The sequence below is a fragment of the Allostigmatella hybrida genome (genome assembly GCF_020103775.1).
GTDB classification, from domain to species: domain Bacteria; phylum Myxococcota; class Myxococcia; order Myxococcales; family Myxococcaceae; genus Hyalangium; species Hyalangium aurantiaca.
Genome location: NZ_JAHXBH010000016.1, coordinates 1 through 55,703, shown reverse-complemented (window position 1 = coordinate 55,703; position 55,703 = coordinate 1). Strand labels below are relative to the sequence as shown.

General features: G+C 68.3%; 49 protein-coding genes, 1 tRNA gene and 3 pseudogenes (1 of these 53 running past the window's edge). 20 read left to right on the top strand and 33 right to left on the bottom strand.

The genetic code is table 11. The features are described from left to right. Window positions 1-1,005, top strand: the 3' portion of a protein-coding gene (locus tag KY661_RS22810) for a hypothetical protein (RefSeq protein WP_225412228.1). The gene continues 888 nt to the left of window position 1, outside the view; 1,005 of the gene's 1,893 nt are visible here — the last part of the coding sequence; its start codon lies beyond the left edge, outside the window; the stop codon is at window positions 1,003-1,005. On the opposite strand, the gene KY661_RS22805 is transcribed toward KY661_RS22810, so the two are convergent. Together KY661_RS22805 and KY661_RS22800 are read right to left on the bottom strand one after the other, a co-directional pair. Further along, window positions 990-1,439 (bottom strand): hypothetical protein, encoded by a 450-nt coding sequence (locus KY661_RS22805; protein ID WP_225412227.1) that lies wholly within the window; start codon window positions 1,437-1,439, stop codon window positions 990-992. The genes KY661_RS22810 and KY661_RS22805 overlap by 16 nt on opposite strands. Beyond that, window positions 1,436-3,679 (bottom strand): glycosyltransferase family 4 protein, encoded by a 2,244-nt coding sequence (locus KY661_RS22800; RefSeq protein ID WP_225412226.1) that lies wholly within the window; start codon window positions 3,677-3,679, stop codon window positions 1,436-1,438. Before KY661_RS22800 ends, KY661_RS22805 begins: the two co-directional genes overlap by 4 nt. A gap of 42 nt (window positions 3,680-3,721) precedes the next feature. On the opposite strand from KY661_RS22800, the gene KY661_RS22795 reads away from it, so the two are divergent. Continuing rightward, entirely contained in the window at window positions 3,722-4,813 is a 1,092-nt protein-coding gene (locus KY661_RS22795; RefSeq protein ID WP_225412225.1) for a glycosyltransferase family 4 protein, read from the top strand. Here the strand turns inward: KY661_RS22795 and KY661_RS22790 are convergent. Together KY661_RS22790 and gmd are read right to left on the bottom strand one after the other, a co-directional pair. Then, complete coding sequence (locus KY661_RS22790) at window positions 4,782-5,729, bottom strand: GDP-mannose 4,6-dehydratase (RefSeq protein WP_225412224.1); 948 nt, start codon at window positions 5,727-5,729, stop codon at window positions 4,782-4,784. The genes KY661_RS22795 and KY661_RS22790 overlap by 32 nt on opposite strands. Before the next feature lies 1 nt (window position 5,730). Continuing rightward, the gene (gmd, locus tag KY661_RS22785) at window positions 5,731-6,705 is read right to left on the bottom strand and encodes a GDP-mannose 4,6-dehydratase (protein ID WP_225412223.1); all 975 of its coding nucleotides are present in this window, start codon (window positions 6,703-6,705) and stop codon (window positions 5,731-5,733) included. 143 nt (window positions 6,706-6,848) lie between these two features. On the opposite strand from gmd, the gene KY661_RS22780 reads away from it, so the two are divergent. After that, entirely contained in the window at window positions 6,849-8,099 is a 1,251-nt protein-coding gene (locus tag KY661_RS22780) for a myxosortase-dependent phytase-like phosphatase (protein WP_225412222.1), read from the top strand. Window positions 8,100-8,381: 282 nt separating this feature from the next. Further along, window positions 8,382-8,834, top strand: coding sequence for a hypothetical protein (locus tag KY661_RS22775; RefSeq protein WP_225412221.1), 453 nt, complete (start codon window positions 8,382-8,384; stop codon window positions 8,832-8,834). Between the two features lie 79 nt (window positions 8,835-8,913). Here the strand turns inward: KY661_RS22775 and KY661_RS22770 are convergent, their stop codons facing one another. From KY661_RS22770 to KY661_RS22755, 4 genes are all read right to left on the bottom strand, one after another. Further along, window positions 8,914-11,691: an Hsp70 family protein gene (locus KY661_RS22770; RefSeq protein WP_225412220.1), complete on the bottom strand. Its 2,778-nt coding sequence runs from the start codon at window positions 11,689-11,691 to the stop codon at window positions 8,914-8,916. Window positions 11,692-11,713: 22 nt separating this feature from the next. Then, window positions 11,714-13,567: an Hsp70 family protein gene (locus KY661_RS22765; RefSeq protein WP_225412219.1), complete on the bottom strand. Its 1,854-nt coding sequence runs from the start codon at window positions 13,565-13,567 to the stop codon at window positions 11,714-11,716. Between the two features lie 26 nt (window positions 13,568-13,593). Continuing rightward, a complete protein-coding gene (locus KY661_RS22760) occupies window positions 13,594-14,193 on the bottom strand; it encodes a DUF2760 domain-containing protein (RefSeq protein WP_225412218.1) in 600 nt (199 codons plus the stop codon). Window positions 14,194-14,289: 96 nt separating this feature from the next. After that, window positions 14,290-14,362: transfer RNA gene (locus tag KY661_RS22755), tRNA-Ala, on the bottom strand. A gap of 182 nt (window positions 14,363-14,544) precedes the next feature. Between KY661_RS22755 and KY661_RS22750 the strand changes: the two genes are divergently transcribed. From KY661_RS22750 to KY661_RS22740, 3 genes are all read left to right on the top strand, one after another. Continuing rightward, entirely contained in the window at window positions 14,545-16,905 is a 2,361-nt protein-coding gene (locus tag KY661_RS22750; protein ID WP_225412217.1) for a tetratricopeptide repeat protein, read from the top strand. A gap of 105 nt (window positions 16,906-17,010) precedes the next feature. Then, window positions 17,011-17,901, top strand: coding sequence for a heme o synthase (gene cyoE / locus KY661_RS22745; RefSeq protein WP_225412216.1), 891 nt, complete (start codon window positions 17,011-17,013; stop codon window positions 17,899-17,901). A gap of 34 nt (window positions 17,902-17,935) precedes the next feature. After that, a complete protein-coding gene (locus KY661_RS22740) occupies window positions 17,936-18,727 on the top strand; it encodes a carboxypeptidase regulatory-like domain-containing protein (protein WP_225412215.1) in 792 nt (263 codons plus the stop codon). 24 nt (window positions 18,728-18,751) lie between these two features. Here the strand turns inward: KY661_RS22740 and KY661_RS22735 are convergent, their stop codons facing one another. From KY661_RS22735 to KY661_RS22725, 3 genes are read right to left on the bottom strand one after another with little or no spacing between them, the layout of a single operon-like run. Continuing rightward, complete coding sequence (locus KY661_RS22735) at window positions 18,752-20,134, bottom strand: HAMP domain-containing sensor histidine kinase (protein WP_398577227.1); 1,383 nt, start codon at window positions 20,132-20,134, stop codon at window positions 18,752-18,754. Beyond that, window positions 20,134-20,814: a response regulator transcription factor gene (locus KY661_RS22730; protein ID WP_075007305.1), complete on the bottom strand. Its 681-nt coding sequence runs from the start codon at window positions 20,812-20,814 to the stop codon at window positions 20,134-20,136. The genes KY661_RS22735 and KY661_RS22730 overlap by 1 nt, the downstream gene beginning before the upstream one ends. Window positions 20,815-20,854: 40 nt before the next feature. Further along, the gene (locus KY661_RS22725) at window positions 20,855-21,346 is read right to left on the bottom strand and encodes a periplasmic heavy metal sensor (RefSeq protein WP_225412213.1); all 492 of its coding nucleotides are present in this window, start codon (window positions 21,344-21,346) and stop codon (window positions 20,855-20,857) included. Between the two features lie 236 nt (window positions 21,347-21,582). Here KY661_RS22725 and KY661_RS22720 point away from each other — a divergent pair, with 236 nt between their 5' ends. The 4 genes from KY661_RS22720 to KY661_RS22705 all read left to right on the top strand — a co-directional run bounded on the left by KY661_RS22720 (window position 21,583) and on the right by KY661_RS22705 (window position 23,197). Beyond that, a complete protein-coding gene (locus tag KY661_RS22720) occupies window positions 21,583-21,786 on the top strand; it encodes a cold-shock protein (protein ID WP_075007303.1) in 204 nt (67 codons plus the stop codon). Between the two features lie 118 nt (window positions 21,787-21,904). Further along, window positions 21,905-22,075: a hypothetical protein gene (locus KY661_RS22715; protein ID WP_177241398.1), complete on the top strand. Its 171-nt coding sequence runs from the start codon at window positions 21,905-21,907 to the stop codon at window positions 22,073-22,075. 131 nt (window positions 22,076-22,206) lie between these two features. Then, the gene (locus KY661_RS22710; RefSeq protein WP_225412212.1) at window positions 22,207-22,569 is read left to right on the top strand and encodes a cupin domain-containing protein; all 363 of its coding nucleotides are present in this window, start codon (window positions 22,207-22,209) and stop codon (window positions 22,567-22,569) included. Window positions 22,570-22,690: 121 nt separating this feature from the next. Beyond that, window positions 22,691-23,197 (top strand): DUF1993 domain-containing protein, encoded by a 507-nt coding sequence (locus KY661_RS22705; RefSeq protein WP_225412211.1) that lies wholly within the window; start codon window positions 22,691-22,693, stop codon window positions 23,195-23,197. Between the two features lie 44 nt (window positions 23,198-23,241). Here KY661_RS22705 and KY661_RS22700 read toward each other — a convergent pair whose 3' ends face one another. Continuing rightward, window positions 23,242-24,354 carry a LacI family DNA-binding transcriptional regulator gene (locus KY661_RS22700; RefSeq protein ID WP_225412210.1) on the bottom strand — a complete coding sequence of 371 codons (1,113 nt, stop codon included), beginning with the start codon at window positions 24,352-24,354 and terminating at the stop codon, window positions 23,242-23,244. Window positions 24,355-24,579: 225 nt separating this feature from the next. Then, window positions 24,580-25,530 (bottom strand): GlxA family transcriptional regulator, encoded by a 951-nt coding sequence (locus tag KY661_RS22695; protein ID WP_225412209.1) that lies wholly within the window; start codon window positions 25,528-25,530, stop codon window positions 24,580-24,582. A 110-nt stretch (window positions 25,531-25,640) separates the two neighbouring features. On the opposite strand from KY661_RS22695, the gene KY661_RS22690 reads away from it, so the two are divergent. Continuing rightward, entirely contained in the window at window positions 25,641-26,333 is a 693-nt protein-coding gene (locus KY661_RS22690; protein WP_225412208.1) for a DJ-1/PfpI family protein, read from the top strand. Between the two features lie 21 nt (window positions 26,334-26,354). Here the strand turns inward: KY661_RS22690 and KY661_RS22685 are convergent, their stop codons facing one another. Together KY661_RS22685 and KY661_RS22680 are read right to left on the bottom strand one after the other, a co-directional pair. Beyond that, entirely contained in the window at window positions 26,355-28,412 is a 2,058-nt protein-coding gene (locus KY661_RS22685) for a membrane dipeptidase (protein ID WP_225412207.1), read from the bottom strand. A gap of 64 nt (window positions 28,413-28,476) precedes the next feature. After that, on the bottom strand, window positions 28,477-28,878 hold the full coding sequence (locus tag KY661_RS22680) for a VOC family protein (RefSeq protein ID WP_075007297.1): 402 nt from the start codon (window positions 28,876-28,878) through the stop codon (window positions 28,477-28,479). Between the two features lie 268 nt (window positions 28,879-29,146). On the opposite strand from KY661_RS22680, the gene KY661_RS22675 reads away from it, so the two are divergent. Both KY661_RS22675 and KY661_RS22670 read left to right on the top strand, forming a co-directional pair. Beyond that, window positions 29,147-29,656, top strand: a complete 510-nt coding sequence (locus KY661_RS22675) for a hypothetical protein (RefSeq protein ID WP_225412206.1) — start codon at window positions 29,147-29,149, stop codon at window positions 29,654-29,656. A 12-nt stretch (window positions 29,657-29,668) separates the two neighbouring features. Continuing rightward, entirely contained in the window at window positions 29,669-29,995 is a 327-nt protein-coding gene (locus KY661_RS22670) for a hypothetical protein (protein WP_225412205.1), read from the top strand. Window positions 29,996-30,099: 104 nt separating this feature from the next. Here KY661_RS22670 and KY661_RS22665 read toward each other — a convergent pair whose 3' ends face one another. The 3 genes from KY661_RS22665 to KY661_RS22655 form a co-directional block, all read right to left on the bottom strand. Further along, window positions 30,100-30,516 (bottom strand): DUF1801 domain-containing protein, encoded by a 417-nt coding sequence (locus KY661_RS22665; protein WP_225412204.1) that lies wholly within the window; start codon window positions 30,514-30,516, stop codon window positions 30,100-30,102. Window positions 30,517-30,764: 248 nt separating this feature from the next. Further along, window positions 30,765-31,997, bottom strand: coding sequence for a hypothetical protein (locus tag KY661_RS22660; RefSeq protein WP_225412203.1), 1,233 nt, complete (start codon window positions 31,995-31,997; stop codon window positions 30,765-30,767). Window positions 31,998-32,376: 379 nt separating this feature from the next. Then, on the bottom strand, window positions 32,377-33,177 hold the full coding sequence (locus tag KY661_RS22655) for a TolB-like translocation protein (protein WP_225412202.1): 801 nt from the start codon (window positions 33,175-33,177) through the stop codon (window positions 32,377-32,379). 236 nt (window positions 33,178-33,413) lie between these two features. Between KY661_RS22655 and KY661_RS22650 the strand changes: the two genes are divergently transcribed. Further along, window positions 33,414-33,611 (top strand): hypothetical protein, encoded by a 198-nt coding sequence (locus tag KY661_RS22650; RefSeq protein ID WP_225412201.1) that lies wholly within the window; start codon window positions 33,414-33,416, stop codon window positions 33,609-33,611. Between the two features lie 43 nt (window positions 33,612-33,654). On the opposite strand, the gene KY661_RS22645 is transcribed toward KY661_RS22650, so the two are convergent. Both KY661_RS22645 and KY661_RS22640 read right to left on the bottom strand, forming a co-directional pair. After that, window positions 33,655-35,121: a sigma-54-dependent transcriptional regulator gene (locus KY661_RS22645; protein WP_225412200.1), complete on the bottom strand. Its 1,467-nt coding sequence runs from the start codon at window positions 35,119-35,121 to the stop codon at window positions 33,655-33,657. Next, window positions 35,118-36,650, bottom strand: a complete 1,533-nt coding sequence (locus tag KY661_RS22640; RefSeq protein WP_225412199.1) for a sensor histidine kinase — start codon at window positions 36,648-36,650, stop codon at window positions 35,118-35,120. Before KY661_RS22640 ends, KY661_RS22645 begins: the two co-directional genes overlap by 4 nt. A gap of 281 nt (window positions 36,651-36,931) precedes the next feature. On the opposite strand from KY661_RS22640, the gene KY661_RS22635 reads away from it, so the two are divergent. Continuing rightward, on the top strand, window positions 36,932-38,596 hold the full coding sequence (locus tag KY661_RS22635; RefSeq protein WP_225412198.1) for a SulP family inorganic anion transporter: 1,665 nt from the start codon (window positions 36,932-36,934) through the stop codon (window positions 38,594-38,596). Here the strand turns inward: KY661_RS22635 and KY661_RS22630 are convergent. From KY661_RS22630 to KY661_RS22595, 8 genes are all read right to left on the bottom strand, one after another. After that, a complete protein-coding gene (locus KY661_RS22630) occupies window positions 38,583-38,924 on the bottom strand; it encodes a hypothetical protein (RefSeq protein ID WP_225412197.1) in 342 nt (113 codons plus the stop codon). The two genes, KY661_RS22635 and KY661_RS22630, sit on opposite strands and share 14 nt — an antisense overlap. A 52-nt stretch (window positions 38,925-38,976) precedes the next feature. Then, window positions 38,977-39,372, bottom strand: coding sequence for a beta-lactamase family protein (locus KY661_RS22625; RefSeq protein ID WP_225412196.1), 396 nt, complete (start codon window positions 39,370-39,372; stop codon window positions 38,977-38,979). A gap of 226 nt (window positions 39,373-39,598) precedes the next feature. Next, on the bottom strand, window positions 39,599-40,303 hold the full coding sequence (locus tag KY661_RS22620; RefSeq protein WP_225412195.1) for a carbonic anhydrase: 705 nt from the start codon (window positions 40,301-40,303) through the stop codon (window positions 39,599-39,601). Between the two features lie 2 nt (window positions 40,304-40,305). Next, window positions 40,306-41,847: a SulP family inorganic anion transporter gene (locus KY661_RS22615; RefSeq protein ID WP_225412194.1), complete on the bottom strand. Its 1,542-nt coding sequence runs from the start codon at window positions 41,845-41,847 to the stop codon at window positions 40,306-40,308. Window positions 41,848-42,057: 210 nt separating this feature from the next. Continuing rightward, the gene (locus KY661_RS22610; protein ID WP_225412193.1) at window positions 42,058-43,401 is read right to left on the bottom strand and encodes a sigma-54-dependent transcriptional regulator; all 1,344 of its coding nucleotides are present in this window, start codon (window positions 43,399-43,401) and stop codon (window positions 42,058-42,060) included. Continuing rightward, window positions 43,398-45,065 (bottom strand): sensor histidine kinase, encoded by a 1,668-nt coding sequence (locus KY661_RS22605; RefSeq protein WP_225412192.1) that lies wholly within the window; start codon window positions 45,063-45,065, stop codon window positions 43,398-43,400. Before KY661_RS22605 ends, KY661_RS22610 begins: the two co-directional genes overlap by 4 nt. 100 nt (window positions 45,066-45,165) lie before the next feature. Beyond that, window positions 45,166-45,852 (bottom strand): imm11 family protein, encoded by a 687-nt coding sequence (locus KY661_RS22600; RefSeq protein WP_225412191.1) that lies wholly within the window; start codon window positions 45,850-45,852, stop codon window positions 45,166-45,168. Next, window positions 45,842-46,396 carry a Wall-associated protein precursor gene (locus KY661_RS22595; RefSeq protein WP_225412190.1) on the bottom strand — a complete coding sequence of 185 codons (555 nt, stop codon included), beginning with the start codon at window positions 46,394-46,396 and terminating at the stop codon, window positions 45,842-45,844. The genes KY661_RS22600 and KY661_RS22595 overlap by 11 nt, the downstream gene beginning before the upstream one ends. 550 nt (window positions 46,397-46,946) lie before the next feature. On the opposite strand from KY661_RS22595, the pseudogene KY661_RS22590 reads away from it, so the two are divergent. Then, window positions 46,947-48,158 (top strand): annotated as a pseudogene (locus KY661_RS22590) (ISAzo13 family transposase). A 23-nt stretch (window positions 48,159-48,181) separates the two neighbouring features. Here KY661_RS22590 and KY661_RS22585 read toward each other — a convergent pair. Both KY661_RS22585 and sitA5 read right to left on the bottom strand, forming a co-directional pair. Continuing rightward, window positions 48,182-48,724, bottom strand: a complete 543-nt coding sequence (locus KY661_RS22585; protein WP_225412189.1) for a hypothetical protein — start codon at window positions 48,722-48,724, stop codon at window positions 48,182-48,184. Window positions 48,725-49,165: 441 nt separating this feature from the next. After that, a pseudogene (gene sitA5 / locus KY661_RS22580) lies at window positions 49,166-50,113 on the bottom strand (SitA5 family polymorphic toxin); the annotation flags it as partial. 351 nt (window positions 50,114-50,464) lie between these two features. Here sitA5 and KY661_RS22575 point away from each other — a divergent pair. The 3 genes from KY661_RS22575 to KY661_RS22565 all read left to right on the top strand — a co-directional run bounded on the left by KY661_RS22575 (window position 50,465) and on the right by KY661_RS22565 (window position 52,938). Continuing rightward, the gene (locus KY661_RS22575; RefSeq protein WP_225412187.1) at window positions 50,465-50,659 is read left to right on the top strand and encodes a helix-turn-helix domain-containing protein; all 195 of its coding nucleotides are present in this window, start codon (window positions 50,465-50,467) and stop codon (window positions 50,657-50,659) included. A gap of 314 nt (window positions 50,660-50,973) precedes the next feature. After that, the gene (locus tag KY661_RS22570) at window positions 50,974-51,378 is read left to right on the top strand and encodes a hypothetical protein (protein WP_225412186.1); all 405 of its coding nucleotides are present in this window, start codon (window positions 50,974-50,976) and stop codon (window positions 51,376-51,378) included. Window positions 51,379-51,642: 264 nt separating this feature from the next. Beyond that, the gene (locus tag KY661_RS22565; protein ID WP_225412185.1) at window positions 51,643-52,938 is read left to right on the top strand and encodes a histidine kinase; all 1,296 of its coding nucleotides are present in this window, start codon (window positions 51,643-51,645) and stop codon (window positions 52,936-52,938) included. Window positions 52,939-53,209: 271 nt separating this feature from the next. On the opposite strand, the gene KY661_RS22560 is transcribed toward KY661_RS22565, so the two are convergent. The 3 genes and pseudogenes from KY661_RS22560 to KY661_RS22550 all read right to left on the bottom strand — a co-directional run. After that, a complete protein-coding gene (locus KY661_RS22560; protein ID WP_225412184.1) occupies window positions 53,210-53,707 on the bottom strand; it encodes a helix-turn-helix transcriptional regulator in 498 nt (165 codons plus the stop codon). Window positions 53,708-53,812: 105 nt separating this feature from the next. After that, the gene (locus KY661_RS22555; RefSeq protein ID WP_225412183.1) at window positions 53,813-55,009 is read right to left on the bottom strand and encodes a serine/threonine-protein kinase; all 1,197 of its coding nucleotides are present in this window, start codon (window positions 55,007-55,009) and stop codon (window positions 53,813-53,815) included. 163 nt (window positions 55,010-55,172) lie between these two features. Beyond that, window positions 55,173-55,703: pseudogene (locus KY661_RS22550) on the bottom strand (serine/threonine protein kinase); the annotation flags it as partial.

The following is a 55,703-nucleotide window of genomic DNA, read 5'->3' as shown; positions in this document are numbered from 1 at the left end:
AAGGCGCCGGTCTGGGCCCGGTCGCTCATCGGCGGACTGGTGCGCGACAAGATGGCGAGCAACGCCGAGGAGGCCGGCACGTTCCTGGGCATCCTGACCCTGGGGCTCGCCGCGTTCGCGCTCTGGCGGGGCGTGCCGGACGGGCGGCGCTGGGTGGGCATCGGCGTGGGGTTCGCCGTGCTGTCCATGGGGACGGTGCTGGCCCTCGGCGGCGTCACCCAGCACCCCGTGTCCTTGCTGCTCGTCCTCCTGCTGTGGCTCGTGGCGCTGGTGCCGGGCTGGCGCCAGCGGGTCTGGCGGCGGGATGTCCTGGTGCTGCTCGCCTACCTGACCGTCATGGCCTTCTACGAGCCCTTCACCTCATTCGGCCGCGAGCTGAGGGTCCAGGTGCCGATGCCCTACGTGGTCTTCAAGCACGTGGTGCCGCTCTTCAAGCAGGGAGGAATGCCCGTCCGCTTCGAGCTGCTCACCACGCTGGCGCTGGCGGTGCTGGTGGCGTTCGCCGCGGCGCACCTGGGGGCGCTCGCCGCGCGCAAGGACGTGCGGCTGGGGGTGGGGGTGGCGCTGCTCACCGCGCTGGTGCCCAACCTCGAGTACCGCAACAAGCCCATGAACATGGTGGCCTTGCCGAAGCCGCCCCCCGTGTTCGAGGAGATTCGCAACGCACCCGCCCCGGCGGCGGTCTTCACGGACAACGTCCTGGGGCAGTGGGAGCAGACCCTGCACGGCAAGCCCGTCTCCTTCGCGCGGCTCTCGAGAACGCCGGTCCGCGAGGCGGAGATGCTGGAGCTGCGGCTGTTCCGGGCCCTGGAGGGGTTCAATGGCCTCGCGGGCCCCGTCTCCCCCGAGGAGGCGCAGCAGATGAAGGCCTACCTGAAGGAGCACCACTTCCGCTGGTACGTCTCCCACTACTTCTATCCCCCCCGGGACAAGTTCGTGACCGAGGTGCTGGGCGGTGAGCGCGTCCACCGGGACGGGCTCTACACCGTCTATCGCTTCCCCTGAGGCGGGGCCTTGGGGCGGCTCGGCCTGGAGGGGGCGGCGGGGGGCTGGGCGGCCTTCAGCGCCTCCACCTCGCGCCGCAGCCGGATCACCTCGGCGGACAGCTGCGCGTAGGAGTCGCGCACGTGGCCGTTGAAGACGCGCTGGCGGCCGAGCGTCTCGTTGATGAGCACCTGGCACGTCTTGCGGAAGGCCCACTTCGCCACCAGGACGAGCTGGCCCGCGCCGCCCCGGTGCGTGTGCAGGGGCAGCGGCGGGGTGGGGTCCGCGTGCTGCTCCAGGGCCTGGAGGTTGAAGGACAGCGGATCCACCCGGGGCGCCACGCCCTCCTCGGGCACGTCCGCGGGGTCCGACGTGGGGAGGCCCCGGAGGCGCAGGCGCTCCTCGATACGGCTGATCAGCTCGCGCGCGGGAATGTCCCGTCCCAACAGCTTCATCGGCGCTTCTCCTGGAGGATGAGGTCCATCTCTTCCCGGTAGGCCTCCACCACTTGAGGCCACCCGTGGCGCTTCGCGTAGGTGAGCCCCTGGCTGCCCAGGGCCTGGCGCTGCTCGCCCACTTCCCGCAGTCCGGTGATGAAGGACTCCAGGTCCGTATAGGTCCGCCCCGCCTGGCTCCGGGCCACCTGGCCGGCGAGGACTTCCGAGTGCCCGTTGACGAGCACGGGCGTGCCCTGGGCGAAGGCCTCCAGCGTCAGCAGCGAGAGGCTCTCGAAGCGCGAGGGCACCACCACCGCGAGCGCGCCGGCCAGGGCATCGTGCTTGTCCTGCTCGCTCACCCGGCCCACGTAGTGCACGCTCGGGCCGCCCAGCGGCATGTTCGCATCGCCCGCGAGCACCAGGTCGGGCGCGTCCGCGTAGCGCTCCTGGAGCGCCCGGTGGTGGGAGAGCAGCTCGGGGATGCCCTTGCCCGGCTCCAGCCGCCCCACGTAGAGCAGGTAGTCCCGCTTCAGGCCGTGCTTCTGGCGGAAGCGCTCCCCTTGTGCGGAGGGGCGGTCCACGCCCACCCCCACCACCCGGGTCCGGGCATGATCCGGGTAGAAGCGGCCGATGAGGGCCACCTCCTCCGGGGTGTTGCACATGAGCACCCGGGGCCGCTCGAACACGTCCGCGTAGACGCCGAAGCGCAAGGGGGGCTCGTCGTGCGCGGTGGGCACCAGCATCGAGCGGTGAGCCACCAGCGGCAGGCCCCAGACGGTGGGCGCGTACAGGTACGTGAAGAAGAGGTACCCGTCGTACGTGTCCGCCGTGGCGGCCAGGTGCGAGAGCAGCCCGGGGCAGAGCGGGCCCTGCTCGGCCACCCAGTGCTCCTCGCGCAGCCGCTCGTTGGGGCGGTCGAACACCTGGCGCGACAGGCCGTTGAAGGGGCGGATGTTGCGCGTGCGCGTCACCGGAAAGCGCAGCACGGGCAGCCCATCCACCCGGTCCTCGCCTGCGGGGAAGACGTTCTCCCACGTGAGGTGGTTCTTCGCGCACGTGGTGAGCAGGGTGAGGTTCCAGTGCGGGGCGAGGTGCTCGGCCACCTGCTGGGCGTGGCGCTCGGCGCCGCCCGTCACCTCCCCGAAGCGCTGGACGACGATGGCCACGCGGGGGCGCTTGGGCTTCGCCGTCCGGCGGCGGGGGGCGGCAGGGGCGGGGGCCACCGTGGCGAGGGCCTTCTCCAGGGCCTGCTGGCTGCGCTCCGCCGAGAAGAACCCGAGGCGCTGGGCCTGGCCCTGAAGGATCCGCTTCCGCAAGGCTTCGTCCTCGCTCAGCTCCACCACCAGCTCGGCGAGGAAGGCAAAGCGCTTCTGGTCGAAGACGATCCCCGCGCCGCCCAGCGTCTCCGGCACGGCGGCGGCCCCGAACGCCAGCACGGGCACCTCGGCCGCCATGGCCTCGATGAGCGGAACGCCGAAGCCCTCGTGCTCGCTCATGGAGACAAAGACCTGCGCGGAGCGGTAGGCCGCCACCAGCTCCGCGTGGTTCAGCCGCCCCAGGAAGTGCACCCCGGAGAGCCCCTTCGCGGCGCGCTGAAGCGACTTGAAGTAGCGGCTGCCCGGCTCATAGCCCCCCACGAGCAGCAGGCGGGCCTGGGGCCGCAGCCGCAGCAGCTCCGCGTGCAGGGCGATCAGGTCCTCGAAGCGCTTGTGCGGGGCCACCCGGCTCACGCTCAGCACGGTGGGGGAGAGGCCCTCCAGGGCCCTGCGCCGGGCGGGGTCCGCGCAGGAGGCCGCAAAGCGCCCGGGCTCGATGAAGAGGGGAACGGTGTGGAGGTTCCGGTAGCCCGCGGCGCGCAGCTCCGCCGTGTTGAAGTCCGAGACGCCGAGCGCCAGGTCCACGAAGGGCCCCATGGCGGCGAGCTGGGCCCGGCCGGCGGTGAGAGCCTCGGCCAGCGGGGTGCCCGCGTAGAACCGCGCGGGGCTGATGTTGTGGAAGACGAGGCCCCGGCGGCAGGGCAGGTGCATCAGCCGGCCGCTCAGCGGCGAGGCGATGCCGTGGTGGTAGAGGACCAGGTCCTTCGGGCCAGGGCTCAGCGCCTTCAGGGGCTGGGCCAGGGACTCCAGCCCGGGGCCCACCTCGGCGGCGTGGATGTCCCCGAAGTGGCCCATGCGGCGCAGCAGCCATTGCAGGTGCAGTGCGGCCTGGCCGGTGGCGTCACCCGCGACGAAGCTGGGAATCAACTGATGGACCGCCATGGGCTGTCTTGCCTATCACACGCCCATGGTATGAGGCGCCCCGTGTCCACCGGCCCCATTGCTTTCGACGCGAGCCTCTGGGATGAGCCGACCACCGGGATCGGCCTCTATACCCGCTGTCTGGCCTCGGCCCTGGAGGCGGAAGGCGCCTCGCTGGAGCGCTTCGGGGCGCGGAGCTCGGGAGAGTTTCCCCGGGGCACGCTGGGGCGCTCGGGCTACGTGCTGGCGCGGTTGCCTGGGGACCTGAGCGGCTCGGCGGCGCGGCTCTACCACGCGCTGGGCAACTTCAACCTCCCGCTCACGCGCCTGCCCGGCAAGGCCTACGTCCTCACGGTGCATGATCTGCTGCCGCTGACGATGCCCGAGACGGTGTCCACGGCCTTCCGGTGGCAGTTCCGCCTGTGGCTCTCGCGCAGCCTGATGCTCGCGGACCGGGTGGTGTGCGTGAGCGCGCATACCCAGCAGGCGCTGGAGGCCCGCTTCCCGGAGACGGTGGGCCGCACGGAGGTGGTCCACAACGGGGTGGACCACGTGGTGGCCGAGCCCCTGGACGAGACGGGCAAGGCGTTCCTGCGCTCCCTGGCGCTGCCCCGGGACTTCGTGCTGTACGCGGGCTCGCTGGACGTGCGCAAGAACGTGAAGCTGGTGCTCGACGCGCTGGAGCGGCTCCGGGCCTGGGGACGGCAGGTGACCCTGGTGCTCGCGGGACAGAGCTGGTTTGGCTCGGGGCCCGTGGAGCAGCGCGTGGGGCGCATGCGGGCCGAGGGCTTCGACATCCGCCCGCTGGGCTACCAGTCCGCGCCGGTCTTCTACGAGCTGATGCGCCGGGCCGCCGTCTTCGTCTTCCCCTCGCGGGGGGAGGGCTTCGGGTTGCCGCCGCTGGAGGCCATGCACCTGGGCACCCCGGCCATCGTCTCCACCGCAGGCTCGCTGCCCGAGGTGTGCGCGGACGCGGCGCCCTCGGTGGGGCCGGAGGATGCCGCGGGGCTGGCGGCGCTCCTGGAGCGGCTGCTGGACTCCCCCGGGGAGCGGCGGCACTGGGCCCAGAAGGGCCAGCGCCGGGCCGCGGAGTTCACCTGGAAGCGCGCCGCGGAGCGGACGCTCAGGGTGTACGAGGCGGCGCTCCGGGCATAGCGCGGAGCGTGGGCCCGAGCACCTCTTGCAGCGCCTGGGTGACGGTGGCCTTCGGCGTCCAGCCCAGGGCGCGCAGCTTGGAGGGGTCTCCCACCAGGCTGGGAATCTCCGAGGGCCGCAGCCGCGCGGGATCCAACTCGATGCGGGCCTGCACGCCCGACACGGCCAGCATCTCCTCCACGACGGCGCGGATGGAGCGGGGCGTGCCGCTGCAGACGTTGTAGGTCTGCCCCGGGATGCCGGAGGTCAGCAGCAGCCGGTAGGCGGCCACCACGTCCTTCACGTGGGAGAAGTCGCGGATGGCATCCAGGTTGCCCGTGCGCAGCACCGGGCTCGCCTTGCCCTGGGCGATGGCGTGGAGCTGGGTGGCGAACGAGGGCACCACGAAGGTGGGGTCCTGCCCCTCGCCCAGGTGGTTGAAGGGGCGCGCCACCATCACGGGCAGCCCGTAGCTGCGGAAGAACTGCTCGCCCGCCAGCTCCCCGGCGATCTTGGAGGCCGCATAGGGGCTCAAGGGCACGAGCGGCAACGTCTCCGCCGCCTGCGTGCCCTCGGTGACGGGCCCGTACACCTCGCCGGAGCTGACGAGCAGCACGCGCGTCTTGGGCGAGGTATCCCGCAGGGTGGTCAACAGGTGGACGGTGCCCTGGGTGTTGACCGCGAAGACGCGGGCCGGGTTGCCATGGCTGCGCGCCACGGAGGCGAAGCCGGCCAGGTGGATGACGCCCTCGGGGCGGGCCTTCTCCACGGCGGTGCGCACCGCCGCCTCGTCCGCGATGTCGAAGTTCAGGGCGTTGCTGTTCATGCCCTCCGCGCGGGGCCCGTGCGCCTCCACCACCTCGTCGCCCGAGGCGCGCAGCAGGGCACACAGGTGGCGCCCGGCGAAGCCATCGGCTCCCGTCACCAGCACCCGCATCCTAGCGTCCACCCGCCTTGAGGCGCTCGAGGTCCGCGTCCACCATCATCTCCACGAGCTGCTGGAAGCGCACCTTGGGCTCCCAGCCCAGCTTTCGCTGGGCCTTGCTGTAGTCGCCGATGAGCAGGTCCACCTCGGCGGGCCGCACGAACGCGGGGTTGATGACGACGTGCTTCTGCCAGTCGAGCCCCACGCGCGCGAAGGCGATCTCCACCAGCTCCTTCACGGTGTGCGTCTCGTTGGTGGCGATGACGAAGTCCTCCGGCGTGTCCTGCTGGAGCATGCGCCACATGGCATCCACGTAGTCGCCGGCGAAGCCCCAGTCGCGCTTGGCGTCGAGGTTGCCCAGCGCCAGCTGCTCCTGGAGCCCCAGCTTGATGCGCGCCGCCGAGTGCGTCACCTTCCGGGTGACGAACTCCAGCCCGCGCCGCGGCGACTCGTGGTTGAAGAGGATGCCGCTCACGGCGAACAGGTTGAAGGACTCGCGGTAGTTCACCGTGATGAAGTGGCCGTACGCCTTGGCCACGCCATAGGGGCTGCGCGGGTAGAAGGGCGTGTCCTCGTTCTGGGGCACCGCGAGCACCTTGCCGAACATCTCGCTGGAGGAGGCCTGGTAGAAGCGCACCTGGGGCCGCGTGTGCCGGATGGCCTCCAGCATCTTCGTGGCGCCCAGCGCCGTGAACTCACCGGTGAGCACCGGCTGGCTCCAGCTCGTGGGCACGAAGGACTGGGCCGCCAGGTTGTACACCTCGTCCGGCTGTACCAAGGAGAGCAGCGCCGCCAGCGAGAATTGATCCAGCAGGTCTCCCTGGTGCAGGGCGATTTTCCCCTGGAGGTGGGCGATCCGCTCGAACTTCTCCTCGGACGAGCGCCGCACCATTCCGTGGACCTCGTAACCCTTGGTCAACAGCAGGTCCGCCAGATAGCTGCCGTCCTGCCCCGTGATGCCGGTGATGAGTGCGCGTTTTTTGGTCATTCCTGGAGTCCCTGTACAAAAACCGCGCCGTTGTACCCGACGCTTTGCCTATCGCCAACCCTCGCGAGCAAGACTGCTTGCACGGGTAGGCCCGCTGGGGGGTACTGCGCGCCGATCGAGACCGTATTTCTTTGGAGGCACCCATGCGTATTCCAAGACTCCTCACGCTGTTCGCGGCCCTGGGCGGACTGCCGGCCGCGGCCCAGCCGGTGTCCGTTCCCTCCCTCCTCGAAACGCAGCCCGTCAGTGGCGTGAGCGGCGGCGAGTCCGAGGCCGCGCTGCTGCGCGATGCCACCTTTCCCGAGCGCAGCCTGTTTCTCACGGCGGACTCCGCGCTGGGCATCGCCACCTACCTGATGGATGGCTCGGAGCGGCAGGTCATCAACAGCACGGGGGTGGCCTACGCGGTGGATGTCATCGACGGGTTCCCGCTGTCCGGGCGCACCGTCCCGCTGGTCGTCGTCGCCAATGGGACGGGCCGGACCCTCAATGCCTACACGGTGGATCCGGTCCAGCTGACCTTGATCCCGGTCGGCGGCACCCTCTTGAGCGCGCAGAACTTCGACCCGCGCACGGTCAATCTGTACCGCAGCGGCGTGACCGGAAAGATCTATGCCTTCACGGCCAATCCGGGCGGCACCGTGCAGCAGCTGGAGCTGAAGACCATCGAGGACGGGGGCATCAGCGGCACGGCGGTGCGGAGCTTCGAGGCGGGAGGCAGCATCGCCGGGGTGGTGGTGGATCCGGATCAGCGCGCCCTGTTCATCTCCGTGCCCAACACGGGCATCTGGCGCTTCCCCGCGGAGCCCACGGACACCACCGAGGGCACCGTCGCGGTGCCGTTGGGCACGAGCGTCCCCCAGGGGCTGGGGCTCTACACGGTGGATGAGCAGGAAGGCTACCTGCTGGCCACCACCGACCAGAGCGATGAGATCGCCATCTATGATCGGCGCTCGCCGCACGCCCAGGTGGGCAGCTTCACCGTTCCGCAGAAGGACAGCGTGGACCAGGTGGACCGGCCGCGCTTCGTGGAGGTGACCTCCCTGCCGGTGGGCAAGAACTTTCCCAACGGGATGATCGCCGTGCACGACGCCAACAACGCGCCCAGCCAGAACTACAAGTTCATCTCCTGGGTGGAGCTCGCCAAGGCCTTCACCCCGCCGCTCCAGAGCCGGGGCCTGGTGTTGGATCCCGACGGGGGCGTGGTGGATGCGGGCGTCCCGGACGCGGGCAGCCCGGATGCGGGCCAACCCGATGGCTCGACCGGAATCGGCGGGGGCCCGACGAACCCCGTGGACGAAGGGTGCGGCTGCTCCTCGGCCTCGCTGCCCGGCCTGGCGCTCCTCGCGCTGGTGGGGCTGGGCTGGGGGGGCCGCCGCCGCCGGGAGCGCTGAGGCTGGTGCTACAGGATGATCCGGGGATGACGCGCGGGGTGGCCGTTCAAGCGCACTGAAAAAGTCATCCCCGGGGCTCAGGGCGAGTGGGACGGGGTGATCTCATTGATCACACGCAAGCCTGCGAGATCTCACGAGAATCACGCCGGAGGCCGATTTTTCGGCCTCCGATCAGTTTCCAACTCTCAGATTCCTCCTTACTCTAGGGCATGCCGCGAGCTGTCGGAGGGTTTCTCCAAGGACCCGTGAGACAGACGCGTGTGGAAGTCTGGGAGGGAAGACATGCTTTACAAAGTGACCCCGATGATGGCGCCGCCCGCGCCTGAAAAAGCTCAGCCACGCGAGCCGGGGCAGCCGCGCAAGCGGCGCAAATCTGCGGTCTACGACGCGGACGGCAACGAGGTGCTCATCTCGCTGATGTGCATCAAGTGCCGGACGCTCAAGCCGCTGGCGCAGTTCGGGCTGCGCAAGATGGCCGATGGCGCCATCCGCAACCAGCCGTGGTGCCGCACGTGCCGCTCCGGGGCCGGGACGAAGAAGCCCAAGGACGAGGCCGCCGCGGTGCCCGCCCAGGGCCCGGTGTCTTCTCCCGCGCTTCAGGTCGTGGCCCCCGCGGCCGTCCTCGCCGAGGCGCCCGAGTCCATGCAGATCGAGCCGCCGGTGGCCGAAGAGGCCGCCCCGGGTGAGCCTGTGCTCCCGTCCTCCATGGGCGAAGAGCAGCCTGCTCACGCCTGAGGCGGTGTCCGCTCCCCGTACGAACCCTGGAGGCTGAAGCCCTGCTTCAGCCTGTGGGGAAGGATCCGCCCTGGCCGGTTCATGGCGTCAGGCTGAGCCCGGCGGGCAGGGTGTCTCCCAGGGCCCGGGCCTCGTCGGCCGCCTCCAGGGCGACCACCTCGTTCACCATGAGGATCCACGTGGCGGCGGCGCTGGCCGCGGCGAGCGCCTGGGCAGTGCGGGCCCTCAGCGCGGGATCGATGTCGCGCGTCCGGTCCCCCGTGAGCCGCGCGAGCTGGGCCGCCGCGAACGGGGCCCCGTCGATGCGGCGTAGGTCCATCTCCAAGAGGAGCGTGAGCCAGGCCTCGGCGGTGTCCACGCCGACGACCTTGTGGCCACTGCCATAGAGCGGCACCCGGGCCCCCAACCGGCCCAGGGCCCAGGCCCAGGGGCCTCCCGACTTCGCCTCGGCCTTCAGGCGTGCGGCCACCCAGCCACCGAGGGTGGCCTTCTGCGCGGCCTCCAGGTGCTCCAGCGAGGCCGCGGCGCGCACCATCTCCTCCAGGCCCTCGGGCTGGATGCCCTTGAGCTTGCCGGGGAGGGCGGGCTCCGGAGGCACCCGGCGGGCCAGGTGCGGCTCCAGGTAGGCCCAGAGCCTGGCCTGTTGCGCCTCGGTGAGGCCGCCCGCGATGCGCCGCCACATGACCCAGTATTCGATCCACACCGCCTTCTCGGTGTGGAACTGCACGAGCTGCTCGAAGAGCCCGAAGGTCTGCTCCGCGCGCCAGTGGTCCAGCGGGTAGCCGAAGCCGGGCCGCAGCGTGAAGCCGGCGAGGCTGTAGAAGACGCGCTCGTGGTCCGCCGAGCGGCGGCGCTTGCTGGCCCCCGCGTAGAGCGTGCTCCACAGCTCGCGCAGCACGGGCACGCGCCACGTGTCCCGGGGGCCCAGGCCCTTCTCCAGGGTCTTGGACAGCTGCTTCACGTCCTTGGGCCCCAGGGGCAGCGGCTTGTTGCCGTAGACGCGCTCCACGTTCTCCTTCGCCTCGGCGAAGCGCGCGGGCATGGACTCGGTGACGGTGATGTCCTTGCCGGCCCCCGAGCCGCGCAGCTCGAACTCCAGCCGCCAGCGCTCGTCCGCCACGTTGGAGACGCAGTACAGCTCCAGCGTGCCAATCTCCGTGAGCGCGGCGCGCAGGTGCACGGGCACCTCCGCCAGCTTGCCCGAGGCGCCCTTGAGCAGCGTGTGGATGGGCGGCAGCGGCTTGAGGTCCTCCGCCAGGGGGATGATGTCGCCCGGCTTGTCGATGCGGTCGCTCGTCGTGGAGTAGAGCGCGAACTGCACCGGCCGTCCGAGGGACAGGGTGAAGGGGCGCTCGCCCAGGTCCACCACCTGGCCCTCCTCGAAGCCGCGGGGAATGAGGCAGAGCATGGGCGGCTCGCCGCTGCCCTCGGGGCGCTCCAGGCCCACGTAGTAGGCGCGCGCCGCGCCGCCGCCGATGCGCAGGCCGTGGCCGCGCCGCACCAGCCCGTAGTAGGCCGCCCCCCGCGCCACCGCCTTCTCCAGCGAGTCGTGGCGCAGCAGGGGGATGCGCGGCGCGCTGGGCCACCACGCCGAGAGCGCCTCCACCAGCCGCTCGGAGAGCTGCGGGGAGTTGAAGACGCCCCCGTTGAGGAGGATGACGTCGGGGCGGGGCAGGGCGTCCGCCGAGGCCGGCGTCTCGCCCAGGGCCGCGAAACCGGCGGCCGCGTGCTGGTGCAGGAAGGCGGCGAGGTGGCGCGTCACCGCCGCGTCCTGGGCGTAGGGCAGCCCCAGCTCCTGCAGGGCCATGCGCGCGGCGCGGCGCGGCCGGTCCCCGGGGCCGGAGCGGGGGAAGAAGCCATCGAGCACGAGCGCTTCGGCCTCCGCGCGGGAGAGGTCCGTGGACAGCGCGCCGCCCAGGAGCCGGCTGCCCTCGGCCACCAGCGAGACGCCGTAGCGCTCCGGGGGCTCCCGGCCGAGCAGGGCCTCCTTGGCGGTGCGCGAGGCCTGGATGGCCTGGGTCCACTGGGTGGCCGAGAGGCGGCGGCCCTCCGGGAAGAGCTTCTCCTCCACGCGGCGGGCGAGGGCGGCGTCCATGTTGTCGCCGCCCAGCATCAGGTGCTCGCCCACGGCGAGCCGCCGGAGCATGGGGCCCTCGGGGGAGACGCCCGCGTGGACGAGGGTGAAGTCCGTGGTGCCGCCGCCCACGTCCACCACCAGCACGAGCCGCACGTTCTCCAGCACGCGCCCCAGGTCCGAGCGGTGCCGGGCGGTGTAGTCGTAGAAGGCCGCCTGGGGCTCCTCCAGGAGGGTGAACTTCTCCAGGCCCGCCTTGCGCGCCGCGCTCACGGTGAGGGCGCGCGCGGCCTCATCGAAGGAGGCGGGCACGGTGATGACGACCTCCTGCTGGGCCAGGGGCACGTCCGGGTGCGCGGCGTTCCAGGCCCGGGCCATGTGGGAGAGCAGCAGGGCGCTGGCCTCCACCGGCGAGAGCTTGGCCACGTCCGCGGGGGCGCCCCACGGGAGGATGGGCGCGGACCGGTCCACGCCGGGGTGGCACAGCCAGCTCTTCGCGGAGGCCACGAGCCGCCCCGGGACCCGAGCGCCCTGCCACCGGGCGAACTCGCCCACCACATAGGGGCCCGGGTCGCCCCAGGGGAGCTGGAGGGACTCGCCGGCGAGCTCATGCCCGGCGGGGACATAGATGCACGAGGGGAGCAGGGCACGGGGGGCCACCTCCCCCTGCCGCACGAGCTGGGGGAGGGGAAAGTCCTCGATGGGGGCGCCCGTTCCGAGCGCGGGGTCCACCGATGCGACCGCGCAGTGAGTGGTGCCCAGATCGATGCCGACGATGCGCATAAGCCTCCCGTGGCGGTGCTTCTTACTCCTTCATGCGCACGTTGAGCTCCAGCTTCCAGCGCTCGGGCCCATCCTTCTGCACGCAGCGCAGCTCCAGGGTGCCCACCTCGGTCACCGCCGCCTGGAGGTTCACCGGGGTGAGGTCCCCATAGGGCTGGGGCTGGCCGGGCAGCGTCGTCTCGATGGGGGCCAGCTCCTCCAGGTCCTCCCGCCCGGACACGTCGTCGAGCATCGCCCCCACGCGGTCATCGCGCCGCACGGACGAGGCGAAGAACCGGAAGCGCGTGGGCTCGCCGGTGACGAGGCCGAACTCCTGGGGCGGCACATCCGCCTGCGTGCCCTCCTCCATGCCGAAGGGGGCCACGCACAGCGCCTTCACCGGGGGCTCCATGCCGGGCACCGCGGGCATCGCGGTCTCCACGCCCACGTAGTAGGCCCGGGCGGTGCCGCCCCGGATGCGCAGGCCATGGCCCTGGCGGACCCATCCATAATAGGCGGCGCCGCGGGCCACCGAGAGGTCCAGGTCCGCGCCCTGCAGCTCTTGGGCGGGGGCACCACCGTCCGCGGTGAGCCAGCTGTTGAGGACCTCCATGACCCGGGCCTTGAGGGGGCCCGCCTTGAAGACGCCGCCGTTGAAGAGCACGGCGGTGGGGTGGAGGAAGGACTTGCCGCCCACGTCCACGGGGGCATCCGGGGAGTGGGCCAGGGCCTGGGCCTGACGGGTGAGGAAGGCGGCCAGGTGGCGGGTGACGCCCGCGTCCTGGGCGTAGGGCAGCGCCATCTGCGCGAGGCCCGTGCGGCGCGCCGTGCGGGGCAGCTCCGTCACGGGGGAGGGGGGGAAGAAGCCATCGGTGAGCAGCCGGTCCAGCTCCTCGCGGGCCAGCTCCGTGCGCAGCGTGCCGCCGATGAGCGACGAGCCCCGGCCCGGAATGGCGATGGGGGCGCGGCTGAGCGAGGCATCCGCGTAGAGCACCTCCTTGGCCTGGCGGCACCCATAGGTGAGGGCGTTGAACTGCCACGGGTCCAGCTTCTTGCCCTCGGCGGCCAGCTTCTGGGAGAGCGTGTGGGCGAGCGCCAGGTCCATGTTGTCGCCACCCAGCAGGATGTGGTCGCCCACGGCCACGCGCACCAGCTCCACCTCGCCCTGCTGCTCGCGCACGGTGATGACCGAGAAGTCCGAGGTGCCGCCGCCCACGTCCACCACGAGGATGACCTCGCCGGGCTTCACCTTCTTGCGGAAGGACTCGCCTTGGCCCTCCAGCCACGCGTAGAGCGCCGCCTGGGGCTCCTCCAGGAGGGTGAGGTTCGGGATGCCCGCGGCCTGGGCGGCCTCGAGCGTCAGCTCGCGCGCCGCCGCGTCGAAGGAGGCCGGCACGGTGATGATGACGTCCTGCGCGGCGAAGGCGCTGGCGGCCTCCTCGCGGGTGCGGGCGAAGGTGGCATCCCACGCCTCGCGCAGGTGGCGCAGGTAGCGCGCCGAGGCCTCCAGCGGGGACACGCGCCGCACCTCCGGCGGGGCCTGCCAGGGGAGCAGGGGCGAGCGGCGGTCCACGCCGGGGTGGCTCAGCCAGCTCTTGGCGGAGGACACCAGGCGGGTGGGCACCTTGGCGCCGTGGGAGCGGGCGAACTCGCCGACCAGCGTGGTGGCATCCGCGTTCCACGGCAGCCCGAGGCTGCCCGCGGGGAACTCCTGCTCGCTGGGCAGGTAGAGGAACGAGGGGAGCAGGGGGCGCGGCTCCACCGTCCCCGGCGCGGTGAGCTGGGGGATGGGGAGCATGGATTGGGCGGAGCCCCGGGGCTTGCCGTCTTCCAGGTTGAAGTACGACACCGCGCAGTGCGTGGTGCCCAGGTCGATGCCAATCGCGTAGCGGGCCATATAAGGATGGGGCTCCTTGGCGAGGGTCAGGCGAGTTCGACTTCAGCGGGGGCCAGCACGCGCGAATCCAACGCGGGGCTGACCGAGGGGAACTTCACCTCCGTGGTGACCCAGCCGTGGTGCTTGAGCGCTCCGGCGTGGGGGGGCTGCCCGGCGACGTTGCCGGTGAGGCGGATGCGGTGCGCGTCGAACCCCGGGGGCACGGTGACGCTCGCGCCCTCGGACTGCGGCAGCACGGGCTCCAGGGTCAGATACTGCTTCACCACCTTGCGGCAACCCTCGTGGACGATGCGGGCCGCGGCCCCTACCTCGGCGTCCGAGAAGGCGGCCACGTTCTCCTGGAGGAAGTCCACCAGGCGCCCCTCGCGCTGGAGCATGGACAGCAGTGCCAGGGCGGAGGCGTGCTCGCGCTCGGGCGGAAGCACGGGGGCCGGGGCGGCCTTCGGGGGCGGGGCGGGCGGAAGGGCGGCCGGAGGGGGGGCGCCCGAGACGAGCTTGCCCGCGTCGTAGGACTCACTGAGGGGCAGAACGGCCTGGGCGAAGGGCCGGGACGCCAGGACGCGCCAGAAGCACAGGAACGCCAGCCAGAGCCGGGCAAGGAGCGAGAGCGAGGGCTGTTCGGTCATCGGCCCCGGATAACAAAGCGGGGGGCCTTTGCAATTCGGTTGTGGCCCAAATGCAAAGGGCCTCACTGTCTCCAGTGAGGCCCTTCGTCTACCGAGTGGAGGTGACCGGGATCGAACCGGTGACCTTCGCATTGCGAACGCGACGCTCTCCCAACTGAGCTACACCCCCGGAGTACGGCTGAACTGTTGGCTACCCTTCGGTGCGCCCCGGGAAGGGCTGCCGAAGACGAGGGGCGAGATACCGGAGCCCCGGGGTGCTGTCAAGCAGCAGGTGTCCCCCCCCGCATCTGCATTTGACGCGCAGCGAGGCGGGTGTCATAAAAACTCTCCTTCTCAGGCGCATTTCCAGGAATGTCTACCTCTCTTACGAAGACGTTGAGCCCGGCCGAGCTTGCCAAGCTAGAGCACGCGTTCGCTGCCGATCCGTCGTCCGACGCTTATAAGCCGCTCGCCGAGGCGTACCTGGGCATGGGCCGCTTCATGGAGGCGATGGTCGTATGCAAGAAGGGCGTCAAAGCCCATCCCAATGCATCCGACCCTCGCCTGCTGCTTGCTCGCGTCTATGCCGAGCAGGGCAAGGACAAGAAGGCGCTGGAGGAAGCCCTCAGCGCCCTTCAAGTTCAGCCCTCGGACAAGGCGGCCCTCCGCATGGCGGGGTCGCTTCAACTCAAGACCGGCGAGCCGGAGCCCGGCAAGGCCAACTTGCTGAAGGCGTGGCAGGCGGATCCGAACGACTCGGACACGCTGTCGCTCCTCCAGCAATATAAGGTGGAGCTGCCCAAGCCCGCCGCCCCGGCCCCCGCGCCGGTGGCGCCCGTGCCCGTGGCGGCTGCTCCGGTGGCCGCCGCGCCCGTGGCGGCTGCCCCGGTGGCGGCTGCTCCGGTGGCCGCCGCGCCCGTCCACGCACAGCCCGCGGCCACGGGGCTGCCCGCGGCCCGCCCCAACGGCACGCCTGCCCGCTCCGAGAACGTGGCCCGCCCGGCGGAGCCCGCGCCCCGGCGCCCGGTGGTGGTGGAGGAGGACGACGACGTCGATGATGACGACGACGCCAGCCCCCGCCGCCGCGCGAAGAAGAGCGGCAACAGCAAGTACATCTCGCTGGGGCTCTTCGTCGCCATCGTGGTGTCCGTCGTCGGCTACTCGGTGGTCTCCAGCCGGACGAAGGCGAACAACATCGCCTACAAGAAGAGCCTGGACGTGGCCACCGAGCAGCTCAAGCACGACTCCTTCGATTCGTACAAGAAGGCGTGCGAGGCGGCCGACAAGGCGCTCGAGGTGTACCCGGACGGCACCGCCGCGCATGGCTACCTGGCCTACGCGTACGCCATCCGCTGGGGTGAGCACGGCGGTGGCGACGACGCGCGCCGCCGGGCCGAGGAGCACCTGGCGGCGGCGAAGAAGGGCACCGAGGTCAGCTCGCACCTCTATGCCGCCGAGGCCCTCATCAAGACGTACGGGGGCAAGGGCAAGGAAGGTCTGGGCGAGCTGGAGGCCCGCGTGAAGACCTTCGACGCGGAGGGCAAGGCCAGCTCCCTGCTGTACCTCACCCTGGGCCTGGTGCAGATGAACGCGGGCGACCTGGAGCACGCGCGCGACAACCTGGAGAAGGCCCAGGGCCTGTCTCCGGATGACCCGCGCATCTACGCGAGCCTGGGCGCGGCGTACCGCCGGCTCGGCCAGGATGCCGTGGCGTGGCAGAAGTACGACTTCGCCCTGCGCTACGAGAAGGACCACCCCGAGTCGCTGCTCGGCAAGGCGCTGCTCGTGCTGGAGCAGGACGAGCCCAACTTCGAGATGGCGGCGGCGATGCTCAAGAAGCTGCTGGTGGCCGATCCGCCGCCGTCGCCGCGGCAGCTCGCCGCGGCGCAGCTGGCGCGCTCGCTGCTGGTGAGCCGCGTGTCCACCGCGATGGCCACCCTGAAGCCCGACGTGCAGACGAAGCTCTCCGAGGCCACGGGCGTGCCGGTGGACAAGGACAAGGCGCGCACGGACATGCTCAAGGCCGAGCAGGACGGCTTCGCGCTCGACAAGGCCAACCCGGAGCTGCTGCTCATCAAGGGCCGCCGCCTGCTCACCGAGGGCCAGCCGGACGCCGCGGCCGAGGAGATGCGCAAGGCCATCAAGATGGACAGCTCGCGCGCCCAGTTCCACGTGGAGCTGGCCAAGGCGCTCATGGGCAAGCAGGGCGGCGAGAAGGAGGCCGCCGAGGCGCTCACCACCGCGCTGCGGACCATGGGCGACAGCCCCAAGCTGGTGGTAATGCTCGGCAACGCCTACCGCCGCCAGGGCAAGCTCGACGATGCGCTCACCCAGTACCAGCGCGCGGTGAAGGACCCGAAGGCCAAGAACCCCGAGGCGCGCCTGGCCATGGGCGCCATCTACCGGGAGCGCTCCGAGTGGGACAAGGCCCAGGAGCAGCTCGAGAAGGCCAGCCAGGAGTTCATCGGCCAGGGTGACCGGGCCGCGCTGGCGTTCACGGAGCTGGGCCGCGTCTTCCAGAGCAAGGGCGACGCGACGAAGGCGGAGGATGCCTTCCAGAAGGCGCTCAACGCGGACGAGAACTACTCGCCGGCCTACTACTTCTATGCTTCGGCCCTCAGCAAGGACCGCAAGCAGGGGGACAAGACCCGGGCGCTCGCGCAGGAGTACCTCAAGCGGGACCCCAAGGGCGAGTACGCCACCGATGCGCAGAAGCTCGCCTCGGGCGGGTAGCACTTTCGTTGCACCCCACAAGCGGGGCTGATGCGCTCCGCTTGCGGGCCCCCTCTGATGGCGGTATGGGAGGGGGTCTATCGAGCCCCCCATCCTGGAGTCCGCGTGAACGCGCGAGCCGAGAGCCAGCCGACCACCGCGTCGGATCTGCTGTCCCTCACCAAGCCCCGGCTGTCGAGCCTCGTGCTTGCCACCACCGCGGGGGGCGTGTGGCTGGCCCCTGGCCACCTGCACTTCTCGCGCGTCCTGGTGACGATGCTGGCCACCGCGGGCACCGTGGCCGCCGCCAACGCCCTCAACTGCTACCTGGAGCGCCACAGCGACCGCTTCATGGCGCGCACCAGCGGCCGTCCGCTGCCCTCCGGGCGCATGGAGCCCGGCGTGGCGCTATGGTTCGGCCTGTCGATGGCCGCCGTGTCGCTGCCGGCCCTGGCGTTGGGGGCCAACCTGCTCACGGCCCTGCTCGGTTTGAGCGCGCTGCTGAGCTACGTGCTGCTCTACACCCCGCTCAAGGCCCGCACCTCCGCGGCCATGCTGGTGGGGGCGGTGCCGGGCGCGCTGCCGCCGCTGATGGGCTGGACGGCCGTCACGGGCGCGGTGGACGCCGGGGGCTTCGTCCTCTTCTCCATCCTCTTTCTTTGGCAGATGCCCCACTTCCTGGCCATCGCGCTCTTCCGCAAGGAGGAGTACGCCGCCGCGGGCCTCAAGTCCGTGCCGCTGGAGCGCGGGGATGAGTCCAGCCGGGCGCAGATCGTCCTCTACCTGGTGGCGCTGGTGCCGATGACGCTCCTGCCCTACCAGCTGCACATCGCCGGCGGGTGGTACCTGGCCTCGGCGGTGGTGCTCGGCCTGGCCTTCCTGGCGCTCGGCGCGTGGGGCTTCTTCCGGCAGCTGGGCAAGCCCTGGGCGCGCCAGACGTTCTTCTTCTCGCTGCTCTACCTCTCGGGTCTGTTCGCCGCGATGGCGCTCGATACCGGCATCGGGGGTTGGCAGTAACGCACCTCCCCGTTCCGGGGTGAGGAGTTCGCACATGACGCTGCGCACGCTGGGCCTCGCGGTGGTGGGGGTCTCGGGACTGGTGTTGGTTCCCGCTTGCAAGAACGAGGCGCCGGCGCCTCCTCCCTCCGTCCCCTCGGCCCCCGAAGCGGCGAAGGCCCCCGTGGCGCCCGCGCCTGCGCCCGTGACCTCGCGGGGCACCATCCGTGGGGTGGTGACGTTCAACGGCGAGCCGCCCGCCCCGGCGGAGCTGGCCCCCAGCGCGGACCCGGCCTGCGAGGGCATGCCCCTGAAGGACCAGGCGCTCCTGGTGAAGGACGGCAAGGTGCGCAACGTGCTGGTGCGCGTGCGCGGGCCGGTGCCGGGAGCGGCCGGGGCGGTGGACACGCCCATCGTGGTGGACCAGCAGAAGTGCAGCTACCAGCCGCGCGTGCAGGCCGCCGTGGCTGGCCAGCCCATGCAGATCAAGAACAGCGACGGCACGATGCACAACGTGCGGGGCATGCTGGGCACCAAGGCCCTCTTCAACGTGGCGCAGCCGCCCTCGGCCCCGCCGGTGACGAAGCCCATGCCCGCGGACATCGAGCTGCTCCAGCTCAAGTGTGACGTGCACCCCTGGATGCGCGCCTACGTGGCGGTGAGCCCCCACCCCCATTTCGGCGTCACCGGCGAGGATGGCGCCTTCACGCTGGAGGGCGTGCCGGCCGGCACGTACACCCTGGAGGCGTGGCACGAGACGCTGGGCACCCAGACGGCCGAAGTCACGGTGAAGGAGGGCACGCCCGCGGAGGTGTCCTTCGCGTTCCCCGCAGCCGTGAAGGGGTAGCCCTCCAGGCGCAGTGCCCGCAGCTCAGGCGGGGGGCGGGGGACGGACCGGTGGAGGCCCAGTCCTCAGGACGGTGAAACCCACGCGGGCGCCTCCTGCGGGGAGGTTCTCCGCGAAGGCCTCGCCCCCGTGGGCCCGGGCGATGCGCTGCACCAGGGCGAGCCCCAGCCCCAGGGAGCCCCCCTCGCGGGCCTCGGTGCCCCGGTCCTGCCGGTAGAAGGGGGCGAAGATGCGCGTCTCCTCGCCGGGAAGCAGCCCGGGCCCACGGTCCTCCACGCAGAAGGCCAGCGCGCCGTCCCGCTCCAGGAGCCGCAGCGCCACCGCGCCCCCGGCGTGCTTCCGCGCATTGTCCAAGAGGTTGGCGAGCGCCCGGCCAAGCAGCGTCGCGTCCCCCGAGAGGGCCGTGTCCGGGGTCTCCACGGACAGCAGCTCCGGGAGCATGCCGGTCCGCTCCAGGGCGCGCGCCGCCAGCTCCACGCCCTCCAGGGTGCGGGACGTCACCTGGCCAAAGTCCAGCCGGGAGCTGGCGAGCAGCTCGCCCACCAGCACGTCCAGCTCGACGACTTCGCGGTCCACCTGATCCAACGTCGCCGGGGTGCTGCCTCCCTCCCGGAGCAGCTCGGTGAGCACCCGCAGGTGGGCCAGCGGCGTGCGCAGCTCATGGGACACCGTGGCGAGCAGCTCGCGTTGATCCGCCATCTGCCGTTCGATGCGGGCGGCCATGTCGTTGAAGGCATCCGCGAGCACGCCCACCTCGCTGGTGGCATCGCGGCCCAGCTGGGCCCGCGTCTCCAGCCTTCCCGAGCCCAGGGCCCGGGCGGTCCGGACCAGCTCATCCATGGGGCGCGTCAGCCGCCGGGCGATCGCTCCCGACAGGAGCCACAACATCGCCCCGGACAGCACGAAGGGCAGCACGCGCCAGGGGCTCTTGCGCCGCGAGTTCCAGTAGCAGGCCCGCATCGAGCCCAGCGGGGTGCCCTCGCGCACCACGTCCACGGAGAAGTCTGGCGTGTCGCAGGGGGGCCCGGCGCGGCTCAGCAGCTCGCCCGCGGGGCTTCGCAGCTCCAGGTCCACGTCCAGGTCCTGGGAGATGCCCTGGACGAGGGCCTCGCGCCGTGCGGGCACGTCCCAGACCTCGGCGAAGCGGTTGCTGACGAACCGCCGGGCGCGATCCATCTCCTGGTTCCAGTGCGAGCCCCCCATCAGGTTCATCACCGTGGCCACCATCACGCCGGTGATGAGGATGGACAGGCCGAACCAGATGAAGATGCGCCGGTGCAGGCGCGCGCGGATGTAGTGGCCCAGGCGCGTCATCCGCCAGGGGGCTCTGCGGCCATGGCGGTCCCAGGGCCCGCCACGCCCGAGGCCTCGGGGAGCTCCCGGGCCTGGAGGGGGCGGGAGGCGCATCATCCGCCCTCCTTGGCGAACACGTAGCCCACCCCGCGCACGGTCTTGATGAGCCGTCCGCCCTCGTCGCCGAGCTTCTGCCGCAGGTGGGAGATGTGAACATCCACGGTGCGCTCGCCCACCACCGTGTCCCCCCGGCCCGCCTCGCCGAGCAGCGCATCGCGGGGAATGACGCGGCCCGCGCGCCGCACGAGCGCCACGAGCAGATCGAACTCGAGGCCGGTGAGCTCCACGGCCCGCCCCGCCACCTTCACCTCCCGCCCCGCCACGTCGATGGAGATGCCGTGGGCCTCCATCCGGTCCGCCACGGAGGTGGGCTGGGCGCGCCGGAGCACCGCCCGCAGCCGGGCCAGCAGCTCCCGGGGGCTGAAGGGCTTGGGCAGGTAGTCATCCGCGCCGAGCTCCAGGCCGACCACGCGGTCGGTCTCGTCGCCCCGGGCGGTGAGCATGAGGATGGGCACCTGCGTCTTGGCGCGGATGCGCTTGCACACCTCCAGGCCATCCATGCCCGGCATCATCACGTCCAGCAGCACCGCGTCGTAGGCGCTGGCCTCCAGCGCGGCGAGGCCACGCCCCCCATCGGCGGCATGGGCCACCGAGATGCCGTTCTGTCCGAGGTACTGCGAGAGCAGCTCGTACATCCGGGTGTCGTCGTCGATGAGCAGGACGCGGGTGGGCATGGCGGGCGGGGACTCTAACGCGGGTGTGCGGTGGCGGGGCTCAGGCGCGCGGATGCGGGCCGCCCCGCCCTCCGTGGCCGCACCGGTGAAAGGCGTGAGGACCGGCGTACCCCATGCCCGGGCCGTGCTCGATGAGGTCCGCCAGCTCATCGCGCTGGCGGGGATCCAACGCTTCATGGATGCGCGCCAGCGAGGTGCGCAGCACTTCACGCAGGTCCGCGAGCTGGGCCTCCTGACGCTCCGTCAGCTCGCGCAGCGCGCCCGCATCGAAGTGCTCGCCCCGCAGGGCGCGGGCCACGGCGGTCTGGGTGGCCTCCAGCTCGCCGCGCAGCTTGCCGAAGGACGCGGCCACATCGTCCGCGGCCTGGACGAAGACCTTCTCCTGGCCGGGCGAGGTGTCCAGCCGCTGGAAGACGCGCCGCAGCGGGCCACGCCAGCCCCAGCGCCCGGGCGAGCGCCCGGAGTGTCCATCCCCCCGCAGGGTGTGAAAGAGGCCTGCCAGACAGGCGGTATTGAAGCGAAATCCCCACATGGCCGTGCTCCTGGAAAGGGGCCCGGCGCGCTGGCGCTGGGGGCCCGTTGTGTGTGGAGCCGAACGTAGAAAGTGGGTGTAAACGGCGTGCCCAGGCCCGGTGAAGAAGTGTGAAGGCCTGGAGTGCCTTGGGAATGACAGAGCGTGCGGTGGACGTTACACCTGTGGCGCCCCGGCTGTGGTAGGGGGGTGTTGCTAGAGCGATGTCCGCTCGGGCAGTCGAAAGAAGAAGAGCAATGGCTACTGGTACCGTGAAGTGGTTCAATGATGCGAAGGGCTTCGGGTTCATCGCCCAGGACAACGGGGAGGATGTGTTCTGCCATCACTCCGCCATCAACATGGATGGATTCCGGACGCTGGCCGAGGGACAGAAGGTGGAGTTTGAAGTGACGAAGGGCCCCAAGGGGCTCCAGGCGCAGAACGTCCGCGCCGCAAGCTGAATCGCGTCATTCACTCGCCAGACTGAGGCCTGGCCCTTCATGAGGGTCTGGGCCTTTTGTTTTCCCCCACGTATATGCAGCGACGGCCAAGGAGGGCACCGTGCCGCAACACCCAGGAATGTCCAAGCGACAGAAGGAACTGGCTCGCAAGGAAAAGAACAAGGAGAAGGACGCGCGGCGGGATCAGCGCAAGAAGGAGAAGGCGGACCGCCAGCCGGGCGAGGAGGGGGTTGACCCGGACATCGCCGGCATCATCCCCGGGCCTCAGCCTTTGCCCGAGGGCTTCTGACCCGGGGCCCCTGCCCCCCTTCCTTGGAGAGGGGGCAGACGGGCACGGCCCGGCGTGAGGGCCCCCACGGCTTCCTTACCTTCCCTTGAAGGCCGTCCAGCGGACGCCACCGCGGACTGGAAGGAGCTGCCATGGGTGACACCAGCGTGAAGAAGGTCGAAGCGCGCCACTCTCCTCACGGGGAGATGGGGCAGAAGTACCTCGTTTCGGGAACCCGCGTGTCCATGCGGCTGTGGGAAGACGAGCGTCCCGGAGAGCCCGCCCCCGCGGTGGCCCGGGACTACGAGACAGTGGGCTACGTGCTGAAGGGCCGGGCCGAGCTGCACCTCGAGGGGCAAGTCATTCTGCTCAACCCCGGCGACTCCTGGCTGGTGCCCCGCGGCTCCAGTCACACCTACAAGATTCTGGAGACCTTCTCCGCGGTGGAGGCCACCAGCCCCCCGGCGGCCGTTCACGGCCGCGACGAGGATGCCTCGAAGCCTGTGCGGGCCTGAGCCTGCGCGCGGGAGGAAGTCCGCTCGGGCGCTCCATGCGCCCTTGCGACTTCTTGTCGCGAAAGGCAGCGCGGTGCGCGGCTGCTTTCCCTGACGGGACGAAGACCGTATAAGCGCGCCCATGTCCCTTTCCATGTACCAAGCGTCCGTTCCCGTCTTCATCCGCATGCTGGGCCACCTGTCTGGGATTCTCGACAAGGCGGCCGCCCACGCCGAGGCGAAGAAGATCAACCCCACGGTCTTCATGAACGCCCGGCTGGCGCCCGACATGTTGCCGCTCACGTTCCAGGTGCAGATGGTCTGTGACTCCGCGAAGGGCTGTGCGGCGCGGCTGGCGGGCATCGAGGTGCCCAGCCACCCGGACACCGAGAGCTCCTTCCCCGAGCTGAAGGCCCGCATCGAGAAGACGCTCGCGTTCCTGAAGACCGTGGACGCGGCGCAGGTGGATGGCAGCGAGGACCGGAAGATCACCCTCAAGGTGGGCGGCCGCGAGCTCCAGTTCGTGGGCCAGTCCCTGCTGCTCCACTTCGCGCTGCCCAACTTCTATTTCCACCTCACCACGGCCTACGCCATCCTGCGCCACAACGGCGTGGACATTGGCAAGCTGGACTTCATCGGCCCGCTCTAACGGTCGGCACCTCGAGGCGGCGGCCCACCGCCGCCTCTGGGGGATTACGGAGGGGGGAGCTTGGACGGATCGAAGCGGCCGTGCGTGCGGAACACGCGCAAGTCCTCCATGCGCGTGTAGGGCAGAACCGTCTGCAGCTGCTCCGGGGACTCGCCGTTCAGCAGGGCGAGCAGGTGGTTGGACAGGACGGTGCCGACGCGCACCTGCGGCAGGTAGTAGTAGATGACGCGCTCCTCGGACAGCGTGAGGAACGGCATGCCGCCGAACCCCACGACGCTCAACCCGTCCCGGTTCGTGTCCCGGCCGCTCTCGGACAGTCCTTCCAGCGTGCCCACCATGGACATCTGGTTGCCGCAGACGAACGCCGTGGCCGCCGGCTCGCGCTGCAGCAGTTGCACGATGGCCTCGCGGGTGGCCCGGACGGAGAGATCTCCCTGGTACACCAGGGACTCGTTCCACGGCAGGCCCGCCTCGGCCAGCGCCCGCTGGTAGCCTCGCATCCGCATGCTGATGTAGGTGAGCCCGCCGAGCGGGTTGAGCATCACGATCTTCTTGTGCCCCTCGCGGGCCAGCCGCAGGGTGGCATCGAAGACGGCGTGCTCGTCGTCGTGGTCAACGAAGGCGTGCGGGGTCTGCAGCTCGGTCCGTCCGAAACTCACGAACGGGAAGTCCTTCTCCAGGCAGAACCGCGCCCGCTCGTCCATGGGCATGGTGCGGGAGAACACGAGGGCGTCGGCGAGCCGCTGGTCATAGACCTTGCGGACCGACTCCAGGGGCGCTTGCTGGCCCGTCTGCACCAGGACGAGCAGGTTGTAGCCCGAGGTCTCCAGGCCATTCGACATGCCTTCGACCTGGGCGAGGAAGCCCGGCTCGCCGTGGTCACCTACCTCGGGCGCGTAGAGGATCGAGCAGACCTTGAGGGTCCTGCCGGTCCTCAGGTGGATGCCCCCGATGTTCGGCACGTAGCCGAACTGGGCGGCGGCCTCCTTCACCCGGGCGATGGTCTCCGGCCGGACCTCTTGTCCGTCTTTCAGCGCACGGGACACGGTGCTGATCGACAGCCCCAGATGGTCCGCCAGCGTCCTGAGGTTTGCACGGGCCGCAGAGGGTTTGCCTGTCTTACCGCTCACCGGCCGTTGGCGTTTTTGGGTGCTCACGTCTTCCAGCCCGGAATCCAACGGCTGCGCAAGGCGCCGCGGACATCCATTTCTTCTGAAATTGCGCGCTGCCGCCCAACAAGTCCTTGCGGTCATAGGCGATGGCGGTCCGGGCCGTCAACCGGGCCCCCCAAGTGAATCGCCCCGTGGGGAAAGGGCGGCCGTGATGGGCCAGGTGCGTCAATGGGGCGGAGACAGGTTCGAAACGTTTCGACGTGAGGGGGTTCACCCGGTGGCCCGCGCCGTCCGCCGGAGCGCCTGGGGGGGATGGCCAAACACCCGGATGCAGGCCCGGCGCATGCGCTCGGGATCCGCGAAGCCAGTCTCGCGGGCAATCACCTCGATGGACTCGGTGCTGGTTTCGATGCGCAGCCGGGCGGCCTCGGCCCGCAGCCGCTCCACGGCCTTGGCGGGGGTCTGCCCCGTCTCCGCGAGGAACTCCCGGCCGAACTGGCGAGGGCTGAGACAGGCCGCCTGGGCCAGCCGCTCCACGGGCAGCGGCTCGTGCAGGTGCTCGCGCGCGAACGCCAGCGCCAGGCGGATGCGGTCCGAGGGCGGCTCCAGCTCGAGCAGCGTGGAGAACTGGGACTGGCCGCCCGGACGGCGGTGGTAGACGACCAGCTCCCGGGCCGCGGCGCGAGAGGCTTCGCGGCCGAGGTCCTCCTCGAGCAGTGCGAGCGACAGGTCGATGCCCGCGCTGGCGCCTGCGGAGGTCCACACGGCACCGTCCTGGATGAAGATGCGCTCCTCGTCGACGCGCACCCGGGGAAAGAGGCGCTGCAGCAGTGCCGCCTGCTTCCAGTGGGTGGTGGCGTGGCGGCCGTCGAGCAGGCCCGCGGCGGCCAGGAGGAAGGCGCCGGTGCACACGCTCGCGATGCGCCGGGAGTCCGCGGCCGCGGCCTTCAAGAACTCGCGGATCGCGGGCGACTCCATGGCCGTCAGGGTTCCCGGCCCGCCCACGGCCAGGAGCGTGTCGAACGCGGTCCGTTCCAGCGGCTGCGTGAGGATCTCCACGCCCGAGGAACTTCGAACCATTCCCCCGTGCTCGGACAGAGGATGCAGCCGGTAGGCGCGCGGCAGCGAGGGATCCGCGGGCCCCTCGAACACGGCGGCGGGACCGGTGAGATCGATGATCTGGAAGCCGGGGAAGGCCAACAACCCAATGTCTCGGAGCATGGCGCGAATCAAGGGATATACGTCCTTTCCGCCATGACGATGACGGCGCATAAAGGGCCCTGTCAAATCGGGTTTCACGGTGTGGAACCCCCAACCCCTGGAGTCCTCCGATGGCTGAGCCCCTCGTCATTGTCTTCCCGCTCTATCCGCAGGTGACGTTCCTCGACTTCATGGGGCCGCAGGCGGTGCTCCAGGCGGTGCCCGGCGCGAAGCTGGTGTTCGCCTCCGTGGGCGGGCAGCCCATCCGCGAGGGGGCGTTGACGCTCACGGACCTGACCCGGCTGGAGGACGTGGAGCGGTGTGATGTGCTCTGCGTGCCGGGCGGCCCGTCCGCGGACGTGATGCAGGATGCCGTCTACATGGCGGCGATCCGCCGGTTGGGCGCTACCGCGCGGTACGTGACGTCCGTGTGCACGGGCTCGCTGCTGCTGGGGATGGCGGGGCTGCTCGAAGGCAAGCGAGCGGCGTGCCACTGGGGCATGCGCGACATCCTGTCGGATCTCGGCGCCACCCCCGACGCGGGCCGCGTGGTCCGGGATGGCCATGTGCTGACCGGCGGAGGCGTCACGGCGGGGATCGACTTCGCGCTGACGCTCGCCGCGGAGCTGGCGGGGCCCGTCGTCGCGCAGGCGATCCAGCTCCTGCTGGAGTATACGCCGGCGCCGCCGTTCAACGCGGGACGGCCCGAGACCGCCCCGGCGGAGGCCATGGCCTTCGTCCAGAAGGAGGGGCCGGTGGACATCCAGGCCGAATGCGAGAGCATCCGGCGCCTGACGTCGGGCTACGCCCGGCGCGGTGCCTGAGCGCCCTGTCAGAAGGTGGCCTCAGGGCACCTGGGCGCCCGCGGTCTCGGCGCGCTCCCACACCTGGAGGTAGCCCTCGGCGGAGTTCAGGAGGGGCTCCAGGTCCTGGTGGCGCAAGCCCTGTCGGCGCAGGTCCGCGACGAAGTCCGGGAGCATGCCCGTGTGGGCCAGGCCGTCCTCGTTGATGTCGAACGTCTTGGCGCCCACCCCGCTGCGCTCCAGCTTCGTGGGGCTGTTCTCCACGGCGATGCTCAGCGGGTAGCGCGTGCGGGCCACCTGCGCGGCGGAGCTGCCGCCGTGGCAGGCCTCGGCGCCGAAGCGGGGGCCCGGCAGGCCCGCGAGCCCGTTGAAGTCCGAGCCGAGGCCCACGGGCCGGCCGCCCAGCTCCTTCGTCAGGTAGAGGTAGGCCTGGGCCCAGCTCTGGGAGGTGCCGCCGCACTGGTGCTCCACCACGGGCTGGCCCGCGCCGCGCCAGGTGGGCACCTCCTCGCGGCTGCCCTGGTCGAGGATGAGCGACACCATGCCGCCCACGTTGCGGATGCGCTGGAGCTGCTCGGCCTTGAGGCTGCCCTCGTGGCGCTTGCCGCCGTGGGCCGTCTCGAACAGCGTGGTGTGGCCGCTCACCACCGGGTAGCCGTAGGGCTCCACCAGGCCCAGCGTGTCATCGAAGGCTCGCTTGGACATGTGGTCGATGTCGATGATCATCTTCCGGCGCATCATCCCGCGCACCAGCGTGCGGCCCAGGTCCGTGAGCCCCTGGGCGCCGCAGATGGGCGGCTGGGCGATGTCCCGCTGGTACTCGTAGCCCTCCTGGGCACAGCCGCGCGAGTCCCCCTCGGTGACGAGGTTGGTGAGCGCGGGGCCAGCGAACGCGTTCTGCTTGAAGTGGACGGGGAACAGGTGGCGCAAGCCGCGGGAGTGGTAGTGCTCCAGCCGCGCCTCGACGTGGGCGGCCGTGCACGTGCCGTTGCGGCGGCAGTCGAAGAGGTAGTCCACCTCGGCGCCCAGCACCACGGCGAGCTTGCCCTGGGCGATGACGGTACGCGCCTCGGCGGGCGTCTTCACGATGCGGAACCAGCCGCGGCCCGCGCCGCCCGCCTTCGTGTCGATGTGGCTCTGCATGCGGTAGGCCTCGTCGAGCTGCAGGTCCACCGCCTCCATGTCCTCGCCGGTGCGGCCCGGGGCCTTGGATGCATAGATGGGGAAGGCGAAGATGTCCTGGTTGTTGACGGCCAGCGCCACCACCAGCCGCAGGCCGCCCTGCACGGCGCGGTAGAGCCAGTCCTCGTACATGGACTGGTGGGTGAAGCTGTTCCAGCGCGGCCAGCCGTCGAACTGGGGATTGCCGCCCACCTTGTGGCCCACGCCGCCGGTGCCATAGCCGAGGGTGGCCATGAGGGTGCCGAAGGAGTCCCGGGTGCCCCCGGGGCCGTGGACGCTGTCGCACCAGGGCAGGGCGGTGGCCAGGGTGCCGAAGGACTTGCCGAAGAAGGCCTGGCCCCCGAAGGCGAGGTGGGCGAACGGGTGCGCGTGCAGGTCCGCGAAGCCCTTCGCGGGGGCCTTGCAGTAGCAGGTGACGCCGGTGTCTCCCTGGTCGGCGGCCACGTCATTGCAGGCGATGCATGCGCCCGCGTGAGGGCCGCTCGTCACCACGCCCTTTACACAGGCGCCGCGCGTGCCCCAGGCGGCATCCCGGTTGGCGCAGTAGGCCTCGCAGCTCACCGCGCCGGTGTTGCCCGTCTTGGTGAAGGTGCCGGAGGGCGGGGCGGCGGTGCACTCCGTCACCGGGTTGCACGTGGTGTCATCCACCTCGAACTCGCCCCACATGCCCGAGACGCCCTTGTTCACGCAGCGGGTGGGTTGCCGGAAGGCGTAGCTCGCCACGAAGGCGGGGGTGGTCTGACAGGCGCTCTCCCACGAGGTGCCGGACGGGATGTTCAGGAGCTGGGCCGAGTACTGGCGCCGTCCCGAGTCCGTGCAGCGGTCCTTCTTGAAGGTGCCCCAGGAGGGGGCGGCGAACGCCGGGGATGCAGTCCACAGGACCAGTCCCAGCGAGGCGAAGCGAAGGATTCTCATCATGGTGTGAGGACTCCAGTCGGCAAGAGTGCCCCGCGGGGGAGGCTGCGGCCCGGGGCGAGCCGCGTCAGCGGGAATCCGGCGCGGGGCGGTAGGTGCCGAAGCTCCAGACGTGGCCCTCACAGTCCCGCGCCGCGTAATCCCGCGAACCATAGTCGGTGTTGAAGGGCTCCCTCACGATTTCGGCCCCCGCGGCCCGGGCCCGGGCGCAGTGAGCGTCGATGTCGCTCACGTAGACATAGGGGGCCATGCCCGCGTTGCCGTAGAGGTCGTCCTTCTGACTGCCCATCATGAAGATGCCCGTGCCGAAGCGCAGCTCGGCGTGGGCCACGGTGCCGTTGGGGCCGGGGACTACCAGGTGCTCCTGGAAGCCGAAGGCGGCCGCGAGCCAACGGATGGCGGCGGGCGCGTCCTTGTAGCGCAGCGTGGGGTAGAAGGTCGGGGCGGAGCTGGCGGTGGGCTGCGTCATGGAGAGGGCCTCGTGGGGACGCGGGAATGCGTCATGCCCGGAACTTTAGGGAGGGCTGCCCGCCGTATTGGACAAATTTGACCCGCTCACGCCCCCCTCGCCGGGCAGGCGCCATGAGGTGCGCCTGGTGTGACCATGTCATCAAGCCCCGCGACGAAGCCCGACAGGTGCCGGGCCGGGAGGGGCTCCACCTACGGTATAGTCGGCTCGAAATCCAAAGAACGGGTGGCTCCCGCTTAGGGGGCCACTTCAAGAGACTAATCGAGAAATGCTCGGTTTTCTTCGAACCTTACTGCTATCGGGAGTATTACTCGCCACCACGACGGCACAGGCATTACCCGACTCGCTCAGGGCTGGGCTTTGGACGCGAATCGCATCTGGCAACATTGCTGGAGCCATCCAGTTCTACACAGCTCAAACTGGCAAGGATGCGCCGGACTGGCTGCTGAATTTTCAGCGTGCCTTCGATACAGGAAACAGGGTTGCCGGTCCTTGCTTCAAAGTGGCTGACAGTGTTTCCAAAGGGTTTCGAGAACTCGGCAAGAAGCCCGATATACTCATCCTTCGGCCAGCAGATGGCTCCAATCTTATTGGGATTGAGAAAGCACCTGGCGTGGCCAGCAGCACCATTCAGGCCTCCCTCAATGGACAACACGCCGTCGTTTTTCTGGAGGGCCGCATCTATGATGCCTTCACAGGGCCATTGGGGCAGTCTGTCGCAGAATATACCCAGCGAATCTTTACAGGCACTGGAGCGCCTATTGCTGGTCTACCCTGAGAGGTCTTCGTCATGTCTCAGAGCTATTCCGCCATGCTTGACCTATTGCTGCAAATCCGTGCAGGCCGTCATCGGCCACACTTTCTGCCCTTCATCGGTGAACCGAACATTGCCGTGTTGTGGGGCTTCGTCCTTGGCGTTGAAGCCGCCCGGCAGGAATGGCAGGGAGTTGATATAGAGTACGTTCGCTTTCGAGACTGGCTTCGAGACGAGAAGGACGAGTTCCCTCCCGAGGGTTGGCACGCTCGCTTCCTGGCAGACGCACACGGCGATCACTTCGCAGCGATCATGCGCCTCCTCGACCGGGTCGCCGAGTTTCGCGAGCGAGCGTCTGTCTAAACGGAGCCCCACTCCGATGCTGTTGCGTCCTGATCTGCTGCCAGCGCACATGCATGCCCGCTTCCACGAACTTCACCCGCGTCTGCGGTCCACACTCGCGAGCTTCAGGCGGGATAGAGCTTTCGCAGATAAGCCAACGATTCGGTGATCAGTTTTTCAAGCACCGCAAGATCAACGTCGGAAAGCTTCTTGATGTATAGGCATGCCTTGCCGGTTGTGACTTTGCCCAGCTTGGAGAGCAGCGCCTCGTAGCGGGGAAAACCATCCATGATGTAGAGCACGAGCGCGGCCTTGCGCGGGGAGAGGCCGATTCGCGGCGCATCGCCTTCACGGCCACTCTCGTAGCGATAGTGGTAGCTGTCGAATCCGACGATGGAGCTGCCCCACATTCGGGGTGGAGCCCCAGAGCACCGCGCCATGAGTGCGGCGACGGCCTTCGCGTCGTCGCGCCGTGCCTTGGGTTCGATCTTGTCGAAAAAGCTGTCAACGGATGCGTCGGTCGCCTGCGTCTTGTTTGCCACCCGCCCCTCCACGGTTGTGCCCATTCCACGGCTCGTCCAGGGCCAGGATCCAGCCAGTGACCGGAAAAATCAACCGCCCCCGTACAAGGGCAAGTGATGACTCTCGAAACCTACGAGTTCCTACTTTCCTCGGTTTTCCTGCGCGGCATGGCCCGCGTACCCGTTCCGGACGAGCGGGACTGCCGACGGGGTTGGGCCGGTACATGGCCCCCTTCCCAGTGGAGGAAAGGGGGCGGGGGACTCAGGCGTCAGTGCGGTTTGTAGGTGGAGTACGCGAAGTGATACACGCTCGTGTTGTACTGGAGGATGGAAGAGCGGATGCTCACGGTCGCCATGTCAAAATAGTGATAGCTGGACCAGTTGTCATACACGTAAGTGCCCTTGGCGGAAGGCAGGTTCACGGAGAGGCCGAAGTTGCCACCCACATCCGTGACGCCCGAGACCGTGGTGGTGGAGACATACGTCTGAGGGGTATTGACGACGATGGTGACAGGCGCGTTCACGACAGGGTCGCCATTGATATCCGTCAGGGCGCCCGCGAGAATGGTCGAGCGGTAGACGCGCCAGAAGTTCCCCGCGCCGTAATTGACGAATCCCGCATTTCCCCCGTCCGTGTCCACCCAGCCCAAGTAGGCCGAGGTGGCGGCGGTGTTCACGCTCAACTGGTAGGCTGCGGCCGGAACGGCTGTGTCCAGCGACGCGACGCGAAGATAGTACACGCCTGCGCCCATTGAGTACGTCACGGTGGAGTTCTTCGTGAGGGTCGCCAGGCGGTTCAAGTTTCCGTCATAGATGCCCACCTGGTAATTGGAAGAGGAGGGCACGTTGCTGAACGTGAACGTGAAATTGTTGGCTTTCGGGGCGGTGAACTGGATCCAATCGATATCATAGGCGTTGTCCAGGGTCTGGTTGGCGGTGAACCTGACCGAGTACGCCTTGGCTTGTGCCGGGTGGTCATCCGCCTCGGCGGCGTCGCTCGTGGGCGAGTAGAGGGCGGCCAACTGATAGGGACGCGCCGCATCGAAGCCCTGGTAGGCGTTGACGCAGATGAAATAGTAGGAGTCTTCGCTGACCAGGGTGCTGAGCTGCTCGCTCGTCTGCGGCCCGAAGGCGGAGACCTGCTCCTCCTCCAGCATGCCGGTGTCCAGGTTGAGCTTGAAGACGTGCAGGTCATAGTCGACGCTGGCGCTGTTCACCACCTGCAGGTTGAAGGTCAACTTGCCTGCGTCCGCCGAGTGGACGAAGTACCAGTGCTGCTCGCCTTGCGCGGAGAGGGTGTTGCTGACCGCGGTGTTCAGGCTCATGTAGAGCGCTGAGTTGGGGTCCGTGTTCGTCGCGAGCGGATGAACTTCCCCCTCATGGAGGGTCTTGGCGTGTGCCTCCAGGAGGGAGAGATCCACCCGGGACGCGCGGTGCAGCATCGGCAGCGCCTTGAGTGGCTTCAGGGCGGACTGCTCCGGACGCGGAATCAGCTTCTGCACCTGGGTCACCTCTGTCAGTTCAGGCGCAAGCCCGTCCGCGCTCGCGGAGGAGGGAACGCTGACCGTCAAGAGAAGCAACAGGGCGGCCGAAAGAGGCCACGTCGAAGGTTTACTGAAATTCTTCATGTTGAGTAGATTCCTCAGGTGCCGCTTGGGGGAGCGGAGCTCGCTCACACGGAATGAGCCGGCCGTGTGGAAGATGATGCAGAAAATCTGCGCCACGGACTGGGGCTTCGACCGGCCGGGCAGCCCAGCTCACTCTCGCCCTCAGAGGAGGCCCCTGGGGGCAGCCCCAGGGCTCCGCCATCCCAGCCGGAGCCCCTTCAGACCCGCCAAGGAACAACATCCAGGCCGGCTGTCTTGGCTGGAGAATGCCGGGCTACTTCGCGAGCTTCCAGACTTTGTAGAACTGGGCCCAATAGATGCCCGAATCATCCACAGCGATATCGTCCGTGGAGTAGGTCTCCGTGGTCAGGACCTGATCGCCGCTCCCATCCTTGCAGGTCGCCGTGAGGACTTCGTCCTTGATCCAGTAGAGCCGCTCGCCATCGACGGCCAGGACACTCCCAGGGCTGTCCGCGTAGGCGATGTTCGTCACGGCGCCGCCGCTCTTGGAGATCTTGTTGAGCCCGGTGTAGTAGTCGAGGAAGTAGAGGGTGTCCGCATCCATGGCGAACTGGTGGAACTTGCCCGCCTGGATGAAGAGAAGCTGGGTGGGCGCGGCCCCGCCGTCCTTCGGCGCCTTCCAGAGGGTCCATCCCTTTCCACTCGCCGGCCGGTTCACCCAATAGAGGTTGTCCTCGTCCGCAAGGGCCTGGAGCGGCATGGTCGGAAGGCCACTCTGCGCGACCACGATGGGAGAGCCTCCCTCGCGTGGCACCGCGTAGAAGTGCCCATCGTTGGTGTCGATCCAGTAGAGGTGGGTGGCATCCCCCGTGAAGAATCGCTGCCTACCGGCCGAGGCCGGAATGGCCGTGAAGGAGCCGTCCGCGTTCAGCCGGTTCACCTTGCCCGGCAGGGGACGTGCGGAGCCCAGGACATAGAGATCTCCGCCGGTTTCCCGGACGTTTGGGATGGCCGCGAGATTCGTGAGGATGCGTGCGGCGGGGCCTCCTGACTTGGAGACCCTGCCCACGAAGCCGTTCGAGAGAGTCGGGTAGGCGCCGCCGGAGAAGTACACGTCCTGGTCAGTTACTGCGATGGATGTCGTGGGCCAGAAGTCCGCGATCTGGACGGGCGTGCAAACGCCTCCCACGCACAGAGGCGCGCATCCCGAGAGGGTGGATGCACTGTTGCTTCCCTCCGCCATGCTGGCTGTGGAGAGGAGGAGGGCCGAAGTGGCGGAGAAGACGGTTCCGGAGGAGTGGAGCGCTCTGAACAATTTCTTCATACGTAACACCTCATCGAAGATTTGAAATGCAAGACATGTATGGCTCGCCAGCGAACAGCGAGGGGGCGTATGGCATTCTCTTATTTTTAGGTCAAATATTAATTCCTGGAAGACGCGTATTGCATGATTTTATGTTTTTGGGGGTAATAAAAGCGCTCGGAGACGACGATGCTGCTCCGCTTGCCGCAAGGCCTGAAGACATCCAATCACCAAGCCAGGTGTGAGAAATCCGCCGGACCCAGGAACTTCAGGAGAAGGTTGTCAGGCTCAGCGCCCGTGGCCCGTGTCCTTGAAGTCCGAGGCCGACAGCCCGTGCCGGCGCAGCAGCTCGTAGAAGTCGGTGCGGTTGCGCCCGGCCATGCGCGCCGCGGCGCTCACGTTGCCTCCGCTGCGCCGCAGGGCCTCCATCAGGTAGTCGCGCTCGAACGCGTCACGCGCCTCGCGAAGGGTGGGCAGCGGGGCCTCGGTCTCGGACGCCCGGGGAGAAACGGCGCCGGGTGAGGCCTCCTCCATCCCGGGCGGCGTGGCGCGGGGGGAGGGCTGCACGAGGTGCCTCAGGTGCTCCGCCCGCAGCTCCTCGGAGGCGGCCAGCAGGACGGCGGCCTCCATCACGTTGAGCAGCTCGCGCACGTTGCCCGGCCACGTGTAGTCCCGCAGCAGCTGGAGGGCCTCCGGGCTCAGCCGCGGCACCCGCATTCCATTGTGCGCCGCGGCCCGCTCGAGGAAGAGCTGGGCCAGGAGCGGAATGTCCTCGGCCCGCTCGCGCAACGGCGGCATGGTGATCGGCACCACGTAGAGCCGGTAGTAGAGATCCTCGCGGAAGCGCCGGAGCTCCACCTCCTCGCGGAGATCCCGGTTGGTGGCCGCCACCACCCGCACGTCCGCTTCCTCCTCGGTGCTCGAGCCCACCCGGGTATAGCGCCGCTCCTGCAACACCCGCAGCAGCTTCACCTGCACGCTGGGGGGCGCCTCGCCCACCTCGTCGAGGAAGAGCGTTCCACCCCGCGCGGCCCCGAAGAGCCCCTCGCGCGACTGGGTGGCGCCGGTGAAGGCCCCCTTCACGTGGCCGAACAGCTCGCTCTCCAGCAGCTCCGGCGGGAGCGCCCCGCAGTTCACCGCCACGAAGGGCCCATGCGCGCGGCGGGAGAGCCCGTGCAGCAACCGTGCGGCCAGCTCCTTGCCCGTGCCCGACTCGCCGAGCACCAGCACCGTGGCATCCGAGGGCGCCACCCGGGCGATGTGCGCACGCGCCTGGGTGATGGCCGGGCTCCGGCCGAGCAACCGCTCGCGCGGAACGCCGGCCACGATGCGGCGCAGGTCATCCACCTCGCGTTGCAGGGTCGTGCGCTCGAGCGCGTGCACCAGCTTCTGCACCAGCTCGTGGTCCTGGAAGGGCTTGGTGAGAAAGCCATAGGCGCCCCGGCGCATGGCCTCCACCGCGGTCTCGATGGTGCCGTGCGCGGTGAGGATGACCACCGGCAGCTCCGGAATGCGCTCGCGCGCCTGGGCGAGCACCTCCAGGCCATCCACGTCTCCCAGCCGGAGATCGAGCACCATCGCGTCCACCTTGCCCGCCTCCACCCGCTCAAGCGCCTGCTGGCCGGTGGGGACGCTCGCCACCTCCATCCCCTGGGCTTCCAGGCGCAGAGAGATGAGCTCGCACAGCTCGAGGTCGTCATCCACCACCAGCACGCGGTTGGCGGGAGAGGACGGAGGCTGGGGGGACTGGCTCATTCAGGGCTCCGGGCATCAGGCGACGCAGAAGGAGTTGCCTCGGGAGCGTAGCGGAGGGAGGCCGGGCCTTCGAGGGGTATCCAGAGGGCGAAGGCCGCGCCCGGGCCCGGCTCGTCGAGGAACGCCACGTCGCCACCATGCGCGCGCATCATCTCGCGCGCCAGCGGCAGGCCCAGGCCGATTCCGGGGGGGTTGGCGGTGTTGCCCACCGGAGAGGTGAAGAAGTGCTCGAAGAGCCGGTTTCGCACCTCGGGCCGGACTCCCGGGCCCTCGTCGCGCACCACCACCCGGGCCCAGGTGCCGGACGCGGTGTGCCCGGGAGGCCCTTCCTGGGTGACGGTGCGGAGCATCCGGACCTTCTGCCCCCGTGAGGAGACGCGGATGGCATTGCCCAGGAGGTTGGCCACCGTGCGCTCGATGAGGGCCGCGTCGAGCGAGGCGGGGGACAGCGGCCCCTCCTTCTCCAGCTCCAGCTGGACCCCGGCCTCCTCGGCCTCGCCCTGCATGTCCTCCAGGGCCCGGAGGAGCACGTCATCCAGCAGGCAGCCCGCCTCGCGCCGCAGCGCCTTGCCGGACTTCACGCGGGACATGTCGAGCAGCGCGGACACCAGGCGGATCTCCCGCTCGCAGGCGCTTCGCGCCAGATCGATCACCCGCCGCTGCTGCGCATTGAGCGGGCCGGTGGTGCCGTCCGCCATCAGCCCGAGCGCGGCCCGCAGCCGCGTGAGCGGCGTCCGGAGATCGTGCGACACGGAGGCCACGAAGGCGTCCTTGAGGTGATCGATCTCCGCCAGACGCGCGCGTGTCCGCTCCAGCTCGGAGGCCAGCTCCTGCACCTCAAGCGGACCGCCCACCGGCTCGATGGGGGCGAAGTTCCCCTGGCCCACCTGCTGGGCCTGTGTGGCGAGCAGCTCCAGGGGCCGCGTCACCCCCCGCGCCATCCAGCGCGCCACGCCCCAGGCGGCGAACATCGCCAGGGCCCCGAAGATGGACCCCACGCCGATCGCCGTGGCACCAATGGCATACGCCTCGGCCTCGCGCTTGAGGACCTCCTGGAGCAGGGAGCGCACGACGGTGATCCAGGCATCCGTGAGGTTCTCGTCCCAGATGAGCCGCTTCTGCCGCAGCTCGGGATCGAAGAGGCGGGTGCAGGTGTTCTCCTCGCTCACGTACCGGGCATAGTCGCGGTAATTCTCCGCCGAGTTCCGGATGCTCGGCTGGATGGCGTCTCCGTGATGGGAGAGCAGCAACTCCAGCTGGCGCAAGGACTCCTTCAGGGAGAGCGCCACCTCGGGCCCGGCGTTCGAATCGCGTTCACAGGCCAGGATGGCGTGCCGGGCGGCGACCTCCACGCCCCAGGCCGCCTGGTGCACGGCCTCCTCCTCCTGCACCTTGCTCAGATGTTCCTCGCGGATCTCCGTGAGGAGGCTGGTCATGCGAACCAGGGCCACCACGGCGAAGCCGGCGGCACCGAGCAGGATGGCGGTGAGCAAGGAGTGGGAGATGAGCAGACGCTGAACGAGACGCATGTTGTGGGCAGGCTCCGGGGTGCGCGTCCTAACGCGCTCTCCGCCTGCGTGCACGGCGGAGTGGGCCCGGCTGTTCACTCGTTAAGCCGGTGTCGGCTGGAACGGACAGGTGTCGGTTCATCCCCTCAACCCGGGTGTTGGGTAATGCCGACAGGGGCGGACGTCTTCCGAGGGAACGCGGCGCGGCACGCGGCGTGAAGAGACGCGCCGGCATCATGCTCGAACATCACTCGTTTGGAGCCACGGCTCGTGCGCGCCTTCTGTGGCAGGACTGGAAGCAGATGGTCTCTCCCAAGACATTGGGGCAGGACCTGTCTGGCGCTCTCACGGTGGCGTGCGTGGCGCTTCCGCTCAATCTCGCACTCGCGGTGGCGTCGGGTCTGCCAGCCAGCGTGGGTCTCATCAGTGGGGCGATCGCCGGTGTCGTGGCCGGGTTGCTGGGCGGTTCCCGTCTGCAGGTGACGGGGCCCGAGGCAGCGCTGGTGCCCATCGTGCTCCTCCTGGTCCAGCGCCATGGCATCACGGGCATGGTCGTGGCCACCTTCCTCTGCGGGCTCTTGCAGATCGTGCTCGGCCTGCTGCGCGTGGGCCGGTTGGCGAAGTTGCTGCCGGCGCCGGTGGTGCGCGGATTCATGGCGGGCATCGGTCTGATCCTCCTCAACAGCCAGCTGCCCCGGTTGTTGGGATTGCCGAAGACGGTCGGCTCGCTGTCCTCGCTGCCCGCGCAGGCGGGGGAATGGATGATGCACGGGGGAGGCATTGCCATCGGCGTGTTGGCGATCGCCTGTATGGTGGGCCTGCCTCGCGTGCAGCGGCGGGTGCCCTCGGTGCTGGTGGGGCTCGTGGTGGCCACGCTGCTCGGCGGACTGCTGGGGCCGGAGCTCGCCCGCGTGGGGAGCCTGCCCGCGGGATTGCCTTTGCCCCAACTGCCCTTGCTGGCGGGCGTGGACTGGAGCGCGCTGCTGCCCGACGTCCTCTCGCTCACTGTGCTCGCGTCGCTGGGCTCGTTGATGTCGGCCAGCGCCATTGATCAGTTTCCGGGCTTCGAGAAGCAGCAGAGCGACCATGATCAGGAGCTGATGGCCCAAGGCATGGCCAACCTCGCCTCCTCGCTCTTCGGCGGCATGCCGGTGATGGGGGCCATCGTCCGCTCCTCGGTGTCGATCCAGGCGGGAGCCCGTACCCGCGCGGCGTCCGTGCTCCATGCGCTGCTGCTGCTGGTGGTGTGCCTCGTGGCCGGAGCGCTCGTCGCTCGCGTGCCCATCGCCGCGCTCGCGGGCATTCTCGTGGTGGTCGGCGTGCGGCTGCTGGATTTCCGGGGCCTGCGCAAGCTGTGGGATCAGGAGCGTCCCCAGGTGGCGGTGGTGGCGGTGACCGCCATCGTCATCGCCTCGGTGGATCTCCTGCTCGGACTCGGCGCGGGCGTGCTGCTCTCCCTCGGACTGCTCTTGAAGGCCCGGCCCCGGACGGAGCTCCAGACGCGGATCCTCCGGCTGGATGGACGCCCCCACTTCCGCACCCTGAGCGCGGCCGCCGCCGGGCAGGACGAGCGGCCGCCCCTCCAGCGCATCCGCGTCCGCGGGCCGCTCGACTTCCTCTCTCCTGGCGTCCTCAATACGGCGCTCGCCAGTCACCCCTTGCCGAGGTACGCCGTGCTCGATCTGACCGCGGTGCCCTACCTGGATGCCGCGGGACTCCAGGAGGTGCTGAACCTTCGGGACTGCCTCGTCACGCGCGACGGCGTGGTCGTCGTCGTCGCGTGGGGCGAGGTGGGGCGGATGCTTGAGCAGGGGGGCTTCCCGCGGCAGTCTCCGTCCGCCAGCCTGGTGTCTTCTTATGACGATGCGCTCGAGCACATCGCCCGGAGTCACAAGGCCGCCGCCGCCGTGGGCGTACAGGAGGAGGCCCGGCCCGTCCTTACCCGGGCGCCGGTCATGGATTCGTAGCCGGCCCAGGGCCGAGGTCCGGCTCACGCCGCGCGTGAGGTGGAGCCAGACATGCGAGCAGGGAGAGGGCGCGCGGGCCGGTCATGAGCTGGCCCGCGCGGTTCATCACGTAGCCGAAGCCGAACTGGGCATCCGGGCCGGCGAAGCTCAGGGAGTCCTCCTCGGTGAGGGTGCCCGGAGGCAGGACGGGCGGGGCGGTGTGGGCCGCGAGCGTGGAGGGCGTGAGGCCCAGCTCCTGTCCGCCGGTAGCGAGCGAGCCGTAGGCCCGGGCAATGGCGTGCGCCTGGCCGATGCCGCCCGCGGCCGGCCGCGCGAGGGAGCGGTACACGGGCGAGTCGAAGCCGGAGCGCCTGCGCGAGCGGGATGCGCTCGCCCAGGAATCAGCCACTGGTGAAGCTGGGGTCGCCGTGGCGCGTGCCGGGCTCCCACGCTGGGGCCTGCCAGGCGAGCCCCCGGGCCAGGGAGTCAAGGCCCGCGAGCTTCACCGGCTCCATCCACTCATCGAAAGCGGGCAGGCTGGCCTTATGCGCGAGGAGCTGATGCACGGTGATGCGGGACTTGTCAGCCTGGGCGAACTCGGGCGCGTCCTTCCAGCCGCCCCAGAGGTCCTTCTGGCCACGCCGCCTGCGACGGTGGAGCCGACGAAGGAACGCACGCCGCGATGGGATGGGATGGGGCTGCTGCGCCGGACGGAAAGCGCTGGAAGTCTTCGCCTGCGCTGGGAGTGGAGGCCGCAGTAGGGCATCCCTGATGGCGCCCGGTGGGGTGAGCGCCATGGTGGAGCACCTGGCATTGCCCTCGTGGCCTGCTCGGTGGGCCCCAGCACAGGGGCCCGCCCAGAGCGCGGGGTATTGAGCCTCGTACCTACAGTGACCTGGACGCCCACGCCCCTGCGGCCTGGCTGGGCCGCTTGGCCCGGCGTGTGCCCAATCCTTGGGCGAAGCGCTGGGCATCCATGCCGCCCATCCGAGGAAGGGCGGCGGTTTTCCAAGCGATGGAGGCTTAGGCTGCCGAGGTGGACGCCTCTCCCGCGCCGCTCGACCTCTCCATCTCCTTGAGCATGCGCTCTCCCTCGAGCTCATCGAGGGGAACGAAGCGCTCGAGCTCCGGATGGTAGGTGTGCACCCGCGCATGGCCGATGTCGAACCACCAGCCGTGCAGCCGCACGGTGCCGGCCGCCAGACGATCGCGCACCAGGGGGTAGGTCTTCAGGTTCTCCATCTGCTGCAGCACGCTGTACTGGCTGAGCCGGTCATACGGGGCCAGCCCCTCGCCGATCTTCCCACCGCGCTCGAAGGCGGCCAGGGCAGGGCGGCCCACATCCAGCCAGCTGCTGAGGTTGGGCGTCTTCTGGTCGTTGTACCCCGACAGAATGGCCTTCATGGCACCGCAGCTGGAGTGGCCGCACACCACGATGTCCTTCACCGGCAGGGTGAGCAGGGAGAACTCCAGGGCCGCGGCCTCGGAGCGGTCACTCAGGGACAGGCCCGCGGAGTCCGAGGGCGGCACCATGTTGCCCACGTTGCGCATGACGAAGAGGTCACCCGGGTTGGTGGACGCGAAGAGGTTGGGCACCACGCGGCTGTCGGCGCAGCCGATGAACAGGCAATCGGGCGCCTGTCCATGGGCCAGCCGCGCGAAGGTGGAGCGGTAGGCGGGAAGGCTGTGACGCTGGAAATCGAGGATACCCTGAACGAGCTTCTTCATGATTAGGCACTCTCCGAGGAAAGAGTCGTGGTTGCGGAAACGGGCACTGCGGACTTGTTGGAGGAGGGGGAGCCCTTGCGTGCCCACACCTCCTCGAGCGGCTCCATCCACACCTTGCCGCCCGTCTTGCGGTGGTTCTGGCACCAGCTCTCCAGGGCCTCGTAGCCAGAGTGGTCCAGCGTCTCCACCGCGAGGTCCAGCTCCACCTGGGCCCCATTGGGCACCTGGGCGAGCGCGGCCGACAGCTGCGGCACGCCTACGAAGGTGAGGGCACCGCCCACGCGCACCTGGTGCACCTCACCCACCTGCTTCACCTGCACCTGCACCCGGCCCAGCCGCCACAGCAGCCGCGCCACCGCCACCGCGAAGCCCAGCGCGATGCCGGCCAGCAGGTTGATGCCCACCACGCCGGCCACCGTCACCACGTACACGGCGAGCTCGCCGCGCCGGCGCAGCTCCTGGATGTGGTGCATGTTGACCAGCTTGGCGCCCACGTGGACGAGCAGACCGGCCAGCACGGTGAGCGGCACCAGTCCGAGGTAGGAGCCCAGGAGGGATACGAAGAGCAGCATCCACACGCCGTGCATGATGGCGGACACGCGCGTCTTGGCGCCTGCGGCGATGTTGGCCGCGCTGCGCACGATGACGCCGGTGATGGGTAGGCCGCCCATCAGCCCGGACAGGGTGTTGGCCATGCCCTGCGCGAACAGCTCCTTGTCCAGGTTGGCGCGCGGGCCGGTGTGCAGCTTGTCCGTGGCCACCGCGCTCAGCAGCGACTCGGCGCTGGCCACCAGGGCCAGGGAGAACACCGCGGCCGCGAAGGCGCCCCAGTTGTCGGGCATCTTGGGCAGCTGGAGGCTCTCGAAGAGGCTCCCGGCCAGCTCCACCCGCTTCACGTCCGCGCCCCACACCGCCGCAGCCACCGAGCCCACCACCACCGCCACCAGCGGTCCGGGCACCTTCTTGAGGCGGCTGTTGGGCATCACCTGCCACAGCACCAGGATGCCAAGGGTGACCACGCCCAGGATCGTCGCGGGGCCATGCAGGTCCATGATCTGCCCCGGCAGCTCGCGCAGGTTGGCCCAGGCGTTGGACTGCGGCGCGCCGCCCAGCACGATGTGCAGCTGGCCCAGCACGATGAGGATGCCGATGCCCGCGAGCATGCCGTGGATGACGGCCGGAGAGATGCCCAGCGCGGCGCGCGCCACCTTCACGCCGCCGAGCACCATCTGGATGACGCCCGCGACGGCCACCGCGGCGCACGTGACGGCGAAGCCCAGCTCATTGATGAAGCCGAACACCATCACCGCCAGGCCCGCGGCCGGGCCGCTCACCAGCAGCGGCACACCGCCGAACAAGCCCACCACCAGGCCGCCCACCACCCCGGCGATGAGCCCGGACATGATGGGAGCGCCCGAGGCCAGGGCGATGCCCATGCACAGCGGCAGGGCTACCAGGAAGACCACCAGGGAGGCGGGCAAGTCACTGGCCAGCACTGTCCGGAGCGAGCCGGTTTCGCCGGCCTTCTGCTCGTTGGACTTCATTTCTCAGCCTCCACACACAGGAAGGCGCCGCGTCTCCTCGCGGGAGACGGGGCGCGTGTCCGGCTCACATGGGCAAGAGCCGTGCCACGTGTGTGAAGGGGGTTTCCCTCTGAAGGGCTTGGAGGGACGTCCCAGGAGACTTCAAGAAATTTGAAGTGGGCCTGGGGTCAATGAAAGAACCTTGAACAAGAATCTTGAAGTGCTGCCCGCCTACTCCTCGCCGAGCCGGCGCAGGAAGGTGGGATAGGAGATGCCGAGCGCGCGGGCGGCATCCATCCGGCGCCCCTCCATGCGCTCCAGGACGTGGCGGACATACCGCCGTTCGATCTCCTCCAGGGGGGGCGGGGGGCCGGCCACGACGAAGGCGTGGGGATCGGACGTCTGGGCGGGGCCCCCGGGACGCGGCGCGAGCGCCTCCAGCTCCAGGTTGGGGCCGCTCTCGAGCACCAGGGCGCGCTCGAGCACGTTGCGCAGCTCGCGCACGTTGCCGGGGAAGGGGTAGCGCTCGAGCCGCTCGCGAGCGGCGGCGGAGAAGCCCACCGGGCGGCGGCCCAGCTCCGCGCACAGCTCGGCCACCAGCGACTCGGCCAGCGGCAGCACGTCCTCGCGCCGTTCGCGCAGCGGGGGGATGTCCACCTTGAAGACGCTCAGGCGGAAGTAGAGGTCCTCGCGGAAGCGGCCGTCGGCCACCTCGCTGGTGAGGTTGCGGTTGGTGGCGGCCACCACGCGCGCGGTGCTGCTCAGCTCGCTGCTGCCGCCCAGCCGCCGGAAGGCGCCCTTGTCCAGGAAGGTGAGCAGCTTGGCCTGCAGGGCCAGCGGCAGCTCGCCCACCTCGTCGAGGAAGAGCAGGCCGCCGTTGGCCACCTCCACCAGGCCGCGCCGGGCGGTGCGCGCGTCGGTGAAGGCGCCGCGCTCGTGGCCGAACAGCTCGCTCTCCACCATGGTGTCCGGCAGGGCGGCGCAGTTGACGTGGACGAAGGGCCCCTGCTCCTCGCGCAGCACGTGCAGGTGGCGGGCGATGATCTCCTTGCCCACGCCCGTCTCCCCCAGCAGCAGCACGGGGCTGCGGGGCGAGGTGGCGATGCGCTCGAGCATCTGCAGGGTGTGGCGCATGGCGGGTGAGCGTGGCACCACCATGCGGTGCCGGCCCCCCAGCGCGCTCTCGGCCCGCCGCAACCGCTCCTGCAGTTGCACGTCCTCGGCGGCGCGGCGCGCGCGCAGCACCAGGTCATCCAGCTCCACCGGCTTGGACAGGTAGTCGCGCGCGCCGGCCCGGATGGCCTCCACCGCGCTGGCGATGTCCCCGTGCGCCGTCGCCATCAGCACCACGGCGCCGGGCACCAGGGTGCGCAGCTCCGGCAGGAAGGTGAGCCCGTCCCCATCCGGCAGCCGGCGGTCCAGGATGACCAGGTCGGGGGCCTCGCGGGCCAGCGCGGCGCGCGTCTCGTGCAGCGAGCGCGCGGTGCGGACGCGGAAGCCCTCCTGGGTGAGCACGGAGGCGGCGAGCGAGGAGAAGGTCCGGTCGTCGTCCACCAGGAGCAGCGAGGTACTCATGGGGTGCTCTCCAGGGGCAGCCGCAGGGTGAAGCGGCTGCCATCGGGCAGGCGGGTATAGGTGAGGTGGCCTCCATGGGACTCCACGGCGGCCCGGGCCATGGGCAGCCCCAGGCCCACGCCCTTAGCGCGCGCGGTGGCGAAGGGCTCCCACAGGCGCGGCTCCAGGTCCGTGTCCACCCCGCCGGCGTTGTCCTCCACCCGCAGGACGGCCTCGTTGGCCTCGCGCGCGAGGGTCACCCGCACCCAGGGCGAGGGACGCAGGCCCGTGTCGCGCGCCACCGCGCCGGCCTCCACCGCGTTGCGCACCAGGTTGTCGATGGCGGACACCAGCAGCGCCGGGTCTGCCTGCGTGGTGAGGCCCTCCTGCAGCGTCACCTGCACGGGCACGTCCTCAGACTCCGGAACCAGGCGCACCGACTGCAGGGCCTCCTCCACCAGCAGGTGCAGCTCGCAGGGGCGGCGTGGGGCGGCGGCCTTCGGGGCGCCGAAGGACAACAGCGAGCGGGCCAGGTGCCCCAGCCGCTGCACCTGGGCACGCAGCGCGGGCAGGGCCACCTCACCCGCGGTGGCGGCGGGCCGCAGCAGCGACAGGGCCGCCTGGATGCCGTTGAGGGCGTTCTTCACCTCGTGGGCGATGAGCTGGCTGGCGACGCCCAGCGCGGCCATCGTCTCCTGGTGCCGCAGCCGCTCCTCGGCCTCCAGCAGCGAGTGGTACGAGCGGCGCAGCAGGAAGGTGAAGAGCAGCAGGGTGCTGCTCAGCAGGGCGATGTGGAAGAGCAGCTGCCCGAGGAAGCGGCGCTGCAGCCGCGCGATGTCCCGCTCCTCGTCCTCCAGCACGGCCAGCAGCATGCCGCTGACGCCCGGGACGGGGACATGGGCCGCCGCGCCCAGCATGCGCTTGCCGTCCAACACGAGGGGCCCGGGGGCCTCGGCCAGGGCGCGCAGCTGCGAGGCGCGCTCCGCGCTCCAGGCGAAGTTCGGCGCGTGCACGGGCAGCAGGAGCTGGCCGTCCCCATCCAGCAGCAGCGACATGTCCGCGCCCCCCAAGCGGACGCCCGGAAGGGGACGTGCCCCCGCGCGCAGCTCGCCCACCAGCAGGCCCGTCACCTCGCCGCCGTGCGTGATGGGGACCGCCACCACCAGCGGCCCATCCGTCCCCTCCAGCAGGTTGATGTCCGAGACGCCCTCGGCCAGCACCCGGCGGAACCAGGGGCGGTGGGTCAGGGGGGAGTCCCCCAGCGACATCTGGTCCGGGTCGCTCCACACGCGGCGCCCCTCGGGGGTGAGCAGGGCCACGCCCTCGGAGAAGAGGGGCGAGTGGTGGAAGGCGCTGTCCAGCATGGCCACCTCCGGGTCCGAGGAGCCATCCTCGGGGATGAGCTGGGGGTGCTCGGCCAGCCGGCGCAGCTCCGCCTCCAGCAGGCCCAGGTGCACGCCCAGCGCCTCGGCCTGCACCTGGGCCTGGCTGAAGAGGTTGCCGAGCATCTCCTCGCGGGCGTTCTGGAGATCCTCCCGGTAGGCGAGCAGGGGGCTGGCCAGGGCCACCACGCCGAGCAGCGCCAGTCCCACCGTGGCGGAGCGTCCGGCACGCTGTTGGGCGTGCGCCAGCTCTCCGAGGGCGGAGGACAGGGAGGGGCCCGGCAGGGGAGGCGGTCGCGACATGGGACGCATCATGCGTCAAACAACCCGGGGCGAGGAGCGTGTCCTGGGGGAAACTGGAGAGCAGCTCGCAGGGCGGTGAATGCCTCTCGGCGCGGAAAATTCAGCCGGGCCCCATGCGGGGACTTGCTGGCGGACCCTTCCCGTCAGGATCCCACACATACGCCTCAATGGGAGTGAACTTCATGTTCGTGAATCCATGCCGTTGGACGAGCGCGGCGAAGCGCTCGGAGACGACAATGCTGCCCCGCTTGCCGCGAGGCCGGAAGACATCCTCGCCTTGCCAGGTGTCCGGCTCCAAGGTGAAGCCATGCACGGAATCGGCTCCGGCCGAACGGCACTCCGGACATGTGACCGGTTCTGAGCGGCGGATACGGCTTCGTGCTTCATCCACGGCGCCACGGCCGAAGCAGGCGGTGACGGCGAAGTAGGGGGGAATGGCACCCTGCACGGCCCCCTTGCGCTTCCTTCGTACGCGCACCACTTCAACGGGGTTGAAGCCGAGCAGTCCTGTCAGTCCTGCCTCTTGATAAGCCTCGGCGACGCGCTGTGAGATGAGCACGTCGTAGCCGGGCCCCTCCACGAAATCACCAGGCGCCGCGCCATACAGTTCCAGCTCAACACGGTAAGGTGACAGCCACGTCAGCATTCCCATGGGCTCCCCGCAGAGTGGGCACTGCGGAGGGTCTCCACGGTTGACGGGCGCCACCTTGCTGAACTTGGTGTCATCTGGCCCGAACATGCCTTCTTCAAGCACGAAGAAACGGGAGCCAGGCACGTCAGAAGCCATGAGGAAACCTCTCACGCATGTCCTTGCGGCTGTAGATCTCACGCAGCTTCTGCATGAACTGCGCCGGTGTTGCCTTGTCATGATCCCTGAGCCATTGGATGACTTCGGCATCCACCTTTCGGTGCCAATCCTGGTAGCCGCAGTGCGATTCTTTGTCCTTCGCCTTAGCGACGAAGCGCGCATCCCGTTGCGCGTATAACCCGCGAAGGGTTCTATGCTCGTCAAGCGCGTTGGCGATAGGGCGGGAGATGATGTGGTGGTTCTGTCCATCGCAGTGGGGTGGCTTTCCCGAGGCTGCGGCTTGAGTACCGGCGGCTTCTGCGTCATTGAGGTCTGCTTCGCCGCGGGCCGCTTCCTCCGCGCCCCTGACTGCTGCCTCTTGCCGCAGGGCTGCCTTCGCGAGTTCGGCGTACTTGTCAGGAAAGAGTTTCTTCAATTCCTGACAGGCGGTCATCCTCCCCTGCTTGCAGAAGGACACCAGGGTGGTTTCTCCGGGCACCGGCGGGGCCTGGGTGGTGATGAGGAGAAGCAGCAGAGGGAGCATGATCGGTCCTATATATGAGCTATCGCAGTGAGATCTGTCTCTCGCCCTCGCGCCTCGGAGATACTCCCGAGGCGCGAGGAGAGTCTGGCAGAATGGGCCCTCCCGGATTCAAACCGGGGACCAAGCGGCTCCATCCGCATCCCGGGTGCATCGCTTGAGGCGCTTCTCACCCGAGGGCGGCGCTGATGCTCGGGCCGGTGGTTCCCGGTTCCCGCCTCTATAGCGGGAACCGGGAACCGCTATAGACTGCTACTCGGCGCACTGGGCCCTCCACCGTCTATCGGCTGTGCGAAAGAGGGGGGGCCCTACGTGCGGGTGAGCAACTCGATCCGCATCCAGCTTGCGGACGTGGAGGACGTTCTCTCACAGGGTCCCCGCTGACTCCCTGCCCGTGATTCCCAGTTCCCGCCAAAGGCTACTCCTTGGTGCACGGAGCCTCCACCATCTTAGGAAAGTGCCTTCCGGATACCGGCGGGTAATTAAAGGGCCTGCTCAGAAATTAGTTGTTCGAATGGAAGAATAGGCTGGTAGCCAAGCATGTTGGCCGGATATGGACGCAGGGAAAGCCGTGGCGGAGCGCTACCAGGCACTCCGGGACGTCATGGATGAGCGAGTGACGCGCTGCTGGGCGGGCGCCGAGGCGCTCGCGCTGGGACGAGGCGGCGTGACTGCGGTTGCTCGCGCGACGGGCTTGTCGCGCATGACGGTCCGGGCGGGGCGCGACGAGGTGAGCGGAAAGAAGCCCCCAGGAGAACTGGTGCGAGTTCGGCGCAAGGGCGCTGGCCGACCGCCAGTGGAAGTGGCCCAGCCGGGCTTGACCGAAACCCTGGAGTCGATGGTGGACCCCATGACTCGGGGTGACCCGGAGTCGCCGCTGCGCTGGACGTGCAAGAGCACGAGGGTGCTGACTGCGGACTTGGAGAAACAAGGCAACGAAGTGAGCCCGCAGAAGGTGGGCGAGTTGCTCAAGAGCCAGGGCTATAGCCTGCCGGCGGTCGCCAAGTCGCTGGAGGCAGAGGAGCACCCGGACCGCAACGCCCAGTTCGAGCACATCAACGCCCAGGTGCAGGACTTCCAGGCCCGGGGGTAGCCGGTCATTTCGGTGGATACCAAGAAGAAGGAACGGGTGGGGGAGTTCAAAAACGGGGGCCACGAATGGCAGCCGACTGGGGCGCCCGTGCTGAGTCTGACGAATGACTTCCCGGACACCGCGATGGGCAAGGCGATTCCCTACGGCGTGTACGACGTGGGGGACAACAGCGCCTGGGTGTCGGTGGGCGTGGACCACGACACGCCCGTGTTCGCCGTCAACAGCATCGCCGCCTGGTGGCGGAAGATGGGCAGGGCGCGCTATCCGGAAGCGAAGGAGTTGTTGGTGACAGCCGACTCGGGTGGCAGCAACAGCGCGAGGAGCCGCGTATGGAAGGCGGAACTGCAGCGGCTGGCGGACGCGACGGGCCTGGCCATCAGCGTGAGCCACTTCCCGCCGGGCACCAGCAAGTGGAACAAGGTGGAGCACCGACTCTTCAGCTACATCAGTATGAACTGGAGGGGTCGCCCGCTGGAGGACTACGAGACGGTGGTGAACCTCATCGGCTCAACGACTACGTCCAAGGGCCTGAAGGTGAAGGCACGGCTGGACCGACGGCGCTACCGCACAGGGGGCAGCGTCTCTCAAGCGGCCATGCACCAGTTCCACCTCGTCCGCTCGGACTTCCATGGTGATTGGAACTATGTCCTCAAGCCCAAACCGGCCAAGTAATTTCTGATCAAGCCCTTATCTCTTCACGGCAACCTGGGTCTGAGATGAAGCCAGCTCTCCAACTCACGATGTTTCTGTAACACACCCGTTCCAGATATCAGTGACACGGCATTGAGTGCGTTCTTGATGTCGCGCAGCTTGCGGAGCGTCTCGGTTGGGAGAGTGCGCAAGTCCTCCGAGGATGCCCTAGCAACTTCCTCGATGGACATGGTGGCGATCCCCTGGAACCACGTCACGATGCTCTCGGGGTCCAAGACGCCGTCACCTTCACGTGCGCCGAACTCACAGATCATCAATGCACGCAAATTCATCGCAGAAATCATCAAGGAGAACCTCTCGCGGGCGGATGCACGCTCCGCGAGCGCTCCGTACAACATCAGGGCGATGCGTGCCCACGAGAGGCTCCGCTCTTCATGCGCCCGTGTGGCGGCAGTGAAGGCTAGAAGCTCCCAGTTGAAGTACTCGCCTTCGACTGGATCACCGAGGGCAAGCCCATCCAGCCATGCCGCCACTTGGTGAAGAGGCCAGTTCAGAACGGTTTGCAGAAGGGTTGTCTTTGTACTCATGGATCACGGTTACGGAGGGAAAGTGATTCCAAAACGGGCGAACGCCTGCCTTCCGATTTCCACCACCCTGTCGTTCACAGCCCTGGAAGCCCCATTCAGGTAGTGACCACTGTGAGACGTGATCTCGGTGCCGAAGCGAGTGGATCCCTGGATGGCGATCTCCGCTTCACCCGCGGCGAGCACGGGACGGCCCCCACTGGCGACGGAGTGTGCGATTTCCATGCCGCGCCAAGTGCGTGGAATGATTAGCAACTCACCCTCTTGAGTGACAGCCCATTTCACCGTCCCCTCATTCACATAGCGCAGGAAGTCAGGATCGGACGGGTTGACGGGGCGGACCCCTAGCTTCTTGGCGCGCGCCAGTTCCGAGGCGAATCTTTCTGGCACCTGGTTCTCGAAGAGCTCGCCCTGAGATGAGCTGACCGTCCGAAGTTCCCCTTGCCCACTGATGCGCGAGGCCACCATGGCAACCGCCGTGGCAGGCAGGGAGATGACGACGGTATTTCCTACGACGGCTATTGCGCTCACCTCTCCCACGTTCGCCAGATTGATGCCCGCCCGTGAGGCCCCGATCGCCGCTGCCTCTGAGAAGCTGGGCAGCATCGCCAGCCGTGAGGACAGCAACGCAGCGCCCCCGGTCATTCCATGGCTCACCACCACCGTCACCGCGAGGACGAAGAGGCGGGCCACCTCCGGGCCCACCCGGTTCGCGAAGCGCTGACTGGCGCGTTTCAACTCCTCCCAAGTCGTGGCCCGGTCGCTGGCCCATTTCAACTCCCGGCTCGCGTCCACCACCTCCAGGAACGTCTCTACTCCCAGGTAGATCAACAGCAGTGCAGAAACGATCGCTGCCGCCTTCGTGAAGACGGGCTCGGGGTTGGCTGCCAAGACGGCCCAGGAGATAAGGCCCGTAGCAATCACCGTGAAGAAGAGCTGGGGGGCTAGCGTCTTCTCCACCGCCTTGGAGATGCTCGCCTTGAGGGGATCGATCGACAGGCCCAGCGCCACCCCCAACTTGTCCCACTTGCTCAGGCCCATCACATCATCGAGCAGGGAGAGGCAGTTTTCCTTGCGCTGGCCCGGCTCGCAGAGGCCGCCGAAGCTCTTGCTCATCAGGCGCTGCCAACGGGTGTCCGGGTTGTCGTTGGGATAGGAGGCGCGCACCAGCCAGCCTTGCTGGGGGGAGCGGAGGGTGAGGGGCGCATTCAGCACCATCCGCATGAGCGCTTCTTCGAACGCTTCCTCGTCCACCTTCGCGGACGGGTTCGAGGTGGGCGGCCTGTACTCCAGGGGCGCCCCCTGCCCCGTGTTGAGGCGCACCAGATGCGGGGTGGCGCACGCATGGAGCAGCGCCAAGAACAGGACCGCAGCGGTCAGACGGGTTGCCACGGGACGCCCTCCAGAGAGAGGAGGGTTCCAGTCTAAGGGAACGTCACCCCAGAGACGATGACGCTCCGCGTCCCGTCTTCATTCCGCACCTTGAGGCTGTGAGCCGTTGAGAGCGCGGAACTGTTCCCGCGCCTCGGCTTCATCCCGAGGCGCGGGAGGGTTCCTCAGAGTGGGCCCTCCCGGATTCGAACCGGGGACCCATCGGTGATGAGCCGGGGCGGGGGCGGTTGGCAAGGGGTGGCAGGCCCTGGCAGCGCTTCGCAAGCTGCGGAAAGTACAGGAGATTCGCAGTCTGTGACGGCGGTGCCGCTTAGCACGGTTTCCACCCTTTCGACTGGCTGTGGTGCGCCGGTGGTGCGGAACTGGGTGCGGCCAGCGGCCCCACTACTGCTCACCGTGCGCGGGGTGGCGGCGGAACTGGCTGTCTGCCGGGCCACGGTCTATGCGCTCTTGGAGCGCGGGGAGCTGGAGCGGGTGTGGGTGGGAGGCTCCATCCGCATTCCGGTGGCGTCGCTTGAGGCGCTTCTCACCCGAGGGCGGCGCTGATGCACGGGCCGGTGGTTCCCAGTTCCCGCCCCTATAGCGGGAACCGGGAACCGCTCAAGACTGCTACTCGGCGCACTGTGCCCTCCACCGTCTACCGGCTGTGCGAGAGGCGGGGACCCCACGTGCGGGTGAGCAACGCCATCCGCATCCGGCCTGCGGACGTGGAGGACTTTCTCTCACAGGGTCGTAGCTGACTCGCTGCCGGTAGTTGTCGGTCCCAGCCCTACAACGAAAACTGGAACCACTTGAGGAACAGCGCTGCTAGAGGAGCAGCGTTGATCTGGAGGAGTAGGTGACGAAATTATGAGCGGCCTATGCGCCTACTCCTCATCTTGCTGATGACCGTGCCCTTATCTGCGGTAGCAGACATCTACGAGTGCAAGGTCACACGAAAGGTGTACGCAACTGGCGAGGACTCTCCAGCGGATCTGAAGAAGTGGCAGCCTTCTACGATCCTGGAGATCAATCAGAGCAGCCCCTCGTACGCATCACGCTGCGCGTACTCCACAGTCGCGAAGAAGGTCACATGCGACCGGTACGAAATGGATCGCGTGGATGTGGACCCCTATGTGGGGCACATCAAGATGTACCGGTTCACGTCGCAGATGACCGTCCAACTCTTCGCTAATCTCAACTTCATGGAGGACATGGGGCGAGGAATCGTCTCTTTCGGGAAGTGCAAGGCACTCACTCCCCCCACCACCAACGACGTGAAGTAGGCGGTCTTACCGGCTGCACCTTGCGGTTGTGCTCCTCGACGCGCGCTTCCTACTGCTCCTCAATCAAGCGGCGGAGGACTTGGACGGCCCGGGGAGCAGGCAGCGCGGGTCCCCCCCCGGGCGTTCACTCTGGGCGCCCCCGGAGGACTGGGATCGGCCTCCCGTGCTTTCCGGCTGAAGAAATCGCTAATGACTGAAAGCCAGTCAGTCTACTGAGTTTTTCATGAGCATCTCGATAGTTTTAATCACAAAGGAGAGGCAGCAATGAAGGCACGGTATGTAGAGAATTCAGCTGGTTTTCTTAGGGTCTTCGCCTTGGAACCAAAGATCGTTGTTGGGTTCTCGGAAACAAAGCTTGAGCGTCTGCGGGATGTTATTGCGCTATTACCAAGTGCAGATGAACTGCAAAAGGCTGCCTTGCTGGTCTTGGATTTCTCTAGACTGAATAATGCGTATCCTAATTTTGCGGCCATTCTGTGCGCATGGCTGCATGGTAGTGCTTCCTCTAGCCGCGAATTAAAGGTCCGCATTCATCCTCCATCAGACCATGGAGTAGAGGCTTGGTTGCGTAGCATTGGATTGCACGATGTGATTGAAGGGCATCGGCCAGCTCAAGCCGCGTCAAACAACTCCATGGCTCTTGTTGATATTTCGCCTGGAGACAAGAACGCGCCAGATAGAATTTCAGTTAAAATTATGGACCTGATAGATCGAACTGGCATCGTTCTGTCGGAAGATGCGCATCGGTCAACGTATACAGCGATAGCCGAGATTCTTGAAAACGTGGTTCGACACTCTGCCAGCAATAGTCCTGCTTTTGTCTGTGCGCAAGCTCATCCAAAGCAACACAAGTTTAGCTTTTGTATTGCCGATGCTGGCGTTGGAATCAGGGATAGCTTTGCTAGAGGACCTTATAAAGTCCCTGCGGAGAGAATCGCAGCTGGCGACGATCCACTGGAACTGGCAATAGAACCATTTATTAGCAGCAAATACGGCATGGGTCATTCCGGATGGGGTTTATTCTATGCTAGCGAGCTTTGTCGCGAAGCACACGGTACGTTTTGCTTAACGTCCGGCGATGAGTCACTTTTTATTTATAATGGAAATCAACATATTGAGCGGCATCCGTACTGGCAAGGGACCATTGCTTACGTGCTGTTGAGTACTCTCTCCAGGATTGATGGCAGTCGCGTGTGGGCGAAGCTGCCGACTGCTGAAGAAGAAAGTGACTTTGTTGCGAACTTTTCGAATACTGCTCCTGGCGAGTACGCTCTTCATGTGCTGGGAGACGGAACTCGTCGATTGTTTACACGTGATTCTGCCAAAAAGGATCTCGACAAGCTGTTGACATCCGGTGTTTTGGAGCGAGGAGTTGTGGTTTCTGTTGAAGAGGTGCTTGTTGCAACCCCTTCGTATGTTGATGAGTTTTTCTGTGGTCTCCTACGCTATTTGGGAATGGATCGATTCAAGAAGCTTGTTTTGATTAAAGGGGCTACTCCATACCTCACTATGATTATTGAAATGGTTTTGCAAAACGAGGTGCGAAGGCTGAATTCCTAGTAGTACGCGGCCACTTCCCTTTCTCCGGCACTCGGGCGGCTTTGCCCTCGGAATAGCTCATTAGGCACTGGAGGGGATTCCTACGGGGAACTTACCTCGGGAAGGCGCCTGATGTGGCCGGGTAATATTAGTGGAGTGTCTTACAAATTCGTGGACATCGTCTCGGGCCACGCGAAACCGACTCTTTAAGTCAATCACTGGTAGGAGATCTTAGCCGTGGCAGCGCCCCCTCAAGGACCCTGTCCAAAGACTTCGCGGACATTCCACTAGTTCAGCCCGGATTTTTCTCGGGAACTTGGCGGCGCTCGTCGCGCAGCAGGGATGCGGCCACGCGGGCCATCAGCTTGAGTTGTAGCCGTGGGAGGTACCCTATCAAGCGCAGTAGGCGCCTCATTTCCGGCGTTTCCGCCAATGCAGGAGATATCTCCCTTGCCCACGAAGATCGAGGAGGCAGACCACGTAACGGGACGAAACCCATCAGCTCATTCGGACCTCTGTAGAGCGTGACGCACAGCCGGAACAACGTCGTGATGCTCGGCAGCGACCCCCCGCGCTCGATCCGGCCGTAGACCTCTGGGACGATGCCAATGCTCTCGGCCACGTCCTGCTGCGTGAGCCCGGCTTCCCTACGCGCCAAGCTCGCAGCTTCGCCGAGGGTTACTGCGAGCCGTTGTTCCCTTCTCTTTACATGGTGGGAAAGTCCGGGCCTCTTCCGGTGCCTTGGGCGCTGAGAAACACGCGCTCCTGCCCGGAACTTTTTACCTTTCATGCTGGAAACCTCATGCGCTACGCCGCCACGAGGCGGGGCTCAAGCTGGCAATCATGTATAAGAAAGAACCGCATCCATCCCGGCGTACCGTTGGAGCAAGGGCGATCAGTTGGTGCCGCCCGGTTGGGTGGTGATGTCCTCTTCCTCCACCAGCACGGGGGGAAACGCATCATCACCCGTGGGCTCGATGACGCCCCGGCTCGTGCTGGCCCCATCGCGGGAATGGCGGCCTTCCTCAAGGGCTTCCATGGCCCCGTACGGAGCTTCGAGCATCGCGAGGCCCGCTCGCAGTTCCGCTTCCAATGCAGCCGCAGACAGGTAGCGATCTTCCGGACGTCGCTGGAGCACTCTGCGGAGGATGGAACGCAGCGGGAGAGGGAGTGGCTCGGTCAGCTCCGCCACGTCTCGGTGGGAAAACGTGGCTGCCCGCAGGATGCAATCCTCCGCGTGCTCAGGCAGGTCCGCCACCATGGCCGTCATGGCGGCACCGAGCACTTGCTCCTTGACCTCTGGCGTGAGCGCCTTGTCCAAGTCCCCGGGCCGTGCAGTGAACGTGTTGTAGAGGTGGCTCCCCGTGGCCAGTTCCAGCAGCACCAGCCCCAGCGAGAACAGGTCCGAGCGCGGATCCACCTCTTCTCCCAGGAGCGCCTCCGGCGAAGCGTAGAAAACTTCCCCGTGAGGACGCGGAAGCGTCGTTGTCACCCGGCCCGAAAGCAGAGAGCGCACGCAGGCGAAGTCTGTGAGCATCACCTCGCCCTCGGTGCCCAGGTAGATGCGGGTGGGGCTCACGTCACGATGCACGATGCCCAGTGGGGCTCCTCTCTCATCCGTGCGGCTGTGCGCGTAATGCAAGATGCTGGCTACCTCCGCGCCCACGTAGAGGCAGAACGCGGGGGTCAAGGGAGCCTTGCGCATGAGCGAGTAGGTGATCAGGGTGTTGAGTGAGGCGCCCTCGACCAGCTCGGACACAATGTGAAGAGCCCCCTGGACTTCATGGATGCCGAAGATTTGGGCAATCCCGGGATGGTGCAGATGGGCCGCCAAGCGCGCTTCCTCGCGGAGCCGGGCACGTGCCTTGGCAAGTGCCTCGGAATCGTCTGCCGTCGCTGGCAGGCTGCGGACGATGACCTGGCGGAGACGCCTCTTGCTCGTGCGCTCCCACGCCACGGCGGTCCTCTCGCCCAACTTCGATTGCGCCCACTCCTCGACGAGCCCGCGCGACAGATCCACCTCGTAGGACAGCTCGCCCTGAGAGAAGAGAATGACGCCCGGGATGTTCCAGGGCGGCCTCGCCGTAGACATGCGGTGGTGACTCCTCGCAGCGCGAAAAGGCGCCGCTCAATGGAGCGAAACACTACCCAGCATGAGCCAGCGGAATGAACGACGCTGGGGATTGGCCGTACCGCGCAGTGCCACTACAGCGTCAGCAGAAGCCCACCACGACACGCTCGATACAGCGTCCGGTTCACTCCCACCGCGTCACGCCGTTCGCGTCTGCTTCCTTCCTGCCCACGGCCTTTCCGGGCTTGGAGCCCTCTTCCTTGAACAAGCCTCCGTACCTCAGCTCAAGACAGATCGGAACCGTGCGTCCGTTGGGAAGGCGGGCGCGGAAATACCGGCCAACGATTTTGTCGCCGGTTGTCCACAGATGCCCGTCCAGAATCGTCCCCTCGGGGGCCTTCCCGTTTGGCTCGGAAAGAGCCCCTGTCACGGGACCATCTTTGAACACTGTCACGGTCTCCTCCCGTTTGCTGGTGCGGCGGGGCATCTTCCCCTTGGTCACGTCGACGGTGACAAGGAGGGTTTCTCCAGAGTCCAACGACCAATCGAGTTCCTGCTCCATGGCCTTCACGGCTTTCTCCGGACACAATTCCGGAGCCGGGCGCGTCTGCACACCCGGGCAGCCTGCCTCGACCCAAGCGAGAGAGGCCACGAGGAGCGCACACCTCTGCGCTTTCGAGAGCACGCGCTGAGCACTGGCCTTCTGGACTTGAGA

Excerpts from the sequence above, each read along its gene's own strand:
- KY661_RS22805 (WP_225412227.1), bottom strand. The coding sequence starts at position 1,439 with ATGAAGCTGTTGGGACGGGACATTCCCGCGCGCGAGCTGATCAGCCGT.
- KY661_RS22800 (WP_225412226.1), bottom strand. The coding sequence starts at position 3,679 with ATGGCGGTCCATCAGTTGATTCCCAGCTTCGTCGCGGGTGACGCCACC.
- KY661_RS22790 (WP_225412224.1), bottom strand. The coding sequence starts at position 5,729 with ATGCGGGTGCTGGTGACGGGAGCCGATGGCTTCGCCGGGCGCCACCTG.
- gmd (WP_225412223.1), bottom strand. The coding sequence starts at position 6,705 with ATGACCAAAAAACGCGCACTCATCACCGGCATCACGGGGCAGGACGGC.
- KY661_RS22780 (WP_225412222.1), top strand. The coding sequence starts at position 6,849 with ATGCGTATTCCAAGACTCCTCACGCTGTTCGCGGCCCTGGGCGGACTG.
- KY661_RS22775 (WP_225412221.1), top strand. The coding sequence starts at position 8,382 with ATGCTTTACAAAGTGACCCCGATGATGGCGCCGCCCGCGCCTGAAAAA.
- KY661_RS22770 (WP_225412220.1), bottom strand. The coding sequence starts at position 11,691 with ATGCGCATCGTCGGCATCGATCTGGGCACCACTCACTGCGCGGTCGCA.
- KY661_RS22765 (WP_225412219.1), bottom strand. The coding sequence starts at position 13,567 with ATGGCCCGCTACGCGATTGGCATCGACCTGGGCACCACGCACTGCGCG.
- KY661_RS22760 (WP_225412218.1), bottom strand. The coding sequence starts at position 14,193 with ATGACCGAACAGCCCTCGCTCTCGCTCCTTGCCCGGCTCTGGCTGGCG.
- KY661_RS22750 (WP_225412217.1), top strand. The coding sequence starts at position 14,545 with ATGTCTACCTCTCTTACGAAGACGTTGAGCCCGGCCGAGCTTGCCAAG.
- KY661_RS22740 (WP_225412215.1), top strand. The coding sequence starts at position 17,936 with ATGACGCTGCGCACGCTGGGCCTCGCGGTGGTGGGGGTCTCGGGACTG.
- KY661_RS22735 (WP_398577227.1), bottom strand. The coding sequence starts at position 20,134 with ATGCGCCTCCCGCCCCCTCCAGGCCCGGGAGCTCCCCGAGGCCTCGGG.
- KY661_RS22730 (WP_075007305.1), bottom strand. The coding sequence starts at position 20,814 with ATGCCCACCCGCGTCCTGCTCATCGACGACGACACCCGGATGTACGAG.
- KY661_RS22725 (WP_225412213.1), bottom strand. The coding sequence starts at position 21,346 with ATGTGGGGATTTCGCTTCAATACCGCCTGTCTGGCAGGCCTCTTTCAC.
- KY661_RS22720 (WP_075007303.1), top strand. The coding sequence starts at position 21,583 with ATGGCTACTGGTACCGTGAAGTGGTTCAATGATGCGAAGGGCTTCGGG.
- KY661_RS22715 (WP_177241398.1), top strand. The coding sequence starts at position 21,905 with ATGTCCAAGCGACAGAAGGAACTGGCTCGCAAGGAAAAGAACAAGGAG.
- KY661_RS22710 (WP_225412212.1), top strand. The coding sequence starts at position 22,207 with ATGGGTGACACCAGCGTGAAGAAGGTCGAAGCGCGCCACTCTCCTCAC.
- KY661_RS22705 (WP_225412211.1), top strand. The coding sequence starts at position 22,691 with ATGTCCCTTTCCATGTACCAAGCGTCCGTTCCCGTCTTCATCCGCATG.
- KY661_RS22695 (WP_225412209.1), bottom strand. The coding sequence starts at position 25,530 with ATGCTCCGAGACATTGGGTTGTTGGCCTTCCCCGGCTTCCAGATCATC.
- KY661_RS22690 (WP_225412208.1), top strand. The coding sequence starts at position 25,641 with ATGGCTGAGCCCCTCGTCATTGTCTTCCCGCTCTATCCGCAGGTGACG.
- KY661_RS22685 (WP_225412207.1), bottom strand. The coding sequence starts at position 28,412 with ATGATGAGAATCCTTCGCTTCGCCTCGCTGGGACTGGTCCTGTGGACT.
- KY661_RS22680 (WP_075007297.1), bottom strand. The coding sequence starts at position 28,878 with ATGACGCAGCCCACCGCCAGCTCCGCCCCGACCTTCTACCCCACGCTG.
- KY661_RS22675 (WP_225412206.1), top strand. The coding sequence starts at position 29,147 with ATGCTCGGTTTTCTTCGAACCTTACTGCTATCGGGAGTATTACTCGCC.
- KY661_RS22670 (WP_225412205.1), top strand. The coding sequence starts at position 29,669 with ATGTCTCAGAGCTATTCCGCCATGCTTGACCTATTGCTGCAAATCCGT.
- KY661_RS22650 (WP_225412201.1), top strand. The coding sequence starts at position 33,414 with ATGCAAGACATGTATGGCTCGCCAGCGAACAGCGAGGGGGCGTATGGC.
- KY661_RS22645 (WP_225412200.1), bottom strand. The coding sequence starts at position 35,121 with ATGAGCCAGTCCCCCCAGCCTCCGTCCTCTCCCGCCAACCGCGTGCTG.
- KY661_RS22640 (WP_225412199.1), bottom strand. The coding sequence starts at position 36,650 with ATGCGTCTCGTTCAGCGTCTGCTCATCTCCCACTCCTTGCTCACCGCC.
- KY661_RS22635 (WP_225412198.1), top strand. The coding sequence starts at position 36,932 with ATGGTCTCTCCCAAGACATTGGGGCAGGACCTGTCTGGCGCTCTCACG.
- KY661_RS22625 (WP_225412196.1), bottom strand. The coding sequence starts at position 39,372 with ATGGCGCTCACCCCACCGGGCGCCATCAGGGATGCCCTACTGCGGCCT.
- KY661_RS22620 (WP_225412195.1), bottom strand. The coding sequence starts at position 40,303 with ATGAAGAAGCTCGTTCAGGGTATCCTCGATTTCCAGCGTCACAGCCTT.
- KY661_RS22615 (WP_225412194.1), bottom strand. The coding sequence starts at position 41,847 with ATGAAGTCCAACGAGCAGAAGGCCGGCGAAACCGGCTCGCTCCGGACA.
- KY661_RS22610 (WP_225412193.1), bottom strand. The coding sequence starts at position 43,401 with ATGAGTACCTCGCTGCTCCTGGTGGACGACGACCGGACCTTCTCCTCG.
- KY661_RS22605 (WP_225412192.1), bottom strand. The coding sequence starts at position 45,065 with ATGTCGCGACCGCCTCCCCTGCCGGGCCCCTCCCTGTCCTCCGCCCTC.
- KY661_RS22600 (WP_225412191.1), bottom strand. The coding sequence starts at position 45,852 with ATGGCTTCTGACGTGCCTGGCTCCCGTTTCTTCGTGCTTGAAGAAGGC.
- KY661_RS22595 (WP_225412190.1), bottom strand. The coding sequence starts at position 46,396 with ATGCTCCCTCTGCTGCTTCTCCTCATCACCACCCAGGCCCCGCCGGTG.
- KY661_RS22585 (WP_225412189.1), bottom strand. The coding sequence starts at position 48,724 with ATGAGTACAAAGACAACCCTTCTGCAAACCGTTCTGAACTGGCCTCTT.
- KY661_RS22570 (WP_225412186.1), top strand. The coding sequence starts at position 50,974 with ATGCGCCTACTCCTCATCTTGCTGATGACCGTGCCCTTATCTGCGGTA.
- KY661_RS22565 (WP_225412185.1), top strand. The coding sequence starts at position 51,643 with ATGAAGGCACGGTATGTAGAGAATTCAGCTGGTTTTCTTAGGGTCTTC.
- KY661_RS22560 (WP_225412184.1), bottom strand. The coding sequence starts at position 53,707 with ATGAAAGGTAAAAAGTTCCGGGCAGGAGCGCGTGTTTCTCAGCGCCCA.
- KY661_RS22555 (WP_225412183.1), bottom strand. The coding sequence starts at position 55,009 with ATGTCTACGGCGAGGCCGCCCTGGAACATCCCGGGCGTCATTCTCTTC.